General features: G+C 49.2%; 51 protein-coding genes (2 of these 51 cut by a window edge). 27 read left to right on the top strand and 24 right to left on the bottom strand.

Annotated elements, in window-relative coordinates; genetic code table 11:
* From ACOQOZ_RS16735 to ACOQOZ_RS16705, 7 genes are all read right to left on the bottom strand, one after another.
* Positions 1-139 carry the beginning of a hypothetical protein gene (locus ACOQOZ_RS16735; RefSeq protein ID WP_420589293.1) on the bottom strand. Its footprint begins 530 nt before the window's first position, so 139 of the gene's 669 nt are visible here — the first part of the coding sequence; its start codon is at positions 137-139; its stop codon lies beyond the left edge, outside the window.
* 115 nt (positions 140-254) lie between these two features.
* Positions 255-1,067: a hypothetical protein gene (locus tag ACOQOZ_RS16730; RefSeq protein ID WP_420589292.1), complete on the bottom strand. Its 813-nt coding sequence runs from the start codon at positions 1,065-1,067 to the stop codon at positions 255-257.
* Positions 1,060-1,545, bottom strand: coding sequence for a hypothetical protein (locus tag ACOQOZ_RS16725; RefSeq protein ID WP_420589291.1), 486 nt, complete (start codon positions 1,543-1,545; stop codon positions 1,060-1,062). Before ACOQOZ_RS16725 ends, ACOQOZ_RS16730 begins: the two co-directional genes overlap by 8 nt.
* A gap of 489 nt (positions 1,546-2,034) precedes the next feature.
* Positions 2,035-2,403, bottom strand: a complete 369-nt coding sequence (locus ACOQOZ_RS16720) for a hypothetical protein (RefSeq protein WP_420589290.1) — start codon at positions 2,401-2,403, stop codon at positions 2,035-2,037.
* A 322-nt stretch (positions 2,404-2,725) separates the two neighbouring features.
* Positions 2,726-3,466 carry a 23S rRNA (guanosine(2251)-2'-O)-methyltransferase RlmB gene (gene rlmB, locus ACOQOZ_RS16715; RefSeq protein ID WP_420589289.1) on the bottom strand — a complete coding sequence of 247 codons (741 nt, stop codon included), beginning with the start codon at positions 3,464-3,466 and terminating at the stop codon, positions 2,726-2,728.
* Between the two features lie 135 nt (positions 3,467-3,601).
* A complete protein-coding gene (gene rnr / locus ACOQOZ_RS16710) occupies positions 3,602-6,265 on the bottom strand; it encodes a ribonuclease R (protein WP_420589288.1) in 2,664 nt (887 codons plus the stop codon).
* A 173-nt stretch (positions 6,266-6,438) separates the two neighbouring features.
* Positions 6,439-6,810 carry a gamma-butyrobetaine hydroxylase-like domain-containing protein gene (locus tag ACOQOZ_RS16705; RefSeq protein WP_420589287.1) on the bottom strand — a complete coding sequence of 124 codons (372 nt, stop codon included), beginning with the start codon at positions 6,808-6,810 and terminating at the stop codon, positions 6,439-6,441.
* 137 nt (positions 6,811-6,947) lie between these two features.
* On the opposite strand from ACOQOZ_RS16705, the gene ACOQOZ_RS16700 reads away from it, so the two are divergent.
* Complete coding sequence (locus ACOQOZ_RS16700) at positions 6,948-8,582, top strand: methyl-accepting chemotaxis protein (protein WP_420589286.1); 1,635 nt, start codon at positions 6,948-6,950, stop codon at positions 8,580-8,582.
* 95 nt (positions 8,583-8,677) lie between these two features.
* Complete coding sequence (locus tag ACOQOZ_RS16695) at positions 8,678-10,312, top strand: methyl-accepting chemotaxis protein (RefSeq protein ID WP_420589285.1); 1,635 nt, start codon at positions 8,678-8,680, stop codon at positions 10,310-10,312.
* Between the two features lie 75 nt (positions 10,313-10,387).
* On the opposite strand, the gene hslU is transcribed toward ACOQOZ_RS16695, so the two are convergent.
* Together hslU and hslV are read right to left on the bottom strand one after the other, a co-directional pair.
* On the bottom strand, positions 10,388-11,734 hold the full coding sequence (gene hslU / locus ACOQOZ_RS16690; protein WP_420589284.1) for an ATP-dependent protease ATPase subunit HslU: 1,347 nt from the start codon (positions 11,732-11,734) through the stop codon (positions 10,388-10,390).
* Positions 11,734-12,279, bottom strand: a complete 546-nt coding sequence (hslV, locus tag ACOQOZ_RS16685; RefSeq protein WP_420589283.1) for an ATP-dependent protease subunit HslV — start codon at positions 12,277-12,279, stop codon at positions 11,734-11,736. Before hslV ends, hslU begins: the two co-directional genes overlap by 1 nt.
* Positions 12,280-12,483: 204 nt before the next feature.
* On the opposite strand from hslV, the gene ACOQOZ_RS16680 reads away from it, so the two are divergent.
* On the top strand, positions 12,484-12,987 hold the full coding sequence (locus ACOQOZ_RS16680) for an FKBP-type peptidyl-prolyl cis-trans isomerase (RefSeq protein WP_420589282.1): 504 nt from the start codon (positions 12,484-12,486) through the stop codon (positions 12,985-12,987).
* A gap of 155 nt (positions 12,988-13,142) precedes the next feature.
* Here ACOQOZ_RS16680 and ACOQOZ_RS16675 read toward each other — a convergent pair whose 3' ends face one another.
* A complete protein-coding gene (locus tag ACOQOZ_RS16675; RefSeq protein WP_420589281.1) occupies positions 13,143-13,544 on the bottom strand; it encodes a hypothetical protein in 402 nt (133 codons plus the stop codon).
* 108 nt (positions 13,545-13,652) lie between these two features.
* On the opposite strand from ACOQOZ_RS16675, the gene ACOQOZ_RS16670 reads away from it, so the two are divergent.
* The 3 genes from ACOQOZ_RS16670 to ACOQOZ_RS16660 all read left to right on the top strand — a co-directional run bounded on the left by ACOQOZ_RS16670 (position 13,653) and on the right by ACOQOZ_RS16660 (position 16,767).
* Positions 13,653-14,240 (top strand): LPP20 family lipoprotein, encoded by a 588-nt coding sequence (locus ACOQOZ_RS16670; RefSeq protein ID WP_420589280.1) that lies wholly within the window; start codon positions 13,653-13,655, stop codon positions 14,238-14,240.
* Positions 14,241-14,307: 67 nt separating this feature from the next.
* Positions 14,308-15,858 carry a hypothetical protein gene (locus ACOQOZ_RS16665; protein ID WP_420589279.1) on the top strand — a complete coding sequence of 517 codons (1,551 nt, stop codon included), beginning with the start codon at positions 14,308-14,310 and terminating at the stop codon, positions 15,856-15,858.
* A 258-nt stretch (positions 15,859-16,116) separates the two neighbouring features.
* Positions 16,117-16,767, top strand: a complete 651-nt coding sequence (locus tag ACOQOZ_RS16660; protein WP_420589278.1) for an MBL fold metallo-hydrolase — start codon at positions 16,117-16,119, stop codon at positions 16,765-16,767.
* Between the two features lie 69 nt (positions 16,768-16,836).
* Here ACOQOZ_RS16660 and ACOQOZ_RS16655 read toward each other — a convergent pair whose 3' ends face one another.
* The 6 genes from ACOQOZ_RS16655 to ACOQOZ_RS16630 form a co-directional block, all read right to left on the bottom strand.
* A complete protein-coding gene (locus ACOQOZ_RS16655; protein ID WP_420589277.1) occupies positions 16,837-17,370 on the bottom strand; it encodes a hypothetical protein in 534 nt (177 codons plus the stop codon).
* 83 nt (positions 17,371-17,453) lie between these two features.
* Positions 17,454-17,936 (bottom strand): hypothetical protein, encoded by a 483-nt coding sequence (locus ACOQOZ_RS16650; protein WP_420589276.1) that lies wholly within the window; start codon positions 17,934-17,936, stop codon positions 17,454-17,456.
* A 21-nt stretch (positions 17,937-17,957) separates the two neighbouring features.
* Positions 17,958-18,200 carry a FeoC-like transcriptional regulator gene (locus ACOQOZ_RS16645; protein ID WP_420589275.1) on the bottom strand — a complete coding sequence of 81 codons (243 nt, stop codon included), beginning with the start codon at positions 18,198-18,200 and terminating at the stop codon, positions 17,958-17,960.
* Complete coding sequence (gene feoB / locus ACOQOZ_RS16640) at positions 18,197-20,473, bottom strand: Fe(2+) transporter permease subunit FeoB (RefSeq protein WP_420589274.1); 2,277 nt, start codon at positions 20,471-20,473, stop codon at positions 18,197-18,199. Before feoB ends, ACOQOZ_RS16645 begins: the two co-directional genes overlap by 4 nt.
* Positions 20,470-20,700, bottom strand: coding sequence for a FeoA family protein (locus tag ACOQOZ_RS16635; protein WP_420589273.1), 231 nt, complete (start codon positions 20,698-20,700; stop codon positions 20,470-20,472). Before ACOQOZ_RS16635 ends, feoB begins: the two co-directional genes overlap by 4 nt.
* Before the next feature lie 247 nt (positions 20,701-20,947).
* Positions 20,948-21,799 carry an NAD-dependent epimerase/dehydratase family protein gene (locus tag ACOQOZ_RS16630; protein ID WP_420589272.1) on the bottom strand — a complete coding sequence of 284 codons (852 nt, stop codon included), beginning with the start codon at positions 21,797-21,799 and terminating at the stop codon, positions 20,948-20,950.
* 185 nt (positions 21,800-21,984) lie between these two features.
* On the opposite strand from ACOQOZ_RS16630, the gene ACOQOZ_RS16625 reads away from it, so the two are divergent.
* From ACOQOZ_RS16625 to ACOQOZ_RS16610, 4 genes are all read left to right on the top strand, one after another.
* Positions 21,985-22,881 carry a hydrogen peroxide-inducible genes activator gene (locus ACOQOZ_RS16625; protein ID WP_420589271.1) on the top strand — a complete coding sequence of 299 codons (897 nt, stop codon included), beginning with the start codon at positions 21,985-21,987 and terminating at the stop codon, positions 22,879-22,881.
* Positions 22,882-22,913: 32 nt separating this feature from the next.
* On the top strand, positions 22,914-25,010 hold the full coding sequence (recG, locus tag ACOQOZ_RS16620; RefSeq protein ID WP_420589270.1) for an ATP-dependent DNA helicase RecG: 2,097 nt from the start codon (positions 22,914-22,916) through the stop codon (positions 25,008-25,010).
* Positions 25,011-25,154: 144 nt separating this feature from the next.
* Positions 25,155-26,549 (top strand): HDOD domain-containing protein, encoded by a 1,395-nt coding sequence (locus ACOQOZ_RS16615; RefSeq protein WP_420589269.1) that lies wholly within the window; start codon positions 25,155-25,157, stop codon positions 26,547-26,549.
* 100 nt (positions 26,550-26,649) lie between these two features.
* A complete protein-coding gene (locus tag ACOQOZ_RS16610; RefSeq protein WP_420589268.1) occupies positions 26,650-27,753 on the top strand; it encodes a GGDEF domain-containing protein in 1,104 nt (367 codons plus the stop codon).
* A gap of 88 nt (positions 27,754-27,841) precedes the next feature.
* Here ACOQOZ_RS16610 and ACOQOZ_RS16605 read toward each other — a convergent pair whose 3' ends face one another.
* The 3 genes from ACOQOZ_RS16605 to ACOQOZ_RS16595 form a co-directional block, all read right to left on the bottom strand.
* A complete protein-coding gene (locus ACOQOZ_RS16605) occupies positions 27,842-29,464 on the bottom strand; it encodes a phosphatidylinositol-specific phospholipase C domain-containing protein (protein WP_420589267.1) in 1,623 nt (540 codons plus the stop codon).
* Positions 29,465-29,831: 367 nt separating this feature from the next.
* Entirely contained in the window at positions 29,832-30,596 is a 765-nt protein-coding gene (hisA, locus tag ACOQOZ_RS16600) for a phosphoribosylformimino-5-aminoimidazole carboxamide ribotide isomerase (RefSeq protein ID WP_420589266.1), read from the bottom strand.
* Positions 30,597-30,752: 156 nt separating this feature from the next.
* On the bottom strand, positions 30,753-31,505 hold the full coding sequence (locus ACOQOZ_RS16595; RefSeq protein ID WP_420589265.1) for a viroplasmin family protein: 753 nt from the start codon (positions 31,503-31,505) through the stop codon (positions 30,753-30,755).
* A 211-nt stretch (positions 31,506-31,716) separates the two neighbouring features.
* Between ACOQOZ_RS16595 and ACOQOZ_RS16590 the strand changes: the two genes are divergently transcribed.
* The 5 genes from ACOQOZ_RS16590 (at position 31,717) to ACOQOZ_RS16570 (ending at position 37,186) form a co-directional block, all read left to right on the top strand.
* Positions 31,717-32,217 (top strand): (2Fe-2S)-binding protein, encoded by a 501-nt coding sequence (locus ACOQOZ_RS16590; protein WP_420589264.1) that lies wholly within the window; start codon positions 31,717-31,719, stop codon positions 32,215-32,217.
* The gene (locus ACOQOZ_RS16585) at positions 32,210-34,453 is read left to right on the top strand and encodes a molybdopterin cofactor-binding domain-containing protein (RefSeq protein ID WP_420589263.1); all 2,244 of its coding nucleotides are present in this window, start codon (positions 32,210-32,212) and stop codon (positions 34,451-34,453) included. The genes ACOQOZ_RS16590 and ACOQOZ_RS16585 overlap by 8 nt, the downstream gene beginning before the upstream one ends.
* 294 nt (positions 34,454-34,747) lie before the next feature.
* The gene (locus ACOQOZ_RS16580) at positions 34,748-35,689 is read left to right on the top strand and encodes an XdhC family protein (protein WP_420589262.1); all 942 of its coding nucleotides are present in this window, start codon (positions 34,748-34,750) and stop codon (positions 35,687-35,689) included.
* 99 nt (positions 35,690-35,788) lie between these two features.
* Positions 35,789-36,379 (top strand): nucleotidyltransferase family protein, encoded by a 591-nt coding sequence (locus ACOQOZ_RS16575; protein ID WP_420589261.1) that lies wholly within the window; start codon positions 35,789-35,791, stop codon positions 36,377-36,379.
* Between the two features lie 123 nt (positions 36,380-36,502).
* Positions 36,503-37,186 carry a hypothetical protein gene (locus tag ACOQOZ_RS16570; RefSeq protein ID WP_420589260.1) on the top strand — a complete coding sequence of 228 codons (684 nt, stop codon included), beginning with the start codon at positions 36,503-36,505 and terminating at the stop codon, positions 37,184-37,186.
* On the opposite strand, the gene ACOQOZ_RS16565 is transcribed toward ACOQOZ_RS16570, so the two are convergent.
* The gene (locus ACOQOZ_RS16565; RefSeq protein WP_420589259.1) at positions 37,183-37,938 is read right to left on the bottom strand and encodes a Nif3-like dinuclear metal center hexameric protein; all 756 of its coding nucleotides are present in this window, start codon (positions 37,936-37,938) and stop codon (positions 37,183-37,185) included. The genes ACOQOZ_RS16570 and ACOQOZ_RS16565 overlap by 4 nt on opposite strands.
* 72 nt (positions 37,939-38,010) lie before the next feature.
* Between ACOQOZ_RS16565 and ACOQOZ_RS16560 the strand changes: the two genes are divergently transcribed.
* Together ACOQOZ_RS16560 and ACOQOZ_RS16555 are read left to right on the top strand one after the other, a co-directional pair.
* The gene (locus ACOQOZ_RS16560; protein WP_420589258.1) at positions 38,011-39,150 is read left to right on the top strand and encodes a S1C family serine protease; all 1,140 of its coding nucleotides are present in this window, start codon (positions 38,011-38,013) and stop codon (positions 39,148-39,150) included.
* Positions 39,151-39,225: 75 nt separating this feature from the next.
* Positions 39,226-40,332, top strand: a complete 1,107-nt coding sequence (locus ACOQOZ_RS16555) for a hypothetical protein (protein WP_420589257.1) — start codon at positions 39,226-39,228, stop codon at positions 40,330-40,332.
* A gap of 36 nt (positions 40,333-40,368) precedes the next feature.
* Here the strand turns inward: ACOQOZ_RS16555 and ACOQOZ_RS16550 are convergent, their stop codons facing one another.
* A complete protein-coding gene (locus ACOQOZ_RS16550; RefSeq protein ID WP_420589256.1) occupies positions 40,369-40,812 on the bottom strand; it encodes a YqaA family protein in 444 nt (147 codons plus the stop codon).
* A 113-nt stretch (positions 40,813-40,925) separates the two neighbouring features.
* Between ACOQOZ_RS16550 and ACOQOZ_RS16545 the strand changes: the two genes are divergently transcribed.
* The 5 genes from ACOQOZ_RS16545 (at position 40,926) to ACOQOZ_RS16525 (ending at position 45,455) form a co-directional block, all read left to right on the top strand.
* Positions 40,926-41,504: a hypothetical protein gene (locus tag ACOQOZ_RS16545; protein WP_420589255.1), complete on the top strand. Its 579-nt coding sequence runs from the start codon at positions 40,926-40,928 to the stop codon at positions 41,502-41,504.
* 69 nt (positions 41,505-41,573) lie between these two features.
* On the top strand, positions 41,574-42,125 hold the full coding sequence (locus ACOQOZ_RS16540; protein ID WP_420589254.1) for a hypothetical protein: 552 nt from the start codon (positions 41,574-41,576) through the stop codon (positions 42,123-42,125).
* Between the two features lie 13 nt (positions 42,126-42,138).
* Positions 42,139-43,443: a cytochrome-c peroxidase gene (locus tag ACOQOZ_RS16535; RefSeq protein WP_420589253.1), complete on the top strand. Its 1,305-nt coding sequence runs from the start codon at positions 42,139-42,141 to the stop codon at positions 43,441-43,443.
* Between the two features lie 75 nt (positions 43,444-43,518).
* A complete protein-coding gene (locus ACOQOZ_RS16530; protein WP_420589252.1) occupies positions 43,519-44,205 on the top strand; it encodes a response regulator transcription factor in 687 nt (228 codons plus the stop codon).
* Positions 44,202-45,455 carry a sensor histidine kinase gene (locus tag ACOQOZ_RS16525; RefSeq protein WP_420589251.1) on the top strand — a complete coding sequence of 418 codons (1,254 nt, stop codon included), beginning with the start codon at positions 44,202-44,204 and terminating at the stop codon, positions 45,453-45,455. The genes ACOQOZ_RS16530 and ACOQOZ_RS16525 overlap by 4 nt, the downstream gene beginning before the upstream one ends.
* 14 nt (positions 45,456-45,469) lie before the next feature.
* Here ACOQOZ_RS16525 and ACOQOZ_RS16520 read toward each other — a convergent pair whose 3' ends face one another.
* Positions 45,470-45,628, bottom strand: coding sequence for a DUF2986 domain-containing protein (locus ACOQOZ_RS16520; protein ID WP_420589250.1), 159 nt, complete (start codon positions 45,626-45,628; stop codon positions 45,470-45,472).
* 186 nt (positions 45,629-45,814) lie between these two features.
* On the opposite strand from ACOQOZ_RS16520, the gene ACOQOZ_RS16515 reads away from it, so the two are divergent.
* The 3 genes from ACOQOZ_RS16515 to ACOQOZ_RS16505 all read left to right on the top strand — a co-directional run bounded on the left by ACOQOZ_RS16515 (position 45,815) and on the right by ACOQOZ_RS16505 (position 53,033).
* On the top strand, positions 45,815-47,032 hold the full coding sequence (locus ACOQOZ_RS16515; RefSeq protein WP_420589249.1) for a hypothetical protein: 1,218 nt from the start codon (positions 45,815-45,817) through the stop codon (positions 47,030-47,032).
* A gap of 234 nt (positions 47,033-47,266) precedes the next feature.
* Entirely contained in the window at positions 47,267-48,883 is a 1,617-nt protein-coding gene (locus ACOQOZ_RS16510; protein ID WP_420589248.1) for a hypothetical protein, read from the top strand.
* Positions 48,884-49,112: 229 nt separating this feature from the next.
* Positions 49,113-53,033 (top strand): beta strand repeat-containing protein, encoded by a 3,921-nt coding sequence (locus ACOQOZ_RS16505; RefSeq protein WP_420589247.1) that lies wholly within the window; start codon positions 49,113-49,115, stop codon positions 53,031-53,033.
* Positions 53,034-53,087: 54 nt separating this feature from the next.
* Here the strand turns inward: ACOQOZ_RS16505 and ACOQOZ_RS16500 are convergent, their stop codons facing one another.
* A complete protein-coding gene (locus tag ACOQOZ_RS16500; protein WP_420589246.1) occupies positions 53,088-54,473 on the bottom strand; it encodes a LuxR family transcriptional regulator in 1,386 nt (461 codons plus the stop codon).
* Positions 54,474-54,577: 104 nt separating this feature from the next.
* Here ACOQOZ_RS16500 and ACOQOZ_RS16495 point away from each other — a divergent pair, with 104 nt between their 5' ends.
* Complete coding sequence (locus tag ACOQOZ_RS16495; protein ID WP_420589245.1) at positions 54,578-55,711, top strand: helix-turn-helix transcriptional regulator; 1,134 nt, start codon at positions 54,578-54,580, stop codon at positions 55,709-55,711.
* 85 nt (positions 55,712-55,796) lie between these two features.
* Complete coding sequence (locus ACOQOZ_RS16490) at positions 55,797-57,182, top strand: methyl-accepting chemotaxis protein (protein ID WP_420589244.1); 1,386 nt, start codon at positions 55,797-55,799, stop codon at positions 57,180-57,182.
* Between the two features lie 59 nt (positions 57,183-57,241).
* Here the strand turns inward: ACOQOZ_RS16490 and ACOQOZ_RS16485 are convergent, their stop codons facing one another.
* On the bottom strand, positions 57,242-57,671 hold the end of the coding sequence (locus ACOQOZ_RS16485) for a DUF3137 domain-containing protein (protein ID WP_420589243.1). 905 nt of this gene lie beyond the right edge of the window; the window shows 430 of its 1,335 coding nt (coding positions 906-1,335); its start codon lies off the right edge, out of view; the stop codon is at positions 57,242-57,244.

Here is a 57,671-nt window from a genome sequence, read left to right as displayed (position 1 = left end):
GCCACCACATATTAGCGTAAGATTCTAAAGGTAGAGAGTTAACACCGTCGCCTGGAAAAACCATATGGTCTTCAAATGTTTTGGCTGAGAGATTCGATACGACAAGAAGCAGTAATGCTCCAATTTTTTTGTACTTCATTTGATTTCCTTATTTGTCATAACGCCTAAATATGAGGCACATTGTTTTTAGGCTCGAAGAGCCGTTAATGTGTCCTGCGGCGTAGCCGCGAACATGATTTCATTGTTAGCCGCATCTAATAAGGAAACCTTTCAGCTTCAACGTTTTTGTTCAATCCGTTTTTAAGTTCAAAGTCAACATGCGGAATCTCAATTTCGACCTTATCCTTACAGCATTTACCAAAACTATTTCCACTCTGGCAAGGACATTTATGATCTTTAAGAACAGAATTAAAACGATCCCTTGGAAATTTCTTTGTTGTCCAATGGGCTTCCCATTCATCGAATGGACTGCTGATATGCGAGCAAAGATACTCTAAAACAGAAAAATCCAAAGTCTCATCATCGTGGATCACGGAAAATTTTTGTACAGGGTTCGTTACAATTGAAACTTCTTTAAATTCTATATCATGCGCTTGGTGAGTACATAACTCTCCATTATATATACGCCCCTTAATATGCTTGCATCTGGAACGAGGACGTATTTTGTGGTTGCATATGCTGCATGTATAGTAACCGACAACCATGCCTGGACTTATAAACATGCAATATGGATAAAGTGATTGCCACTTCCTGACGTATCTTTCTACAAAATCTGCACCTGATTTCTTATAGAATTCCTCACTAGAATTCTCTCTAAGAAATTTACAAGTAATTTCACACTGCTCAAGCTTGCACCAAGCATCACGGTATTTCTGTTCTTTTATATTATTGATGGTCGTGAAGTATGTTGAAACAACCTTAAGGGCTTGAATATCTCGCCAAATCTGATTGGCGCGACTTTCGTCACCCTTCTCAGCGGCATTTTTTTTTGCATCATTAAGTGCGGTGAGCGTAGATTCGACCTCGGATAGATTGCTTATATTGATCGAAGAGTAACTGTTAGTCATCTGCAAACTTCTTCACTGCATTTAAAGCCTTTTCAACATCCTCAACTTTACCTTCGAAACTCACAGTTGCAGACGATTCATCCTTCTTATCAACTATGAACTTAAGGTATATTTTATCGTCGGGTTTGGCTTTTAATTTATCGTATATATAGGATGAGATTACACCGCAAAATACTGGAATTACTATACTTTGTAGGATAAAAGTTCCAAGCCAGAGGTCAGCACCATGAAGGCTCAGTTCCTTATACTCTTCATCTGTGGAATATAGATCAGCGTCTAACCCGTTCTCATTCAGGTAGTCAAGAGTATCAAGACTTCCAGCATAAAAAGCATCCTCAGAACCATGAGATGGCAACAACAATATATTTTTACCTTGGATTTCGCCTACTAAATCTGGTGATGCTTTTTCTATTAACTTCTTAAATGTAGGTCCTTGTTCTGTAACCTCAAAGTGTTCAATTATTTCTGGAAAAGACATGGTCTATAACTCCTAGTTGATTTGGCGGCTAACGCTTTTGTTGTGGGGCGGTGAAACGTAGCGAGGAACGAGTGAAGTGTAACCGTCCCAGCACCGAAGGTGCGAGCACCAACTCTTTGTTAAGTGTGGGTCTAATAATCATTGTATTACCCAACTCCACTCTTTCAATGAAACCTTCAATGGTTCTATTTCCACTAAATCCCAGCTCCCACTATCACAAAATGGGCAAGTTACTTCTTCAAATAAATTTAAGCTGATAGTTGGATCTCCTGAATCGAAATAGAACTCAGATAACTCCAAATCCTCAATACCAATACGGCTACAGCAAATCGTCTTCATGAATATGTAATGAGAGTTTGAACACCCCTTTCCGCTACAACTTTCGAATTTCAGCTTATTAATAATCATGAAAACACTTAACGCCAAGGTAATGGGCCGACTGGAGCGCAGCGTAAGGAGGTCCAGCCGCAGGCGCCATTGACCGCATTGTTATGTGTTGATTTCAATGTACTCGCTCTCAGTATTGGCATTATATGAAAGTATCAACTTTAAGCCGCTTGAGAATACAACTACTAACTCATTATTCGTTACCAACTGACGCTCACTTAGTGTTCCTGCTGTTTCTAGTTCAGCAGGTAAATACTGTTTATATGGATAACTAAATTCATCATCTCCTAAAGGATGATTTTCATTCGGGATTTCATCCGAACTATTTAGCTCCCAGGTATATGACTCGTCGTTGTATAGTGCCTTTTCCCAACTGCCATCATTAAAGCCGATAAACACACAGCAGCATGGTGTCTGCTTTTCACCTTTGAGCCAAAACTCTCTAGATAGAATTGATACACATTCTTTCAATTTGGCCCTCTCTTAAAACACATAACAGCTTATTCGTGTGCGTGCCTGATATCTTGGCGAGAATCTTTCGAGCTTGTAGCAGTAAGTTACTGAGTTCATTCTGAAACCTTCCCTAGCAAGATTATTCCCTTCCAGAAAAGCGTGCGTGCACACTATTTCGGTTACGATGCGCCTACTATCTTGTGAACCCTATTCGCAACCCATTGATTTCTTTAGTGTTTAAAATATCACCAGTAGAGAATACGGGCAAGCACGAAAACAATTTGGGTATGCAAAAAAATAGCGCCAGAGCGGCGCTATTCAGAGATAGATAATTCGCAGATTACAGCGAGCCGCGCTGGCGTACCGCTTCAAACAAACAAATACCAGTCGCAACAGAAACATTCACTGAACTGACTTCTCCCGCCATTGGGATATTCACCAAGAAATCACAATGCTCGCGCGTTAAACGACGCATACCCGGGCCTTCAGCCCCCATTACCAGCGCCAGTGGGCCAGTCATATTTTGCTGATAGATATTCTGTTCTGCTTCACCGGCAGTACCACCAATCCAGATACCGCGTTCCTGAAGTTCTTTCATGGTACGAGCCAGATTCGTTACCTGAATATAAGGAACGGTTTCAGCCGCGCCACAAGCGACTTTAGCGGCCGTTGCATTTAACGGTGCGGATTTATCTTTAGGTGCAATCACCAGATGCACACCGGCGGCATCGGCAGTACGAATACAGGCACCCAGATTATGTGGGTCTGTCACACCATCGAGTATCAGAATAAACGGATGGCCTTCGATTTTATCCAGCACATCTGGCAGTTGTTTTTCACTCATGCCCTGCACCGGTTTACGCAATGCAATAATACCCTGGTGATTGCCATCCACTTTCTGGTTCATTAAACCTTTATCGGCTTCACGAACTAATAAACCTTGTTCTTCTGCCAGTTCCAGTACGCGTTGCATACGTTTGTCCTGGCGGCCTTTCATCACCCAGATTTCCACCACCTGATCGGCGCTGCGTTGTAATAAAGTGGTGACGGCGTGTAAGCCATAAACGGCTTCTAATTTCATTCGTTTTCTCCGGCTGCAATCAATGAGCAACCCATATTCGTTCTTGGTCGGGAAATAGGTAGGGTGGACAAGCGAAGCGCCTTCCACCACAAAGCCGGATGACGCTGCGCTTATCCGGCCTACACTCAGCGTGAGTTATTTTTTCTTAACGGTTTTACGAGCCGTCTTTTTACTGTGCTTAGCCTTAGTTGTTTTAGACTTAGCCTTGGTCCCTGCACCCGCTTTTTTAGCATTCAGCTTCTGACGCTTACTTGGCTTCTTGCTGGCGCCTTTTTTAGCCTCCGGCTTTTTGGAAGAACGCTTGCCATCGTCATCCGAATCATTGGCTGCATGACGACCCGAGGTTTTATCTGCCTGGGCTTTTTTAAAGCTGTCACGCTGAGAGCGGCGCGGCTTAGAACCTGGTTTATTACCCTGCTCTTTTTTACCGGGTAAGAGATCTTCCGTCTCACCTTCCGCACCACGACGGCGTGGTAAGCGTGTCGGCGTAGGAAGGTCGGCACCTTTACGGTTTTTATTCATCGGTGCAGTGGTTAATTCAAAGTCGATCTTACGATCGTCAAGATCAACATCCACCACACGCACCCAAAGCTTATCGCCTAAACGGAAGCTACGACGAGTACGCTCACCGACTAAACGGTGCTTCACTGCATCAAACTGGTAATAATCGTTCTGCAGGGTGGAAATATGCACCAGACCTTCAACATACACGTCTTTTAATTCGACGAATAAACCAAAGCCGGTTACCGCAGAAATTACACCTTCGTATTCTTCACCGATGTGATCACGAATATATTCACACTTAAGGAAATCCATCACATCACGGGTAGCATCATCAGCACGACGCTCAGTAATCGAGCAGTGTTCACCCAGACTGATCATACGCGCAGTGTCGTACGGATAAATGCGCCACTTCTGCATGTTCTTCGCGTCTTCGACACGACGAACATGGCGACATTCAATATCGCTGCGAATCACGTGGCGAATACCACGGTGCACCAATAAATCCGGGTAGCGACGAATTGGTGAGGTAAAGTGGGTATAAGCTTTATAAGCTAAACCAAAGTGACCTTCGTTTTCCGGGTCGTAAACCGCCTGGGATAACGAGCGCAATAATACCGTCTGAATTAAATGCGAATCCGGACGGTCTTCGATTTTCTTCAGCAACGCCTGATAATCCTGCGGCGAAACTTCTTTGCCTTTATGCAGCGATAAACCTAACTCACCCAGGAAGCTGTATAAGTTCTCCAGCTTCTCCTGACTCGGGCCTTTATGCACCCGGAATAACGCCGGAATGTTGTAACGCTGGAAGAAGTCGGCCGCACACACGTTGGCTGCCAACATACACTCTTCAATCAGCATATGGGCTTCGTTACGTTCGGTCGGTACAATTTCCTGAATCTTACGCTCAGCATCGAATACGATACGGGTTTCCACCGAATCGAAATCCATTGCACCACGTTGTTCACGGGTTTTGCGCAGCAGCTTAAACAGCTTATAAAGATTTTCTAAATGCGGAACAATCGGGCGGTAATGTTTACGCCAGGCTTTACCATCTTCGGTTAATGGCTTCTGCAACATGTCCCACACTTTGTTGTAGGTTAAGCGTGCGTGGGAATGAATCAGGCCTTCCATAAACTTGTAGCCAGATAATTTACCCGCCGCAGAAATGGTGATTTCACACACCATTACCAGACGATCCACTTCCGGATTTAACGAGCATAAACCGTTGGATAGTTTCTCCGGCAGCATCGGCACAACGAAGCCCGGGAAATACACCGAGTTACCACGCTCATAGGCGTGATCATCCAAGGCCGACTTCACTTTTACATAGTGAGAGACATCAGCGATGGCGACAAATAAGCGCCAGCCACCGGTCTTTTTGTTTGGCTCACAAAAAACGGCATCGTCAAAATCACGTGCGTCTTCACCATCGATGGTAACAAACGGCAGATGACGTAAATCGATGCGGTTTTTCTTATCAGCGGCTTTTACCTGCTCTGGTAATTTTTCCGCTTCGGCCAGCACGTCTTCCGGCCAGTCGGCAGGAATATTGTGGCTGCGAATCGCCACGTCAATTTCCATACCCGGTGCCAGGTGCTCACCTAATACTTCAATCACCTCACCCATAGGTAATGCACCCGGACGAGGCTGCTGAGTAATTTGAACCACAACAAACTGACCGTGCTCGGCTTTGTTGCGACCAGCAGGTGGCACCAGAATCTCATGGCTGACGCGCTTGTTATCCGGCTGTACCACACCAACACCAGCCTGGTCGAAATAACGACCAACAATCTGTTGGGTATTACGTTCCAGTACTTCAACAATTTTGCCTTCCGGACGACCACGACGATCCAGACCTAAAATCTGCACCGCCACTTTATCGCCGTGGAACACTTTGCCCATCTGGCGATTGGATAAATAAATATCGTCGCCACCATCGCGCAATACAAAGCCAAAACCATCGCGATGGCCCATCACCATACCGGTGACCAGATCGGCTTTGCTCATTGGCATAAATTGATTGCGACGGTTGGAGATCAGCTGGCCGTCACGCGACATCGCAATCAAACGACGACGCAGGGCTTCAACCCGTTCTTCATCGGTTTCGCCCAGTGCGGCACACACATCGGAATGTGTCATTGGATGACCCTGCTGTTCCAGCAGCATCAGCAGTGCATCACGGCTGGCAACCGGATTGTCGTAGCGTTGCGCTTCGACCGCTGCATTCGGGTCTTTAAAGGTTTTGTTGCTGCCTTTTGCTGCAGCGCCCTTGGAAGGTTTTGACTTTTTCGTCATGGAATCCTGATTTCGGAGATGTCCGTAGGCCGGAACAGACGTTTAACTATAAGCACGCACAGCCGACCGGTGAATGATGGCCACAGTATAACCAGAAAAGCGCATGGTTGCTGGTTTTAGTTGGGATTGCAGGCTGGTGTTAAGCCAGCCCGGAAGCAATAACAGAAGAGAATTTACAACGCTTTAAAGTTAATGCTGGCTGACTCGCGTTGTTTGCCTGCCTGTTCGAGTTTATTGAGGTAATCCGCCCACAGCACATCCTGCTTCAGACACAGGTGGTGCAGATACTTCCAGTCGTACAGGCCAGAGTCGTGACCATCATCAAATACCAGCTTCAGCGCGTAGTTGCCGGCCGGTTCCATACTCAGCAACACCACGTCTTTTTTGCCGTACTGCAGCACTTCGTTACCGACACCATGGCCGCGAACTTCAGCGGACGGCGAATGCACCCGCAAAAACTCAAAACTGAGCTGGTAAATCTCATCGCCATAACCCAGCTCGACACAGTGGCTGGCTTTGCGGACTTTAATGGAGGAAGGAATCATTCTTTTAGCTCCCAAAAACGTTCTGCATATTCTAAGGAATTCTAACCCTTTAGTCTCAATCGGCCATTTCGGGAAAAATCATACACTACACTGAAATTTGAGAAGTTTATAACCACAATTTATAAAAGGATTAATAAGTGGAAAATCTACGATCCCTTAGTATCCGCGCCCGTTTGGCTTTGTTATTAGCAGTTTCCATCGTCAGTGTGCTGATCGTGCAGTTCCTCGACATTCGCTCAAGTCACGACAAACTATTGCAGGCCCGCCAGTTTACCGTGCAACAGCAGGTAGAGAGCAGCTACAGCCTGATTGAACACTATTACCAACTTCACCAGCAGGGCATGGCGCTTGAAGCCGCCCAGAAGCTGGCGAAAGACGCGATACGCAGCCTGCGTTATGGCGATAATGACTATTTCTGGATTAACGATTCAACTCCGGTAGTGGTGGTGCATGGTGCCAAGCCCGCACTAGAAGGCAAAAATGTTGGCCAGGTAAAAGACCCGAATGGTTTGTATCTGTTCCAGGCGATTGTGAAAGCCGCTCGCGCAACATCCGCAGGCGGTTTTGTTGACTACCAATGGCCAAAAAAAGGCTCAGATGTTCCTCAGGATAAACTCAGTTTTGTTAAACATTTCGCTCCCTGGGACTGGATCATCGGCAGCGGTATTTACATCGACGACGTTGAAACCACCTTTCAGAAAGACCTTGGTAATGCGCTGCTGCTAAGTACCGTAATTATTGCTGCACTGGTGATTATTATGATGATGATCTCCACCAGCATCCGTACGCCGCTGAATGATGTGGCCTCAGCAATGCGTGATATCTCCCGCGGCGAAGGAGACCTGACACAGCGTTTACCCTCAACCGGGAAAGATGAAATCAGTGAAATTTCCTCGGCATTTAATCTGTTTGTTGAACGCATTCAGACGCTGGTGCAGCAGGTTCAGCAAACCAGCGCTGAAGTGACCAGTGGTACCGAACGTATTATTCATTGCAGTGGCAATATCCGCTCCCGTACCGACAATCAGCTGCAACAAACCGATATGGCGGCCACCGGTTCCGAGCAAATGACTCAGACCATTCATGAGGTCGCAGGTAACGCTGAAAACGCCGCCGACTCCGCCCGGGTTGCCGATGAAAGTGCCCGCCAAGGCATGACCATCATGCAGAACACTCAGCAGCAAATTGTTGCGCTGGCCGATGATATGCGCAGTTCACAAGACGTGATTCAGGGACTACGCAACGAGACCGAGAGTATCGGTTCCGTGCTGGATGTGATCCGTGGCATTGCTGAACAAACCAACCTGCTGGCATTAAACGCAGCCATTGAAGCGGCCCGTGCCGGTGAACAAGGTCGTGGCTTTGCCGTGGTGGCTGATGAAGTACGCACACTGGCATCACGTACCCAGGAAAGCACCGAAGAGATTAACGGTATGATCTCACGCCTGCAGGATCAATCTGCACAGGCGGTGGCTGTGATTGAGCGCAGTGCTGAGACGTCAGTTACGACTTCTGAAATGTCACAACAGGCTGCCGAGACCATCGCCAAAATCAGTGACGCTGTGGCCTCAATCACCGAGATGAACCTCAGCATTGCCAGCGCTGTTGAACAACAAAGTGCCGCAGCCCAGGAAATTAATGGCAATGTGATGCAGATTGTTGATTCCACCCAGGGTATCAATGCCGCGATGCAGGAAACCGAATCGGAAACCAGCCAGCTGTCGACCAGCAGTCAGCAGCTTAATGATCTGGTCAGCCGCTTCCGGGTTTGATCCGCATCAGGCTATTTGCAACTTTAGTATTAACACTAAGGCGATACTGAGTTCTTTGTCTAAGCTTACAGGCTTATCAACGAGGACTCAGTATTATGGACTGGCTACGTACCGTCAGCATTCGCGCCCGCCTCTGGCTTATTCTCGGCGCCTCTATCACCTTCACTGTCGTGATCACCATGCTCATCATGAGCGACAGCCGTAATGATTTATTAGAAGCACGCAAACACACCATTCGTGCCCAGGTCGAAAATGCCCACAGCCTGGTAAATCATTATTACCAGCTGCAGCAAGCAGGTATGGACCCACAAGAAGCACAACGTCGCGCCAAAGCTGCGATGCGTAAACTGCGCTTCGACGGCAACAATTATTTCTTCGTCAGTAATTCCAACTATCAGGTTGTGGCCCACGGCAATAATCAAAAGCTCGAAGGCCGGGCGCTGGGGAACCTGCAGGACCCGAACGGCCTGTATATTTATCGTGAAATTGTCAAAGTTGCTGAACGCAACCGCGATGGTGGCTACGTTGGCTATCAATGGCCAAATAATGGCAAAGATATTCCCAAGGACAAACTCAGCTTTGTTAAAAGCGTTCCCCAATGGGATTGGATTATCGGCACCGGCGTTTATATGAACGACATCGAAACAGCCTTCCAGCAAAAGCTGTTTCAGGTATTTATTATCACCCTGATAGCGATTGCGTTACTGGCCACAGTGATTGTGTTTATCTCCAACAGCATCCGTAATCCATTACAGCAGGTTGCCCGGGCGATGAAAGATATTTCCACCGGTGATGGCGACCTGACCCTGCGTTTACCGGTTTCCGGTGCCGATGAAACCACTCAGATCTCATCTGCCTTTAATCAGTTTGCCGAACGTATTCACACCATTGTGCAACGGGTGCAAAACACCAGCGACCAGGTTAATCACACCAGTCATAGCCTGGCTCGCAGTAACCAGTCGATTTGTCAGCTGACTGAACATCAGCTGCAACAAACCGATATGGCCGCCACCGGCTCGGAAGAAATGACCCAAACCATTCACGAAGTTGCTGCCAGTGCGGAGCGGGCTGCAGACTCGGCACGTCAGGCCGATGACGATGCCCGCAATGGTATGGCGATTATGGAGAAAACCCAGCAACAGATTCTGTCACTGGCCGACGATATGCGCGATTCGCAGCAGGTGATTGAAAGTCTGCGTCAGGAGACCGATGGCATCGGCTCGGTATTAGATGTGATTCGTGGCATTGCCGAACAAACCAACCTGCTGGCGTTAAACGCAGCCATTGAAGCGGCGCGTGCCGGTGAGCAGGGCCGTGGTTTTGCCGTGGTTGCCGATGAAGTGCGGACTCTGGCTTCACGTACTCAGGAAAGCACCGAAGAAATTAACGGCATGATTTCACGCCTGCAGGATCAGGCCGCTATGGCAGTAACCGCGATGGAACGCAGTACCGAAAATTCGGAAACCACGTCGGCGATGTCGCAACAAGCCAGCGATACCATTGTTTCCATCAGTAATGCGGTTTCAACCATCACCGAAATGAATCTGAGTATTGCCAGCGCGGTTGAACAACAAAGTGCAGCGGCGCAGGAAATTAACAGCAATATTCTGCAGATCGTTAATTCCGCTAATGGCATTAATGAATCCATGCGCCAGAACGACAATGAAACAACACAGTTAACCCAATCCAGTCAGGCATTGGGCGAGCTGGTCAGCCACTTCCGTACCTGATGGATTACGCATAAAAAAAGCCGCATTACACTCATTTGTAATGCGGCTTTTTTGGTTTGATCGTTAATCCATCAGTTACAAAATAAACTGACTCAGATCCTGATCCTGTACCAGATTACCCAACTGTTCGTTAACGTAGTTCGCGTCAATCACAACCGCTTCTGACATATCGGTGGCGTCGAAAGAAATCTTTTCTAACAAGCGCTCCATAATAGTGTGCAGACGACGAGCACCAATGTTTTCGGTGTTCTCGTTCACTTCAAATGCAATGTGTGCCAGACGTTTAATAGCATCATCAGCAAAAGAAATGTTCAGACCTTCGGTTTCCATTAACGCGATATATTGCTGCGTTAATGACGCGTTGGGTTCGGTCAGAATACGTTCGAAGTCTTCCGGTGTCAGCGCTTCCAGTTCTACACGAATCGGCAGACGACCCTGTAATTCCGGAATCAGATCAGACGGTTTTGACAGGTGGAACGCACCAGAGGCAACAAACAAAATATGATCGGTTTTGATCATGCCGTATTTGGTCGACACCGTGCAGCCTTCAATTAACGGCAGCAGGTCACGCTGAACCCCTTCACGCGATACATCACCGCCCGAACCACTTTCCTGGCGCTTGGCGACTTTATCGATTTCATCTAAGAATACGATGCCGTTTTGCTCAACCAGATCAACCGCTTTGGCTTTCACTTCATCCATATTCAGCAGGTTTGCGGCTTCTTCGTCACGCAGCTGCTTCTTGGCATCGGCAATTTTTAACTTACGTTTGGTTTTCTTATCGCCACCCATATTCGAGAACATGTTCTGCAACTGGCTGGTCATTTCTTCCATGCCAGGAGGTGCCATAATCTCTACACCAACATTCGGTGCCTGGGCGATATCGATTTCAATTTCTTTATCATCCAGCTGACCTTCACGCAGTTTTTTGCGGAAAATCTGACGCGTACCGGAGTCTTCCGGCTTAGGCTCTTCAGTGGTATCCCAGCTGGTTGTGGTTGGACGTGCCGGTGGCAATAACGCATCAAGAATTCGTTCTTCGGCGGCTTCTTCAGCACGCATCGAAACTTTTTCCATCTCCTGCTCACGCAGCATTTTTACGCCGGTTTCCACTAAATCACGAATAATGGATTCAACGTCTTTACCGACGTAACCCACTTCAGTGAATTTAGTGGCTTCCACCTTAATAAAAGGCGCATTAGCCAGCTTGGCTAAACGACGGGCGATTTCGGTTTTACCGACACCGGTCGGGCCAATCATCAGAATATTCTTTGGCGTTACCTCATCACGCAGCTCAACATTAAGCTGCATACGGCGCCAGCGATTACGCAGGGCAATGGCAACCGCACGCTTGGCGTTATTCTGACCGATAATATGACGATCTAATTCGTGAACAATCTCACGCGGGGTCATCTGGCTCATTATTTATCTCCCGCTACATCTTTAGCGTTTAAACTTTCAATGGTGAGGTTGGTGTTGGTAAACACACAAATATCACCCGCAATATTCAGACTTTTTTCGACGATATCGCGAGCGCCGAGTTCGGTGTTCTCCAGCAGTGCGCGGGCCGAAGCCAGAGCGAAGTTACCACCCGAGCCAACGCCGATCAGGTCATCTTCTGGCTGCAGTACATCGCCGTTGCCGGTAATGATCAGCGAGGCGGTGTGATCAGCCACGGCCAGAATGGCCTCTAACTTGCGTAGCGCACGATCGGAGCGCCACTCTTTTGCCAGTTCCACCGCCGAGCGGGTCAGCTGACCGTTGTGCTTCTGCAGCTGGGCTTCAAATTTTTCGAATAATGTAAACGCGTCCGCCGTACCACCGGCGAAACCGGCAATTACCTGACCGTTGTACAAACGGCGAACTTTACGGGCATTCCCCTTCATTACGGTATTGCCCAAAGAAACCTGGCCGTCGCCGCCAATTACCACTTCATCACCACGGCGTACGGATACAATTGTTGTCATCGCTAAATCCTGAGTCTGTTAACTCGAAACTTATAGGGTAATTCTGATATGGGGACGCTGACCGAGAGTTCAAGAGCTTGTGCCAGAGCAGCCAAATCCCGATACTGCTCGCTGAAACCAATCTGTTAGCAAAAACCAACCCAGCCGAAACGGGTCAGACATAAGGCCTGACGGCTAACGCATGACTATATAAGAAGTAATTCTATGAAAATCGCCAAAGACACAGTCGTTCAATTGCACTACAGCCTGTATGACGATCAGGGCAACCTGATTGAGAGCACCCAATCAACAGGAGGCGACCCGGTTGCTTATCTGCAGGGTCACCAGAATATGATTCCGGGTTTTGAAAAAGCCGTTACCGGTATGGAAGCGGGTGAGCAACAAAGCTTCACTCTTGAGCCAAAAGACGCTTACGGTGAGCGTAAAGAAGGTAATGAACAACGGGTACCGGTTAAGCACCTGCAAGGTCCAAACACCTCCAAGAAACAGAAGTGGCGTAAAGGCATGGTGGCCTGGGTAGAGACCAGTCAGGGTACTCGTCAGGTTACTGTGGTAAAAGTTGGTCGTTTTATGGCCGATGTCGATACCAACCACCCACTTGCCGGCCAGGCATTACGTTTTGATGTGGATATCGTTAATGTACGTGCGGCCACACCGGAAGAGATTGAGCATAAACATGCGCATGGTGTCGGTGGTCATCAGCATTAATTACTGACGATGACAGCATACAATTAAAGCCACTTATATTTTCAGCCGCCGCATCGGACGGAACATCCCTGTTCCGGCGATGCTACCGCAACATCCTGTTGCTGCTGAGAAAACATAAGTGGCTTTAATTTATTTACCATCAAAATCGCAACACTCTATTCCGCAAACATCCACACATAATATTCGTCGCGCTGAGCGTCGTACCAGGTTTCTTTTACTTTCGCTTTAACTGTGACGCGATTCACTTTTTCCAAAGTTTCTTTATCCATGCTAACGCTGGAACGATCATTTTTAACCCGCGTGTTTAAGTACGAAATACTGCTCACCTCAACCCCCTGACGCGCAGCCAGCCGCTCTCTGGCGCGTTGTACAGCACATTCCTGCTGAGCGTAATGACCTTTAATATGGAAGCCACAGGAGGCAACGACGCCATCTCCCGGGTTCAGCAACCATTCAGGTTGGCCCTGTTTTACTGGCGCAGTTTTACAGGCCGACAATATTAAAACGGTAGAAACAACAGCGATTTTTTTCGCTGCTTTGGTAAAAGGCTGACGCATTTTTGATCTCCCTCACAAGTCTTAAATCCTGTGTAGCATTTTGCCATATCATTCGCTATTCTCGACAAACATTCTTTATAAATAGCCGCTTCAATCAAGGAGAGGAAGATGATGATTCGTAATATTTTTGCAGCTGCTGCAGCCACTATGCTGGTAGCTTGTGCGTCTAACCAACCAGCACCTCAACCGGCTCAGCCAGTTGCCAGCTGTGTATTCGCTGACGGTTCTGGTCAACCAGCTCCTGAGTGGGTATGTGGCGCTCCGGTTAACGGCATTGATCTGTCTGCTGTTGGCTACGCTGATAAGTCTGGTGCAGGCCCTAACTTCATGAAACAAATGGCTGCTACCGCTGCTCGTGTTGAGCTGGCTCAGACCATGAAAGTTGAAGTTCAGAACATGATCAAACAATTTGCTGAGACAACCGGTGCAGGCGACAGCGAAACCGTTGATCGTGTTAACACCTCTGTAACTAAGCAGATCACCAAAGAAACTCTGGTTGGTTCTAAAATCTTCCGTCAGATGCCTACCCCTAGCGGCGGCATGGTGGTACTGGTTGGTTTAGATGCCGATACAGTAACCAAACTGTCTGAGCAAGCACTGAAAACTTCTATGAAGAATGAGCGTGCTCTGTGGCAAAAATTCCAGGCTGAGAAGTCTTTCGACGAGCTGGCCTCTGAAATTGCCAACATGGAATAAGTCTTAACGACTTTAAAAAGAGCCGGCCTTGTTGCCGGCTTTTTTGTTTGATGCAGGAGATTTTGCAATGAAAAAGGTTTTATTACTGTCCGCAGCCCTGTTATCGGCTTCGCTGACCCATGCCGACAGCCAGATGGACGAATACCAGAAGTGGCGTGAAAAAGAGCTGAAGAGTTTTCAGAGTTATCTGGATGAAAACGATAAGGCCTTTCTTAAATTCCTCAAGGCACAATGGAAGCCGGTGGATGTAAAGCCTGCGGAAAAACGCGACCCGAAACCTAAGCCAAAAACGTTCCCGAAAGCGCCTGAGGTTAAACCCACTCCGGCTCCGGTAACGGCCCCCGTGCCGGTACCCGTTAAACCACCCGTGGTGAAAAAGCCTGATGCGACTAAACCGCAACCAAGCAAACCAACCATAGCCAAGCCGGAACCGAAAAAGCCAACACAGGTTCAACAACCCGCTATTGCCAAAAAACCGGATACGGTTAAAAAACCAACCGTCAGCCCGGCGACCGAAATTAAGAGCAAATCGGTCCGCACCGCCAAGTTCAATTTTTATGGCAACCCGGTCAAAATTGAATACCCGAAAAACTTCAAACGTATCTTCGCTGGAAAATTAAACAGCGAAAAAATCGCCGCCTATTGGCAATACCTGGCCAGCAAAGAACATAAGCCAACCATTGAACAGCTGAAACAAACAGCTGCACGCCTGAAGTTAAATGACTGGGGCACGGCATTATTATTTGATCGCTTCGCCGGTTCGATCCTGCGCCAGGAAACCAGCCGTCGCTTAACCACCTGGTTCTTGCTGGTCAAAGCCGGATTTGATGCTCGTGTAGCGTATAACAATAAACTGCACTTATTGATTCCATCCAAGCAGGACCTGTTTGGCGTTACCTTCTTCAAACTTGGTGGTAAAAAGTATTACGCGGTTAACCTGAATGGTAAGCAGCTGAAACCAGGCAAAGTGTTCACCTACGGTGGCCAGCATGGCGCCGGATCAAAAACACTGGATTTCAGTCAGCCAAATGAATTTGTTGCCCAGGGAAAACACGCCAAACGTGCTCTGACGTTTGGATATGGCGGTAAAGACTACAAAATCACCGTGGATTACCCGGCCCGTTATGTTTCTTACTTCAACAGTTTCCCGCAACTGTCCCTGCCGAATTACTTTAAAGCTGGCCTGCCAGCAGTAACTTCGGCTTCGTTGCTTGATCAGCTGCGCCCGGTTGTTGCCGGACAAAATGAACAGGAAGCGGTGAACCGCTTATTACGCTTTGTTCAGACAGCGTTTAAATACAAGACCGATGACCAGCAGTTTAAGGAAGAGAATTATCTCTTCCCGCTGGAAACACTGCATTACCCGTATTCGGACTGCGAAGACCGTGCAGCGCTGTTTGCCTGGTTAACCGAAAGCCTGTTGGGTCTGGATGTGATTATTCTCGATTATCCGGGTCATGTGGCGACGGCAGTTAACTTTAACAGCAAGGTTAAAGGCGATGCATGGCAGTATCAGGGCAAGCGTTATGTGGTTGCAGATCCAACCTACATTAATGCGAACGCGGGTATGACCATGCCGCAGTTTGCTGGTAAGGCGCCAAAAGTTCAGCAGTTCTGATTTTTTCACTTCGCAGCTGGCTAAACGCTGTAATGTTTAGCCGCCGCATCAGTGGGCCATCCCTGGCCCTTGATGCTACCGTGACATCCTGTCACTGCTTTAAACATCACACCATTTAACCTGCTTATTATCTTCGAACAGAACATCCTGTTGTTGCTACGAAAAACACTTTGTCATTTGCTGCTCCACTGGTTTTTCAGTTCACCTGCGTTTAACCTAGCCGCCGTGATTAGATGAAAAACTGAAAGAGAGAGCGCCATGTCCGCTTTATCCGTGGCCGTCGTACCCGTAACTGCCTTCGCCCAGAATTGCACCATTCTGATGTGCAATAACACCAAACAAGCCGCTGTTATTGATCCCGGCGGTGACGTCAGTCGTATCAAACAACAGCTGGAAAAAATGGGCGCAACCGCCAGCAAAATTCTGCTGACCCATGCTCATATTGATCATGCCGGTGGTACCGCCGAGCTGGCCCGAGACCTCAATCTGACCATTGAAGGCCCGCACGAAGGCGACTTATTCTGGATTCAGGGGCTGCCACAACAATCGGCCATGTTTGGTTTCCCGGCAGTGGAAAGTTTCACTCCGGATCGTTGGCTGAATGATGGTGATGAAGTGGAGGTGGGCGAGCTGAAATTTCAGGTGATCCATACCCCAGGGCATACGCCCGGGCACGTAGTGTTTTATAACCCGCAGCAGAAGCTGGCTTTTGTGGGTGACGTGTTATTTAACGGCTCGATTGGCCGCACCGATTTCCCACAGGGCAATCATGCCGAACTGATCAGCTCAATTCGCGACAAGCTGTTCCCGCTGGGTGATGACATCGAATTTATTTGTGGTCATGGTCCAAACTCGACCTTCGGCCATGAACGCCAGCACAATCCGTTTGTTTCCGACCATCGCGGTTAATCGTACAAGCAGAACAACGTCCATAAAAAATGGCGCCATCAGGCGCCATTTTTTGTTTGTCTGAAATCGCTATAATTCATCAAGGGGCTTCGCATTCACCGAAATACGGTTGGTCTGTAACGACTCCAGCTGCTGTTGCCGTTCTTTACTTTGCTTTAACGCCAGGTCCATTTTTTCATTATAGATTTCCAGCCAGGTACGCGAACCAGGGTTCATACGCGCTAACTCACGCATGCCTTCTTTTAACGCATTCAGGTGTAACTGATAGCTTTTTTCCTGAGCCAGAAACTGCTGTTTAAACGCCGTAGCACTGCTGCTGTCGAGCACGTTACGGGTATCAATTGCAGTATCACGAACCTGATCCATGGCCATTTCGATCGCTGCCAGACGTTGCAACGCCGGATCAAAATCCCGCTGCTGCACATACACCACTTTCGGCTGGGTAAATTTAATCACCACCACAGTAATGGCAACTGAAATTCCTACCAACGCCAGCAATACCATCACAATCAGCATATTGCGATTGGTACTGACATAACCTTCAAGAATGCTCAGGCGCTGGCAATCGCTGAGATCGTATTCTTCTTCCCTGCTACCCGTCACCGTTTCACCCCACTTCAATAAGTAGATTTATTCAACCAGTGTAGCAGCTGAGGAAAGAATCGCCCGCTGACCGGTGGCCACGCTCAGAAAACAAAACCGTGTGCCCCGGCCATCGCACCGGCAACTGCTATCAGGCTAAGTGTCAGTAAAATCACATGCAGCCGCTGCATCACCCGGAACGTACCATCACAATCCTGCTTGGCATGCTGGTGATACCAACGGTGCAGAAATAATGGTTCGAAAACAAATAACACCAGACTGAAAATCATCCACACCAGCGTCATCAGATGCATCCACCAGAATTGCAGCGATGTATAACGGCTCCAGGCATCCAGCATTTCAACCAGATAAAACCCTGAGAGACCGGCCATCAGCGTGGTGATTTTAGCAATAAAAGCAAAACGTCCTTCCAGCTGTTCAAACAAGGTAATACGCAACGTTTTGTCCGGATGCCGTCGCAATGCCGGGATCAGAACCAGAGTGACAAACGCAACGCCACCTATCCAGATAATAACCCCGAGAATATGAACAACCCGCGCCAGAATCATGGCCTGATACGTTTCCATTTTGGTTTCTCCGACTTAAAGTCAGCGCTGCTGAAGAGCGATTTTCCCGGCTTCCATCCAGCGATACTGAACAACGGCCGCGTCACCACAACCGCATTTCCCCGAACAGGCCACACTGGTATCTTTCACCACCAAACCGCGACGCATCCACACACTTAGCATACTGTCGAGCGCATCCGCCGACAGATTAAAGCGGCGACTCAGCTGCTGCTGTGTTACCCACCCATGGCCTTCCAGCGCCTGTTTCAGTTGTTGCAGAATCATGTGCTGGCACGCCAGCCAGCCGCTAACACATCACCACGGCGACGCATCAGTGCCAGCACCAGCATAAACACCAGCGCATAAGCGCCACACCACAACAGCGATACCAGCGGATGCAAAGAAAAGGTCGCCAGCTGATAAAAAACCGTGGCAATCATAAAGGCCATTCCCATCGACCAGACGGCGATAAAAAACGACCATCGCGGTCCGACTTCACGCACAAACGCTCCCATTGCCGCAGCGCAGGGGGTGTAGAGCAAAATAAATAACATATAAGCAAAAGCACCCACGCCACCGTTAAATTTGTGCTGCAACGTAGCTAATGTTGAGACCTCCACCTGTTGTTCCGATGCGGCATTTTCCAGCGTTGAAATATCACCGATATCCAAACCAATCGGGTCACTGAGGCTGATGCCAAATAAATTTTCAGGAATGGTATGCAGTGCCTCACTCAGACTGGCAGATAAATCAAACTCAGCGGCATCGGCTGCGTCGCCGGAATATAAACTGTTTAACGTGCCCACCACGGCTTCTTTCGCAAAAATACCGGTGACAATACCAATGGTTGCTTCCCAGTTATCCGCTTCGACACCAATCGGCGCAAATACCGGCGTAATCAGCTGACTGCTTTTTGCCAATACCGATTCTCCCGGCTGCAGGTTCCCAAAACGTCCGTCGAGACTGACGCTGTTCAGCACACTTAAAACAGCCACAACCCAAACGATGGTTTTTCCCGCACCGGTCAGAAATCCTTTGAGTTTTTGCCAGGTTTTTATCGCAACATTTCGCCAGCTGGGAATTTCATAATCAGGCATTTCCAGTAATAAGTTTTCACTGTTGCCGGGCAATAACGTATGCCGCAATACCAGGCCAGTAAGTACCGCAGCTGCTACGCCACACAGATACAATAAAAACACCACATTCTGACCGTTGTCGGGGAAAAACGCGGCAACAAATAAGGCGTACACCGGCAGCCGGGCACCGCAAGACATAAACGGGCTCATAAAACTGGTGATCAGCCGCTCACGTTCTTTATCCAACGTACGGGCAGCCATAACGGCCGGCACGGTACAACCAAATCCCATTACCATTGGTACAAAGGATTTACCCGGCAGACCAATTTTCTGCATTAAACGGTCAACCACAAAGGAAGCCCGTGCCAGATAACCGGAGCTTTCCAGCAGCGACAGAAATAAATACAAACAGGCAATCACCGGGATAAAAGTCAGCACCGTCTGAATTCCCGCACCAATTCCCTGGGCGACAATAATATCCAGCCAGGATGGCAATCCGGCTGAAGCCATTAGTACGCTCACGCCATCAACAAAAACAGCACCGGCGGCAATATCAAAAAAGTCGATAAAGGCACTGCCAACATTAATCGAGAACTGGAACATCAGATACATCACTGCCAGAAACAGCGGAATTCCGGCCCATTGGTTCAGTAACACAGAGTCGATTTTTTCGCTGATGTTATGACTGAGTTTGGCGGACGCAGAAACCGCCTGCTGGCAAAGCTGATAGATCCAGCTGAAACGGGTTTCTGCAATGCGCAAATCGAGGTCGAGCTGCAGCGACTGACACACCTGATCAACCTCTAACCGTGCCTGATCCGACAAACCTGCCGTGAGCCAGCCATCTTGCTCCAGCAAACGCAGCGCCAAAGCATCGCCATTGAGATGAGGTGCCAGCGGTTGTGCCACAGGCTTGAGTTGTTGTTGCGCAGCTGCCACATCAGCACCGTAGTTCAGAGTCAGCGCGGTACTCTGCTGAGCCTGCTGTATCAGTTGCGGTAACTGCTGACGGAATTGCTTCACCTGAGATGATTGGTGCGCCGACAATGCCACCACCGGACAACCCAGCGCCTGCTGCAGCTGATCAATATCGATGTTCAGCCGCTGGCGCTTAGCAGCGTCCATTTTGTTGATCACCACCAGCAACGGCAAACCAGATTCGCGCAGCTGTAATGTCAGATATAAACCGCGCTCCAGCGTAGTGGCATCAATCAAGTTAATCACCAGGTCCGGCTGATGGTTAGTGATGTAAGAAAAGGCAATTTGCTCATCCAGTGAATGAGCGTCGTTAACGTCGAGAGAATAAATACCGGGCAGGTCAACCAATCGGGCATCACCGTGCGCCAATGACATCAGGCCTTCTTTTTTATCAACCGTGACGCCACTCCAGTTACCTACTTGCTGGCGACTGCCGGTTAAGCCATTAAACAGCGAGGTTTTGCCGCTGTTCGGATTGCCAACGGTAACGATGTGCTGACTCATGGCTGCAACTCAACCAGTATCTTCTCTGCCAGCGCCTGGCGAATACTGAACTGAGAAGAGCCGATACGAATCTGAATCGGATCCCCTAATGGCGCACGGCGAACAAATTGCACCAGGCCATCGGGTATCAGACCCAGCGCCAGTAATTTCTTGCGAACCGCCGGATCCATATCCAGCATCTGTGCAACCCGTGCCTGCTGCCCGGCAACCAGATCGGCCAATTGCATAACGACTCCGATAACAATGCTACTAATTCTCAATAAGATTCAAGTATACGAATGCCCTGCCAGAAAAAGTTGCGCCAGATCAGCGCGGGAAGTAACGAAGCTTAAAGAAGTGCAAAAGGAGAAGTGCAAAAGGAGAAGTGCAAAAGGAGAAGTGCAAAAGGAGAAGTGCAAAAGAAGAGACGCCCGAGACAGGCGTCTGGAGGAAAACGGAACGGCCAGGATCAATCCTGGCCAGAGAAAAAGAGAATTACACCAGACCCATATCGGCCAGCTGTTTGTCGTAACCACTGCGGAAGTCCGGATACTTCAGCTGGTACCCCAGATCTTTAATCCGCTTATTGGAGCAACGACGATTCGCGCGACGGGTCGCTTCCGGCAGATCATGGTCGTCTTCAACATCACCAATCCGATCCTTCATCCACTCCAGCACATCGAACAAGGTGGCTGGCTCATCATCACTGGCGAGATAAATGTCTTCCAGTGGCTCATCGTTTAATGCTTTTTCCACCAGAGTTTTCAGTACGCCAACACAATCGTCACGATGAATACGGTTGGTCCAGACCGGTGGTTCAGGATCACAATGTCCGCCCTGCTTCGCCTGTTCGATCATGCGGTTACGACCCGGGCCATACACGCCGGTAAGGCGCACAACCGTACCTGGCAACTTATCTTTAATCAGCGCCTGTTCGGCAGCCAGCATCTCTTTGCCAGCAAAGCTGGACGGCGTGGTTTCGGACGTTTCATCCACCCATTCACCATCCATCTGGTGATAAACACTGGAGCTGGAAACAAATACAACACGCTTAGGGTTCATTGGCCGTACCGCACGTAACACATTGCGCAGGCCTTTGTAGTAGTAGGTGTGATAGCCCTCTTTGGAGAACACCGGTGAGGCAACACTGTAAACCACCACATCAATTTCGGTGGGTAAATCGAGCAGACTTTCCGGGTCAGCCACATCGGCTCTGACCAGTTCGACACCATCGGCGATGGCTTTATCCGAACGGCGTACGCCGTAAACCTGATGACCAGACTGAGCTAAGTCCGCGGCAAGATGACCTCCGATATCACCCGCACCTACAACCAGAATCCGAGCCATGTACTTCCCTCCAACTTTTTATTGTCTCTCTGCTTATTAGCCTAGCAGGCTTTATTTCAACCGGATCAGTAACGCGCTACTGGATCTCCGGCGCTCTTATAGATAAGCTAAATCGATAGAAGCATACCTATACAAGCTGATTATCAGCCTGGGGCTGTTAAACCTTTTTATAAACGAGATTTGTTATGACATTAACCGAGCTGAAGTACATCGTCACCCTCGCTCAGGAGCGTCATTTTGGCCGTGCAGCTGAAAAGTGTTTTGTCAGCCAACCGACCCTGAGCGTAGCGATAAAAAAGCTCGAAAGCGAGCTGGAAATTGCGATTTTTGAACGCAGTAAGAGCTCCGTCACCATTACTCCGCTGGGGGAGAAAATCATCGCCCAGGCGCAGAAAGTTCTGGAAGAATCACGCTCTATTAAAGAAATCGCCAATGCGGGTAAAGATCAGTTATCCACACCATTAAAAATCGGCGCTATTTTTACCATCGGCCCTTATCTGTTTCCGCATCTCGTGCCACAAATCCACCAGCTGGCGACCACCATGCCGCTGTATCTGGAAGAGAATTACACCGGCGTATTACGCCGCCAATTACGTGATGGTGAGCTCGACGCCATTATTGTTGCTCTGCCATTTACCGAGCCGGATGTATTAACCCGGCCGCTATACGACGAAAATTTCGTTGTGGTACTACCCAAAAACCATCCATGGGAAAGTCAGACTGCCATCAACCCGGAGCAGCTGATTGATGAAGACCTGTTAATGCTGGGCGAAGGCCATTGTTTCCGTGATCAGGTGTTTGAAGCTTGCCCGGCGCTGAGTAATAAACACCACACCCGCCTGGGCACCGTTACCGAAGGCAGCTCACTGGAAACTCTGAAGCACATGGTGGCAACCGGGCTGGGCATCACCGTACTGCCGGAATCGGCGGTCAGTAACCTCGACCAGAATCTGGTAACCACCAAGCCATTTACCCAACCGGCACCCAGCCGTACCGTGGCACTGGCATGGCGTACCAGCTTCCCACGCGGTCAGGCGGTTGATCTGTTGTTAGAAACTGCGCGTCAGTGCCGCATCAGCTGATTCATCCGGGACCGTAGCAACGAGGAAAACCTGTGGCGAAGCTGAGTAAACTCACCGACCTGAAAGGGGTTGGCCCGAAGCTGGCGGAGCAGCTGCAGAAGCTGCACATCGCCAGTTTGTCCGACCTCTATTTTCACCTGCCGTTTCGTTATGAAGATCGCAGCCGGATTACTCCGATTGGTGGCCTGCAACCGCAGCGCCCAGCGGTGTTTCAGGGAGAAGTACGGGTCGCCAATATCGTCTTTGGTAAGCGCCGCAGCTTATTGGTAAAACTGCAGGATGCATCCGGGGTGATCAGCCTGCGCTTTTATCACTTTACCGCTGCCCAGAAGAAACAATTCAGCTCCGGCACCACCTTACGTTGCTACGGCGAACCCCGCCGTGGCGCCAGTGGTTTAGAAATCTACCACCCGGAATACAAGGTTCTTGAAGATGGCCTGGATGAAGAGCTGGAAGCCAGCCTGACACCGGTTTACCCGGCCACCGATGGCATTTCCCAACAACGTTTGCGCTTATTGCACGAGCAGGCCCACGGTTTGCTGCGCGATCATCAGGTTGATCTGGTCGATTTATTGCCACGCGAATGGCTCAGTCAGTGGCGCTTGCCAACGCTGGAAGAATCTCTGCTGTTTCTGCACCAGCCTGATCGTGATACCGATCTGGCGTATTTGTTATCCGGCCAGCACCCGGCACAAAAACGTCTGATTCTGGAAGAGTTGTTAGCCCACCAGCTGTCGCTGCATAAAATCCGCGCTCAGGTTCAGGCACACCAGGCACCAGCCATTGTCTGCAAGCAAAGTTTGCAGCAACAGTTGTTAGGTCAGCTGCCGTTTACTCCAACCGGCGCTCAGCAGCGGGTGGTGAAAGAAATCGAACAGGATATTCAGCAGCCCTACCCCATGTTGCGCCTGGTTCAGGGCGATGTGGGTTCCGGTAAAACACTGGTGGCGGCGCTGGCAGCCTGCGATGTGCTGGAAGCGGGGTATCAGGTAGCGTTAATGGCGCCGACAGAAATCCTCGCTGAACAACATCTGCAGAATTTATCCGCCTGGTTTGAGCCGTTAGGCATTCGCTGTGGCTGGCTGGCCGGTAAAGTCAAAGGCAAAGCCCGGGCACAGTCTCTGAGTGAAATCGCCGACGGCAGTGCGCAACTGGTGGTGGGAACCCATGCACTGTTTCAGGAAGACGTGCAGTTCGCCAGGCTCGGTCTGATTATCATCGATGAACAACACCGATTTGGAGTGCATCAACGTCTGGAACTGCGTGAAAAAGGCATCCAGATGGGCTTATCGCCGCACCAGCTGATTATGACCGCTACCCCGATTCCGCGAACCCTGGCGATGAGCGCCTACGCCGACCTGGATACCTCGGTGATTGATGAATTACCACCGGGCCGTAGCCCGATTACCACAGTGGCTATTGCCGATAACCGCCGCCCGGAAATTATTCAGCGTGTCAGCGCCGCTTGTACACCGAAAGAACAAGGCGGTGAAGGTGCCCAGGCCTATTGGGTCTGTACCCTGATTGAAGAAAGTGAAGCATTGCAATGCCAGGCAGCAGAAAACACCGCCGAAGAGCTGAAAGAAGCGCTGCCACACCTGCGCATCGGTCTGGTACACGGACGTATGAAACCGGCAGAAAAGGCCGACATTATGGCGTCTTTTAAAGCCCATGAACTGGACTTACTGGTAGCCACCACAGTAATTGAAGTGGGCGTGGACGTGCCTAATTCCAGCCTGATGATTATCGAAAACCCGGAGCGTCTGGGTCTGGCGCAATTACACCAGCTGCGCGGCCGGGTTGGCCGTGGCAGTGCCAAATCCCATTGCGTACTGCTGTATAAATCGCCGTTATCCTTCACCAGTAAACAGCGCTTACAAGTGATGCGTGACAGCCAGGACGGCTTTTATATCGCAGAGCAGGATTTACAGATTCGTGGCCCCGGTGAAATGCTGGGCACCCGCCAAACCGGCCTGCAGATGTTGCGTGTTGCCGACTTACAGCGCGATGGCGATTTATTACCCCAGGTGCGGGAAATGGCCGAACAACTGTGGAACAATCATCCACAAACCGTAGAGCCTCTGATACAGCGTTGGCTGGGTGAAGCTGAACGCTTTGCCAATGTCTGACCTTTCATTGACCCTGATCGCAATTCCTTTCGTCCGTCAAAAAAAGTCCGGCTCATGCCGGGCGAGCCTTCCAGCCTGAACTATATTTAATCCAGACGTATTTACAGCTGAGCGGTGTTGGCCGCGATTCATAAGGATTTTAGTATGGCTATCCCCGCTACAGTCATGAAAGTGCTGGATGACTGGCACGTTCCCTATTCACTGACCGATGACGAAGAAGTTTTTCAGCTTATGCAAAGTAACCCTCCCGCCTCCTATTCTGCCAAAGTGGCCAATGTTGTTTTCCTGAAGGACGGTGATGGCAAAGTTCAGGTCGTAATTCCGGGCAACCGCCTGCTGGATCTGAACATGCTGGCACATGAATTTGGTCGCCAGTTTACTGCGCTGTCTGCCGAGGAGCTGCAACGCTTAAAAAACAAGTTTGGCCTGGATGAATTTCCAGCGCTGCCCCAGGTGACCGGCGTGGATTCTCTGGTAGATGAAACCCTGCTGGAACAACCGGAGCTGTTTATCGTCTCCGGTGCGGAACACGAGTGGCTTAAAGTACCAACGGATGATTTCCGTAATCTCACGTCCAGCTCTCATATTGGTAGTTACACCGCACCGTTGGCCAGCGAGGTTCACCTGAACAGTCAGGATCAGGACCTGGACGATGTTCATGCCGCCATTCGTCAGTTCACCCCGATGCGTATTAAGCAACGCCTCGAAGAAACCCTCGATTTACCCCCACTACCGGAGACCGCCCGCAAGATCATTGACCTGCGGGTAGATCCGAACGCCGATACCGTCTCGCTGGCACAAGCCGTCGAGCTCGATCCGGGCATGTCAGCCCAGGTGGTCAGCTGGGCTCGTTCACCGTATTACGGCGTGCGTGGTGAGATTAAAACCGTCGAAGATGCGGTATTGCGGGTGCTGGGTTTTGATCTGGTGATTAACCTGGCGCTGGGTCTGGCATTGGGCCGCAGTTTATCGGTTCCTAAAGAAGGGCCACACGGTTACGCGCCGTTCTGGCAACAGGCGGTGGTTACCGCAGCATTATGTGGTGAGCTGGTGCGGATGATTCCGGCACGCCACCGTCCAAGTCAGGGCTTAGCCTATTTGTGTGGACTGCTGCATAACTTCGGATTCCTGGTGCTGGGCCACGTGTTCCCACCACAATTCTCCCTGGTTAATCGTCATATCGAAGCTAACCCTCATATCAATCGCTTCTATATCGAGCGTCACTTACTGGGCATGACCCGTGAACAGGTTTCCAGCTGCCTGATGCAGCAATGGCGTATGCCAGACGAGCTGGTCACAGCTCTGCGTCAGCAACACAATCCGAAGTTCGATGGTGAACACAAGGAGTATGCTCAGATTCTTTACGTTGCCACCCGCAGCCTGCGCCGCCATGGCTTTGGTGATGGACCGTATGAGTTACCGGAGCAGTATATTCTTGATGACCTTGGTATTACTCAGGAAGGGGTTGATGAATTAACCGCTAACATTATGACCAAGATGGATGATCTGAATGAGCTGGTGAGCCTGCTCAATAAATAACGATTCGAAACGGTTGTTCGGTTGCGTGGCGATCCTGCATCGCTGATCTATAGTAAAGCTATTGGCCACGGATGATGCCGCTCATCATCCGGAGGAAGCTATGCCTATATCGGACAAAGAACAAAAAGATTTCGCTAACCAGCTCAACCGTGACTTGCTGAACTCAGGTTTTACCTGGGTTCTTGCGTCTTCATTCCTTGCTGTTTTTTATCTGGTTTTTTATCACCTGGTTCACGCTGAAGAAGCACTGTCGAACAACTACAATTTCTTTCATTACGCACTGGTTTGTTTGGCCCTGGCGTGTATCAGTTATTATCTATGCCGCAACCAGCATTCCCGCAGTTATGCCTGGTACGTTCCCTGTACATTTCTCGGTATTTTCTGGTTGCTGATTGCTTATGATGTGCAGCTGACCTGGTACGCTAATGTCACGTCTGAGACATTACTGATGGCAGGTTTCTTTATTTTCTTACTGGGTTTCCACACCCAGCCCGGCCTGCTTTTTGTTTGCCTGCCTTTTATTATTGCCGGTGATTTTTACATCATCACGTTTATTTCTCCCCCAGAAAACAAAGCAGAGATTTTTGCGTCGCTGATGTTGTACCCCATTCTTTATTTCTTTTTCCGGGTGTCTATCAGTAAGTTCTACCGCCAGGCAAAACAGAAATACATTGAAAATGTCGATCTTGTCAGTCAGCTGAAAGCAATGAGTGTTACCGACGAGTTAACCGGCATCGGCAATCGCAAAGCCTTCAACGAAGGATTAAAACTGCACGCAGATATCAGCCAGCGCCAGGGCAACAATATGACGCTGGTCATTCTCGATATTGACCACTTTAAACAATACAACGATTGCCTTGGCCACCCTCAGGGAGATTCCTGTTTGCAACTGGTGGCAAAACTGCTGCAGAAAAATTGCCGTCGCGGCAGCGACCTGGTAACCCGTATGGGTGGTGAAGAATTCGCTCTGATTTTATCCGGCAGTAACCGAATTCAGGCCAGTCAGTTAGTCCGGCATATCATGGATGAGTTGTACGAAGAGAATATTCCACACCCAGGCTCTTCCGTCAGCGACCGGGTAACCATCAGTTTTGGTATTGCTGAATTTCACAATCAGGATCTGGAAACCCTGTATAAGCAAGCGGATCATGCCTTATACCAGGCTAAGCAAAACGGCCGGAATCAATACAGCATTGCCAGCTGACCGTAAAAACCTGCAATAAAAAAACGGCAATAAAAAAGAAGCCGGAGCCTCTTTTTTATCAGATCGTGTTTCTGGATCTCAGCGTAACTCAGTTACCCCAGTTCCACTTCTGGTTGTTACCACCGTGGTAGCTCCACAGACCAGCGTCTGCACCGCTACCTGAGCCGTAAGCATCCATCACCATATTGGTGTTTACGCGGTTACGCAGAACGCCACCGGAGAAATTCCAGGTCTGATCTTTCGCGCTGGTGTGACAATCCCACAGTTGGACAGTCTGACCTTCACGAACACGGTCATCGTTGCCGGAAATATCCAGACACTTGCCCATGATATTGCGCAGGAAACCGGTAGAAGCATCATAAGCCCACTTCTGCGCATTGCTGCCGTTACAGTTCCACATGCGAACGTTCTGACCGTTATTGTTGTGGCCACCTTCTACGTCCAGACACAAGTTCGCACGAGCGTCACGCAGTTCACGGAAAATGCCTTTGCCTTTTGGATTCTGCCAGTTGCCTTCAACCTGACGGTCGTTGTAGTTCAGCCAAACGTGGCTGTTACCACCTTTCGCCGTTTTCAGGTTTTCATTGTCTTTGCTGCTGGTTGGCACGGAGAACTTGTAGTCACCACCCAATGCCGCACAAGCCGCTTCACCTTGTGTCCATTCACCTTTGTAGGTGCTCAGGCTCCAGGAACCGTCGTTCTGATTCTCACAAGCGAAGTAGTGTTGGTCAGTACAGTAAGCATCATCCCAACGACCGTTACCCCACTGAACGGCACAATCCTGATTGCCGCCGTGGTTGTTTGGCTCGTTCTTGTCCCATGACCAGATAGCCGCTTCGATACGACCGTCGTTATAGGTCATATCATCCAGGTTAACGATGTTACGGCCTTCTTTAAATTCACGGGTTACGTCTGCCGCTTCAATACGGTTTACCGCTTTACCAGCAAAGAACTCACCCAGAGCACCAATACCGGTGCGGTCTTCCCAGATCCGGCTGATGCCACCTAAGCCAGTGAATGCAGTATTCGCCAACGAGCTGTTGTTTGCGCAGCTGCCGTCTTTGAACAATACAACCTGCTTACCGGCCTGCAGCACATCCGCTTCGCTCAGATCATTCGGAATCGCTTTACAGCCATTCGAGGCATAGAATTTGTTGCCCAGCTTGCTGTTTAACGCATCCCATAATTTGCCATGCTCACCATCCACGTGATCTTCGATGTAAAGAATGATCACTTCGGTTGGGTTCTCGTTCAGCCAGTTGCGTACTTCTTCCAGGCCTTCTGTCAGACGACGATCGGTCAGGCTGCAGCCAACGTGTACATCACCAATACTTTTGCCAATACCGGAGTGACACAATAAAACGTCGGTACCCCAGTCGAAGCCTTTAATTTTGTAGGTCCAGTGAGCATCCAGCTCAAGGAAACGTGCCCCCATACGCAGCTGATCGTAAATAGAGTGCTTTTGCTGCGGATCATGGTAGCGGGTAGCGTTACGGTACACTTCCGAGTTGTAAGAATTATGGGTACCCAGAATGCTGTTTTCGCTTAATGGTTCATGAATATCCAGGTCACGCTGCATCGCCAATGCCTTGCCTGCCCAGCTGGATTGGAAATCACCAATAGGATCGGATTTCGGCTTAGAGCTCATGGCTGAAGAACCGGCTGAAACCGCCAGGCCAACGGCCAGAGTGAGTGCTGTTTTCATTGTCATAATAAAACCTTGGGAACAGTGTGCCGCCGCACGGATTACCCGTTAACGACCGCAATATTTATCTTATTGTTATGCAGCCACTTCCGAAAAAGTGAGCTGATTGGCTAAGCCTTGTACTCTTAGTGGCACGCCAGTACTAGGTCAAATCATTCCTCGCTGGCTTATATCGATGTGTTTTTCTGAACTTGACCCGAAAAGTCCATGCCGCAAAAAGCATGCGAGCTGATAGTGCAAAAAGTTAATTTAAAGAGATCAGATCAATAACAAAAAAGGCCGCGAAAAATAACTTCGCGGCCTCTGTTAAAAAATAACAAATGGACTGCGCTCAGAGCCAATTTGATAAGTGGAAGATAGGGGAATTAAGAGATTAAGCGCCAGACTGCTGATTCCAGCTCAGACATTCTTCCAGAGTGACGCCCTTACCACCAAAAATATCCAGTGCGCTGCCGATGGTTAAATCGACCTTACCGCTAGATAACTCGTGCACCCGCTTTAAGTCATCGAGAGAACGGGCGCCGCCAGCATAGGTCATAGGAATGGTTGAATGCTCGCCCAGCATGGCCACCAGCTGTTCATCAATACCGGCCTGTAAACCTTCCACATCCGCGGCATGAATCAGAAACTCATCACAGTGGCTGGCCAGTTCACGCAGGTTTTCAGCGTTCACTGCGGTAGAGGTAACCGTCTGCCAGCGATCGGTGGCAATGTTCCAGCCATCATTGGTTCGGCGACAACTCAAATCAAGAATCAGACGATCTTTACCGGTCTCTTTTTTCAGCTGTTCTAAACGCTCCCAACTGAACTGACCATCTTCAAATAAATAAGAAGTCACAATCACATGAGAAGCACCCGCTTCGAGAAATTCAGCGGCATTGCCCTGGTTCACACCACCACCGAACTGCAAACCTTGTGGCCAGGCCGCCAGTGCTTTTAATGCTTCTTCTTTATTACCCGGGCCAAGCGCAATGACATGGCCACCGCGTAAATCGTGCTTGCGATACAGCTCAGCGTAATACGCCGCATCGTGATCACTGATGAAATTAGTATCGGCACCCTGATCGTTCAGGCTGCCACCAACAATTTGTTTTACCTTGCCCTGGTGAAGGTCAATACATGGGCGAAATAGGGTCATAATTTCTCTCACTTACGGTCAGCTGCGACCAGGTAGAGAAGTATTATGGTGTTTTTTTTCGACCGTCTGCCGCAGGGATGCGGCAGTCGAGCTTACAGGGATGTATGTACAGCGCGTCGAAAAATAAATTCTCTAATACTTCTCAAGATTTCTTTATTAACCCGCGCGCATTTTTAATAACGCAGCAATATCAAAGCTACCATCGTCGCGGGTTTCGTATTTATTCCATTCCGGGTTTTTCCGGTCCACGGCTACCATAGTCATACGGTCGGCCAATTCATTACCTTCTGTGCCAGCATGTGCTTTTACATGGGACAGAATTAATTTGTCTTTAATTTTATTAAACAATGCATACGCCAGTTTAATAATTTCTAAATTCTGGATTTCACCGTCTTTGCGTTTCCAGCCACGCTTTTCCCAACCAGGTGCCCAATCACGGATACATTGGATCGAATACATGGAGTCACAACGAATCTGGGCTGTTTTACCCTGGGCGATGACTTTTTCCGATAACACCAGCGACTGATACAGAGCATTCAGTTCAGCGGAATTATTGGTGCCGTTCGGATTGTACATGCCATACCACAGCTGAATCAGCTGATCGGCACGGTAAATAGCGATACCAGAGCCGGCCTTGCCCGGGTTAGGCTCGCAACCACCGTCGCAATAGAAGGTGTAATCTGTCGTAAAGGTTTCGGCTTTGGCCGCAGGCTTAGATTTGGTCTTAGAGCCTGAACCAGCCGCTTTTACCGTTGCCGGGCGGCCGTAAGCAGCCAGTGCTTCGGCTTCACTGGTAAAGGATTTGTAGCGCGCTCCCGGGAAACCATCGACCTGCTTTTTCGCCGTTGGCCAATCGCTGTAGATACCTGGCTCGTGGCCAGCCCAGATCACGTAAAACTTCTTTGCCATTCACTTTCCGCTATTCTGCAATAAGCCCAAGACGGACTGTTTCAATCAGGTTGCGCATCTTAGCAGAAAAGCACCTTTACGGGCCTTATCAAACATTGGTAACCTTGGGTCACTTAGAAACAACTGAATGATAAATCCGGGTCAGATGATGAGACTGGCCCCGAATCTCAGACTTAAAACTGAAACCGATCGATTACGATACAGGTGCCTGATGATTGAATTAACCGTGAACGGCGTAAAGCATACGCTGGATGTTGAAGCAGATACGCCACTGCTGTGGGTAGTGCGTGATTTCCTGAACCTCAAAGGCAGTAAGTTTGGTTGTGGCGCTGGTTTATGTGGCGCCTGCACCATGCACTTAAATGGCATGCCAATCCGCACCTGTATTACTCCGGTTGCTGCGGCGGCTGGCCAGAACATCACCACCATCGAAGGTGTCGGTTCACCGGATAACCTCAGCACGGTGCAACAAGCCTGGATCGATAATAACGTGCCACAGTGTGGTTACTGCCAGTCAGGCCAGATTATGGCGGCAACGGCTCTGTTGCGGGACAACCCAACCCCATCCGATCAGGATATCGATAACGCCATGAGCGGTAACATCTGCCGTTGTGGTACCTACCCTCGTATCAAAAAAGCCATCAAACAAGCCGCGGGCAATTTATCCGCAGAGCGCAACAGCGACCTGTTCAAGGAGGTGACTTATGGTTGATTCAACGAACACTGCGATAAATCGCCGTACCTTCCTGAAAGCCACTTCAATTACCGGTGGTGGTCTGATGATGACCATGGCTTTACCAGCCTGCAGTACGCTGAAAAATGGCGGCGTGAATATCGACAACGGTAAAGAAGGCTGGGATTCTAACGCCTGGGTGCGTATCGATACCGATAACACCATTCATTTTGTCCTCGACCGTACAGAGATGGGTCAGAACACCTACACAGGCATGACTTCATTATTGGCAGAAGAACTGGAAATTGATCCGGAAGTAGTTAAGGTCGAGTTCGCCGGTGTGGATTCGGCTTACCTGAATACCATTTATAAATTACAGATTACCGGCGGCAGCACCAGTGTGGCTTCCAGCTGGCAGGTTATTCGCGAATGTGGCGCCGCTACCCGTATGATGTTGATTCAGGCGGCTGCAAATACCTGGGGCGTTAAAACCGACCAGTGTTACGCCGAGCTGGGTCACGTCATTAATAAAAGCAGCGGTGAAAAAATTGCTTATGGTCAGCTGGCCACCATTGCCGCGACCTACTCCATTCCGTCCGATATTCCGCTGAAAGATAAGTCCGAATTTAAAGTAATCGGCAAATACAACAAGCGTCTGGATGCGAAAAAGAAAGCAACCGGCACCGCTGACTTTGGTATCGATACCGACCTGCCAGGCATGTTGTACGCGGTGGTCACCCGCGCGGGTCGCTGGGACAGCAAGGTTAAAAGTTTTGATGCCAGCGCGGCTAAAAAAGTAGCTGGCGTGGTTGATGTGTTTGAAATTAATGCACCAGCCGCAGTGGGTGTTGCCGTAGTTGCCAAAAGCTACTGGCAGGCGCGTAAAGCTCAGCAACAGTTAACAGTAGAATGGCACGACAGCGAATTAAATAACGTCAGTGACGACAGCATCTTTACTCAGTATCAAACCGATATGGCGGAAGACAGCGGTAAAAACGTGCGTGATGAAGGCGATATTTCCAAGGCACTGGAATCAGCCTCTTCGACCATTACCGCTGAATTTAAAATGCCATTCCTGGCTCACGCAACGCTTGAACCACAGAACTGCACCGCCTGGGCGAAAAAAGACGGCATGGAAATCTGGGCACCTACTCAGGGTCCAAGCATGGCACAGGTTGCTGCTGCGAAGGCCAGCCGTTATTCGCTGAGCGATATTAAAGTTAACGTTACCTTTATGGGTGGTGGTTTTGGCCGCCGAATTAATAACGACTTTGTGGCTGAAGCCGCAGCCATTTCTGACAAGCTGCAAAAGCCGATTAAATTAATCTGGTCTCGAGAAGAAGACACCAAGCGTGACTTCTACCGTCCATCCAGTTATCACCAACTGACCGCAACCTTAGACCAACAAGGCGACATCACTGGCTGGCAGCATCAGATGGCTGGCTCTGGTGTGTTTGATTATTTTGTTGGTGAAGCGGCGCCGGCTCAGTACCCGTTCGCTCCGAAGTTTATGTACGGCATGTTAGAAAGCGCCGGTAAAATGGGTGAAGGCATTATTGCTCCGGCAGACGGTTCCATTTTTGAAGGTGCCGAAGCCTTACCTTATGAGTTCGACAATATTTCCGTCGATTATAAAAAATCTGACTCTGGCATTTTAGTCGGTAACTGGCGTAGCGTCGGTTTCTCACACAATGGCTTTATTACCGAAACCTTTATGGATCAACTGGCTGACAGCCAGAAAAAAGATCCGGTTCAGTTCCGCCTGGATTTATTAAAAAATCATCCTCGTGCAGCTAACGTGTTGAAAACAGCAGCAGAAAAAGCCAACTGGGGTTCACCACTTCCGGGTTGTACACAAGGTGTTTCTCTGCACAAATCCTTTGGTACCTGGGTTGCTGAAATTGCCGACGTCGAAGTGAATGGCAGCAGCCTGAAAGTGAAGCGTGTGGTGTGTGTGGTCGACTGTGGTCAGGTAGTAAACCCGGATACCGTTGAAGCACAAATGGAAGGTGGGATTATTTTCGGTTTAACTGCCACCTTGTACGGAAAAATCACCATCGTTGATGGCGAGCCACAGCAGAACAACTTCTACGATTACCAGCTATTGCGTATTAACGAATCGCCGGATATTCAGGTGCATATTATTGACAGTGATGAGTATCCGACGGGCGTGGGTGAACCGGGTGTTCCACCGATTGCCGCCGCGATAGCGAACGCTGTGACACGAAAAACCGGCCAGCGTTTTAATAGCTTGCCGCTCGAACTGAAAAGCTGATTTTTTAAAGCGCTGGAGCAAAGAACGCCGCATATTTAACGTCGACACGCAGCAAGTACGTCCCTGTATGCTCTCTTATAGCGTCCCTGCTATAAAAGGTCGACTTATAAACATCCGGCGCTCTTTACTCTGATAAACCGCAACGGCTTTCTGATTTATCAGATTCGGTAGCGTGTTTAATCAGAGTGACCTTGGGCAGCAGGGATGCTGCACTAGAGCCTATAGGGACATATTCACGGCGTGTCACGAGATTAAATTCGCTACCGGATCAACAACGTCGACTAAAAATACCTCATGAACGGCAGCAACTGGCACCTCTTACAACAACTTCTGCACTGGTTAGATCAGGGAATTGAGCCCTGGTTAGCAACCGTGCTGGAAACCTATGGCTCGTCGCCACGCCCGGTTGGCTCTCTCATGATGTATCACCCGGATAAAGGCATCGTAGGTTCGCTGTCCGGCGGCTGTATCGAGCAAGAGTTAACCGAACAACTTTCAAGCAACGAACCAAGCTGCCCAACCGTCATTCGTTACGGCGGTGATGCCGAAGAGCAACAACGCCTGCAACTGCCTTGTGGCGGCCATCTCGATGTACTGCTGGAAAAAGTCGATAAAAGCCAACAATCCCATTTTCAGCAATTATTTGCGGCATTAAAACAACGCCATCACATTGGCCGTCAGATCCATTTAACCAGCGGTGAACTGAACATCATCGATGACGAAAATCTGCCAAAAGATATTCAGCGCGACGGTGATATTATTCAGCATGCATTACGGCCACACGATAAATTGTTAATGGTGGGGGCTGGTGAAGTCGCACGTTGTGTTGCGGAAATAGCGAAAAACCTCGAGTTCGAAATTACTCTGTGTGATTTTCGTGATGAATTTTTACAGGGCTGGCAGGTCGATGGCGTCACCGTCGTTAAAGGCATGCCCGATGACCTGATTGTCGAATCCTTTAACGACAAACACTGCGCCATTATTGCACTGGCACATGACCCGCGCATCGACGATATGGCGATGTTGGAAGCACTGAATTCAGACGCTTTTTACATCGGCGCCATGGGCTCACTGAAAACCTCCACTAAACGCCGTGAGCGCCTGCTGGAACTGGACATCAGCCAGAAACAGCTGGAAAAACTGCATGCGCCAATCGGCATTGATATCGGCAGTAAAACGCCCTACGAAATTGCTTTGTCGATAATGGCACACGTCGTTCAGTATCGACCCGCATAACGTCTGTCTGTACGACCTTTTACCGTACTTTCACCAGTAGCGGCTGGCTAAATCCCTATGCTAGTGTCGAGAGTCAGTTATCCACATCAAAGGTAATCAATGACGGTTGGAGTTGTATTATTAGCCGCAGGCCGCAGCCAACGTTTTGGCAGTGATAAACGTCATGCCCCCTTCCCCGAATCAGAGCAGGTGAATACATCGGTATTCTTCAGCACACTGAGCCAGATACGTGCCAGTAAACTGCCCTGCTTTGTTGTATTGCGCCCGGGAGACCAGGCGCTGGGCCAGCAGCTGGATCAACTGAACATTGAATGGGGAATTTGCCCGGATGCCGACCAGGGAATGGGCCATAGCCTGGCTTTTGGTGTGCACTCGACTCAGCACTGGCAGGGATGGCTGATTGCACTGGCGGATATGCCCTGGGTGTTAACCACGACCTATCAGACTCTGGCCAATCATCTCAACGGTGAAAACATCGTCAGGCCGTGTGTCACTCAATCTGATGCGACAGAAAAACCGGGCAATCCGGTCGCCTTCTCACAAACCTTTGCCTTTCAGCTGATGCAGTGCAGCGGAGACAGCGGCGCCCGTCATGTTGTTAAGGCCAACCCCGATAAGGTCGAAAACCTTCTGCTGAATGACCCGGGCATTCTGCGCGATATCGATCAGCCCGCCGACCTTCCCAACTAACGGCCCATCGAACCATAGCCAATTGGTCTGACTTTTGTTAAAAAAGGCCAATAACTATTGGTTTGACCCGTTTTAACACAGGCAGCCAATGCTTTCGGATAGCATCTGACGAAGGAAGTGCGGATGAGAAGTTTGGCTGTATTGTTATTGTCGCTGGCTAGTTCCCTCTCTCAGGCCAGCAATTCTGAACTACAACAATTAGAATTATTGTCCTACCGGCTCTCCTCCTCATTTGCGACCTATATCTTTTTTGAAGGTCAGCAGGAGTATCTGCAACAAGCCAAACAACATCTGCAACAGGGCAGTCAGTTACTCGCCTCTCTTCCGGAGCAACACCCGGACATTCGCCAGAAATGGCAAACCGCACAAACCTTTATTGCTGACAATGAAAACCGTTCATTCGAAGGTTTTGATATGACGCTGGAAGCTGGATGGAGTTTATTAACTCTGGATTTACAGGAAAAAATTGCTGCGCTGAATCCACGCGAACAAAGTTCTCCGGCTTTCAGGCTGCGTTTAGAGCTGGAACAGATTCTGGTGCACTATATGAAATTCGCCAACTCCACCACAGGCGGTTATGGCGTGAGCCGGGCGAGCGATACCATTGAAGATAAAGTTGCCCGGGCAGAAGCGATTATTAATCAGAGTTTTGCTGATAACAGCCACTTAAAGCGAAAGTGGAATTACATTAAAAAAACCATCCTGGCGTACAACTCAAACACCGCACCTTATATTGTGATGCGGGTGTTTGATGATATGCGGTTAATGATTTCCCGTAGTGAAGAACAGCAAACCGCTGCTAATTAAACCGGATTATCGATATCCACAAATTCAACGTTTAAGTTAAATTCTTCTGCCAGGTATTCACCCAGCGCTTTGGCACCATAACGTTCGGTAGCGTGGTGCCCGGCGCTAAAGAAATGAGTACCGGTTTCACGAGCCAGATGTACTGCTGGTTCGTTAATTTCACCGGTTAAATAGGCATCAACCCCGGCATCAATCGCGGTCTGCAAATACCCCTGAGCACCACCGGTACACCAGGCGATGGTTTCAATCATGTCGCCGTCTTCACCAATATGCAGAGGTTCACGCTGCAGGCACTCAGCAATCCAGGCGCGGAATTCTTTGCCACTCATTGGTCGTGGCAGACGACCAATATTGCCCGGCTTGGATAAATCACTTTCATCAATCGGGCCATCCACCTGCAGTCCGAGTACATCTGCCAGCTGAATGTTGTTGCCGTACACAGGATGAACATCCAGCGGCAGGTGATAACCAATCAGATTAATATCGTGGGCCAGGAGCGCTTTCAGGCGTTCTTTTTTGATACCGATCACCCGCTGATCTTCACCTTTCCAGAAATAACCATGGTGAACCAGAATGGTATCGGCTCCACGTTCAATGGCGATATCGATCAATGCCTGATTGGCGGTAACACCGGTAATGATTTTGCTGACCTGTTCTTTGCCCTCAACCTGTAAGCCGTTAGGACAATAATCGCGAATACGCGCAGTCTGTAATAATGTATCGAGGTGCTTGATTAGCTGGCGGCGATCCATAATCCTAGTACCCTGTGCACTCAGTATGAAAACTCTAATTTTATGGCCGATGGCAGGGGCCAGGCAACTCACATGATCTATCGTTTTTTATTGCCCATTCTGTTTGGTGTCATCGCAGCCTTAGCGGTTCTGAATCTGGCGCCGGAATGGATTCTTCAGCAGCCGGCCAACCAGGCTGATAAACCATCCGACACTGCGGTAATCCCTCCTCTGAATCTTGGTGTGGTCAGCTACGCTGCGGCGGTTGATGCTGCCGCCCCGGCGGTTGTGAATATTTACACCCGTAAAACGGTCAAACGTCAGCACCATCCGATTTTTGATGACCCCTACTTCAATCAGTTTCTGCGTGAAACGCCACAGCCCAGCGAACGTCTGCAATCCAGCCTGGGCTCAGGCGTCATTATGTCGGCCAGTGGTTATGTGCTGACCAACCATCACGTTATTCGCAGTGCCGACGAAATTGTGATTGCCCTGCGCGATGGCCGTGAAGCCGAAGCCATGCTGGTTGGCACGGATCCGGAGGCGGATCTGGCATTACTCAAAATCAAACTCGCCAACCTGCCGGTAATCAAAGTCACATCACAACGCAGCCAGAGTATTGGTGATGTGGTGCTGGCGATTGGCAATCCGTTTGGTGTTGGCCAGACGGTCACCATGGGAATTATTTCGGCTATCGGTCGTAATCAACTGGGGCTGAACACCTACGAGAATTACATCCAGACCGATGCTGCCATTAACCCCGGAAACTCCGGCGGAGCACTGATTAATGCTTATGGCGAGTTAGTGGGAATTAACACCGCAATTTATTCCCAGTCTGGGGGCAGCGAAGGTATCGGTTTCGCTATTCCGGCAGAAACCGCCACTCAGGTTTTGAATGATCTGGTGAAACACGGCGCAACCATTCGCGGTTGGCTCGGTATTGAAGTGCAGGAAGCCAATCCGAAACTGCTGAAGTTGCTGGGTTTACCGGATGCTTTGAATGGTCTGATTGTCACCGGCATTTACCCGGGAGGCCCGGCAGAACAGGCCGGTCTGGCCACCGGAGATATCCTCACCATGATTAATCATCAGGATTCTGCTAATGCCCAGCAGGCAATGAACCAGATTGCCGCTCTGCGCCCGGGCGACCGTATCGATCTGGAATTCCTGCGTGCCGGTAAAACCATTCGTACCAGCGCCATTGCCGGTCGACGCCAGTCACAGCAGCCCTGATTACGTCGGTTGCGAACACTGGATTCGGGCATAAGGATGTGCTCGAATAGCCTGATAACCAGACAAAAGGACTTGATGATGAAGGTAGCAACCGTACCTGCCGCACTGTTTACTCTGTGCACCCTCTCCGCCTGTAGCGATATTCCGGATCTGCCGTTAGGGCAGGAACTGAAACCCGCCGGTGAAGACCAAACCACCAAAAATATCAGCAAGCTGTTAACCGATCACTTAACCGAGTTTTATAAAGGCGAAGAAGTCTTACGCGATACTCACCCGAAAGATAACGGCTGTATTCGTGGCACCTTTAAAATCGATAAAGACATCGCAAGCGGCTACCAGCACGGAATTTTTCAACCAGAAGCGCAATACCCGGTATGGATGCGTTTTTCCAATTCGGTGGAAGAAATCACCAGTGATCATGAAAATGATTTCCGTGGCCTGGCGATGAAACTGACTCAGGTAAATGTTGGCCAGCGTTTACCTAAACCGGGAGATGAGCAACACACTCAGGACTTCTTATTTCTTGGCCACGATGCATTTTTCGCTGCTAATCCACAGGAGTTTTTTGACTTCTTCGATGCGAATTTTAATGGCTCGCGCCTGGCATTTCTGGCAACTCACCCACGTGGCGCCTGGAATATCTTTAAAGGTTCAAAGACCTATAAAAACCCGTTAAATGTGAAATGGAACAGCGTGGTGCCTTTTGCACTGGGATTACCCGAAACATCAGCCGATGGCGAGAAGACCTACCCGCAGGTTGTGCGTTATGCATTAAAAACTTGTACTGATAACTCCGGGGAAATTACCCCATCGGAAGACTACCTGGCCGAGAATCTGGCCAAGCAATTAAAAGACGGGACTGGCTGCCTGGATTTTTATCTGCAGTTCCAGAAAGATCCAAAGAAAAATCCGATCGAAAATGCGCTTTATCGCTGGCATGAAGAACAAACGCCTTTTATCAAAATCGCACGCATTGATATCCCATCACAAACGTTCACCTCGGAAGCCCAGAAACAATTCTGTGAAAATATCTCGTTTAACCCATGGCATGGCATTGAAGAGCACCGACCGCTGGGAGGCATCAACCGTGCCCGCCAGGTGGTGATGAAAGACATCTCGGATTTCCGCCTGAAAATGAACGGCGTTGAACGGTTTGAGCCCACTGGAACCGAGCAGTTTTAACGCCAGCATACCTTCGATCATTCTCCCGGTAGCACCTCAGCTACCGGGACTGAAAAATAAAAATATCCCCACCAGCACCAGATAACGCCCCAGCTTCGATAATAAAATCAGCCACCAGACCTTTTTCCACGATGCTTTCAGTATACCGGCGATAAAAGTCAGTGGATCTCCCACCACCGGTACCCAGGCCATCAACAAACTCCAGACGCCGTATTTTTCAAACCATTGCTCAGCCCGCAACCAACCAGCTCCACTGAGCTTATTTCGTTGCTGCAACCAGTCATGCGCCCAATAACCCAGCGCATAATTCACGTAACTGCCCAGCGTATTACCCGCCGTCGCAAACAACAGCGAATACAGTGGCGAAAAGCCCTGGGACAACATGACTACCAACAGCCATTCCGAGCCCAACGGCACCAGCGTTGCTGCAGCGAATGACAAAAAAAACAGCGCGGCATAGCCAGGCTCTAACCATTCCATTTAATGACTTTCTCTTGTGTAGCGAATCCGGGTTAGCGTCGTATTCTCAAGCGACATTTTTTTCACAGAAGGTAGCGAAGACTAACAGGGCACTTTATCTGTGGAAATAACCCATGCTCAGAATCCCGCGAATCACCCTGTTACTGGCCAGCCTGCTTCTGCCAGCCCATATCATGGCGCAACACCCCGATACAGCAAATACAACCAAGACCCTGAACACTAATCTGAATCCGGTACCGGTATCAGGCTGGATTATGTCAGCACCGGATGATCAACAGCGCTTTTTCCGTATTCAAACTTACCTGCGTGGTTTTGATCACACCATGTGGGAAGTTGGAGAGCGCTACGAAAAACTGCAACAAGCGGTGGAGCGTAATAATTCTGGCCTGGCGCAATATCATTGGAAAAAGATCCGCAAAACCATTCTTACCGGTTTGATGAAGCGTCCGAAAAGGGCTGAGAACGCCCACGCTTTATTTCTGGATCAGCTGTGGCCACAGGCCAACAAGGCGCTAAAAACAGCAGACCCAAAACAAATGAAGCAAGCCTTAAAGGGCATTCGTTCAGCCTGTATCGCCTGCCATATCGCGGAAGACGTCGCGTTTGTGAACAACCAACCGATGTTCGATGCTCCACCTTCAGTTTCATCTTTCGACTCAAAGTCACGCACTGGTTCTGTTGCTGCTCACTGACATTTTTTTCACACAAGGCTAGTTACGCTACAGGCAATGACCCAACCCATCTGAATAAAGAGATTTGTGATGAACAAACAAGCATTAGCAAGATTTCTTTGCGCACCGATATCCGTGGTGTGTTTACAGCACGCAGCAATAGCAGAAGACAATAATAAAAAATTTCAGCTGAACCTGGATGCGGAATATCTGATTGCCGGCAATTACAGTGTCAGCTACGACGCCCTCGCAGGCGCCAGTCTGCAGTATTTTCTGCATCAATCAGGCCGTTGGAATCACTTCGTTCGTGGCGGCTTTAAGCAAAATATCGTTGATGCCAATAGCTCTGGCGGTTCGACCATCAATATTTATTCACTGGATATTGGCTCGCGTTATCAATTTGCCAGCCTGTGGAATAAAAACCTATACGGCGAGTTCTCCCTGGGCGCCGCCCATAGCCGCGAAGAATTCAGTAACCAGCTGATTGATCGCACCACCAAAGACACCTTCAGTGAGACCAATATCAAAGCCGGTTTGGGACTGGGAATGGAATTCACCCGCAACCTGGATGGCCAGTTGTACCTGAGCCAACTTGGTTCCAAAAGTTCTGCGGCTGGTTTCAGCCTCTCTTATAAGTTCTAGTGAGGAATGATTTATGAAAACACCGAATGCCTTCGCTGATATCTCATTTATTAAAGCACTGCCTGCGGCGTGTTCTTTATTGCTGTTAAGCGCGTGTGGCAGCAGTAGCTCGACCAATACCGCAGAACCACAACATCGTCTCGGCAGCTTACCTGAAACGGTAATACATCCGGCCAGTACTCCCACCAGCCAGGCAAAAGTGGAACTGGGTCGAACACTATTCTGGGATCCGATTATGTCCGCTGGCAAAGACGTTGCCTGTGTCACCTGTCATCATCCGGATGCCGGTTATGCCGACGGCCTGGACATCAGTATTGGCGTGGGTGGCCAGGGCCTGGCAGCAGATCGTAAATTCGGCACCTTCGCCATGCGTAACGCACCCACGGTGTTAAACACTGCCTTTAACAGCATTGATCACACCGGTAACTACGATCCGTCTCAGGCGATGATGTTTTGGGATAATCGATTAAAATCACTGGAAAAACAGGCATTGGGCCCGATTGAGTCGCGTGAAGAAATGCGCGGTTTTTCCAACAACGCCGTTAGCGAAGCCATCACCGACTCCATCCGCAATCTGATATCGGCCGATATGCACAGCGCACAAACGATCAGCCATACCGCAGACAATCAGCTGATTGCCGATCTGGGGGCCGCTTCGGAGAAAGTACTCAGCACCGGCCGCGAAAACAATCTCGGTCAGATGGTGGATATTGTTGTATTGCGGCTGAAAAAATATCCGGAATACCTGCAGTTATTTCAGAACGCTTTTGGTGATACCAGTATTACAGCCGATACCATTACGGCACAACGTATTGGCCAGGCCATTGCCGCATTTGAACGCAGCCTGATCAATAACAACACACCGTTCGATCGTTACGCCCGTGGTGATAATAATGCGCTGACTCAGGAAGAAGTGCGTGGTTTAAATGCTTTTATGGCGGCTGGCTGTAATGTCTGTCACAGCGGTCCGATGTTTTCCGATTTTGAACTGCACCAACTGCCGGTTCCGGTGAATAACAAGCAACCGGATGATCGGGGTGTAAACGGCAAATTCCGTACCCCAACATTACGTAACCTGGCCTCAACCGCACCTTATATGCATAACGGAACCAAGGCCGATCTGAAAAGTGCCATCCGCTTTTATCACGGCATCAGTAACCCTTCTGGTGACCCTGATCTGAGCCAGCTTAAACTGAGCAGCGACGACGCCACCATCGAAGCAATTGAGAAGTTTCTGCTGACGTTAAGCGACGATAATTTTGATAAAACCATTCCGGCATCGGTTCCGAGTGGTTTAAACCCCGGCGGTGATATCTGATCTAGACTGAAATCAGTTATCACATACCAGGCAGGCCCGCGATATGCGGGTCTTTGCCGTTTTGTGGAGTAAACGATGAACCTGCTGCTGATCGAAGACAATAAAGAGATTGCCGACATTATTTTCGATTATTTCGAACTGAAAGGCATTGAGCTGGACTATGCACACCAGGGATTACAGGGGTTTGAGTTGGCGAAACAACAGGAATATGACCTGATTATTCTCGATGTGATGCTGCCGAAAATGGATGGCTACAGCGTTTGCCAGAAATTGCGCGAAGAAGGTATTCAGACACCGGTTCTGATGCTTACGGCACGCGACAGTCGCGATGATATTCTGACCGGTTTTAATCAGGGGGCCGATGACTATCTGGTGAAGCCTTTTGATCTGGATATTCTTGAAGCCAGAATCCACGCCCTGATTCGTCGCCATAAAGGTGATATTGCCAATACCCAGCTGTGCTACAAAGAACTGCTTCTCGACCTGAAACAACATACGGTTCAGCGCCAGAACCAACGTTTTAATCTCAACCCGGTGCAGTACATTTTATTAAAAACCCTGATCCAGCAAGCACCCGCCGTTGTCAGTCGCCAACAATTAATTACGGCAATATGGGGCAAGGACGAGCCGGATTCTGATTTATTACGCAATCATATTTACCAGCTACGTAACCTGATTGATAAGCCGTTCGCTAACGCCTGTATTCATACCGTACCTAAGACGGGTTATCAGATTATGTTGCCGGATGAGGATGGTTTATGAAAAACATCCGCATGGCACGGCGCCTGACGTTTACCTATTTTGCCATTGTTTCCGCCGTGATTATTTTTATCCATTTTTCGGTGTATTACTCCACCTTTGAAGGGATTGAGCGTTCACTGGCGAAAGATCGTTTTGATGAAGTTCGCCCCCATGCCGCCGAACTGGTTGCCACTGGCCTGCACGATAAAGTTCAGGTAAGCCCGCATATTGTCGCCTACACCACACCCGAAGCGTTACCGGATTATTTTTCGCCACCACGGGGAATTCAGCCCGATCAGGCGTACGAAGTACATTTCAGCAAGGGCGAAGTGCCGGAGTTTTTTTATCTGAAAACCCGGATGATGGTCGCCGGAAAACAGCAGCAGGTCTGGCTGATTAATTTTAAAGACGTACACGAGTTTGACCGCGAAGAGTTATTTTTATCACTGCGTTTCCAGTTTCTGATGTCGCTTATTTTATTGGGCATGAGCTTATTGGTGGTACAGAAAATATCATCCCTGCTCACCGACCCGCTTTACAACCTGGCCAATCAGATTCGCCAGCGTCCGGCGGATGATCACTCTGAACTGGAAAATCCCGAGGGTATTATCACTCAGGAGTTGCAGGTATTAATTGACAGCTTTAATCAACATCAACAGACCATCAGCCATTTAATTGAACGCGAACGTGCCTTTAACCGTCACGCCAGCCACGAATTACGTACGCCACTGATGGTGATTAAAGGAGCTCTGTCGTTATTAAAAGCCAGCGGCGGCGATCAGTTTGCTCAAAAGCAATATCAGCGTTTACACCAGGCCAGCGAAGAGATGAACGAGTTTATCTCAACCCTGCTGACACTCAGTCGCGATGAAGACGAACATCACGGCAGCTACACCTTGGAAGAAAACCAGATTCGACAGATCATCCAGCTGCATGAACATTTGCTGGAAGATAAGAAGCTGAGCTGGACGTTAACTCTGTCTGATAATTGCCAGACCGAACTCTCCCCCGGAGTACTGAAGATATTGGTAGGGAATCTGGTAAAAAACGCCTTTAGTTATACCGAAGAAGGTGAAGTGATTATTGATGTTAATCCACAGCGGATCCGTATTACTGATACCGGGATCGGCCTGGAACAAGCCCGGGAGCACAGCCAGGGGTTTGGTTTAGGGTTAGTAATTGTGCGCGATATCTGCCGCAAATACCGACTGGAATTTGCCTTGCAGGACAATCACCCAAAAGGTTGTATCGCTGAAATACGGCTGGGCTGAAACGCCCGCCCGTATCAGGACTCGCTGCTTTCGCTGGCCTGCTGCTCTGCCATTTCCGCCCGCTCGGCTTTAGAAATATAACGCGGCTTATTGGAGTTCTTCGGCGCCTCACGCTTCTGGGTTTTCTTCAGTTTTTTAGTGAGGATGGTTTTGATCTTTTTCTTGCGATTCATACAAACAACAACCTATTCAGTGTTCAGCTATTGTATGCGTTATTCACATCGCAGTCACAAACTGTGATAAGCAGTTCACACTCGCATACACTTCCCCTATACAGGGGAAGTTCGCCTGAGTCATGAAACATAAAATCTCCAACCACTTTTGCTGCCGAACCGCAGTTAATCAATCTGGGGATGATTATGGAAACGAACAAAACATTATTAGCATTACTGTATGCTTCTGCCTTGGCACTAACAGCCTGTGGCGGGGGAAGCAGCTCAAGCTCCACAACAGAACAACCACCAGCCAACGAGACTTCTGGTAGCGAAAATTCTGGGAACAGCACACCAACCTTGCTTCAGGATACCAGCTGGAGTGCCGGTCAGGATCGAGTACTGGGATTGAGCTACGGTGGCACGCGCGACAACCCTGTGATTTCGATGCTGAAAGCGAAGCCAGTCGAAGGGCAGGACGGCGACTTATTTACACTTCAGTCTGTGGCTTATCCACAAACTGACTTCAGTATCACCCGTACTATCGATAACGGCCGTGACCGCCAGGATTACCAAAAATTCGATATTATCAGCAGCAACGGCAAAGACTATGTCATCGCCTGCCAGGATGGTAATAACTCTGTCGGTTACGCTCAATCAACCAAATTACATATCTGGGAAAGTTCAGCACCCGATGATGTTGAAGCAATTGGGTTGAGTGACATTAATGGCAATTTCCACCTTCGTGGTTGCAACAGCCTGGATGCTCTTTTCACGCAAGGCTCGAGCACCGCGATGGAAGCCAAAGTTTATGTAGTGGGCTACAGCGAACCTGACAACGCAGGTTTTAGTGGTGATCGTTTAGTGCAGGTGAGCTTAGTGTTTGATACCACCCAAACCATTGATCAGGGTGCCATTTCATTCCTCAGTGGCGAAGCCAGAGCGGCAGCACAAAATCTGTATCAAGCAGGTCCTAACGATAGCCTCGATGCAGTGGCCGCCTATGGTAATAACATCTACTTTTTCACCTATGAAGATGACAATGCCTACAACACGCTTTATTACATGAATGGTGCAGCGGCGAATCCAATCACGAAAGTTGTGTCGCAATCCGTTAATGATGTATTTGCCGGTGTGGCTCAACAAATGTCGGTAAAAGATATGACCCTGGTACAGGGCATCAATGATCATGATCTGATTTACCTGGTGTCTGACTCCGATGCACCCGGTATTGCTGTTGCTGGCCATCGCCCATTTGTGGCGGTTCCGGCACGCACATTGGCTAAAACATCGGATACGCTGGCGCAACGTTGCAGCGATGTGATTACCGCAAATCCAGCTAATGGTTACGGCCAGAAAATGTGGTGTTATGACGCAACGGAAGCCGGGAAAGTGCTTGAATTACAGGCTCCGGGTTATCCTTAACTTTCTAGCTACCGCGCAGAGCGTGGGAGCCAGACAGGTTTATTCGTAAATAATTAAACAATGCCGGTCTTTCTGAAAAGAAAGTCCGGCTTTTTTATGTGTTTTTTACAGCAATGTAAAAAATCATTATCGCACTCTAATTCCCCTATATAGGGGAGGTTCGTATTTCAGCTAAGTCATAAAATTTTCGGGTAATTGGCTGCGTATCTGCAGTAAACAAACCCGGAGATGATGATGGAACCGAATAAACTCTTACTGGCAATGCTGGCCGTCTCGACCTTAACCCTCACTGCCTGCGGCGGTGGCGGCGGAAGTTCAAGCTCACCGGAAGAAACGCCAGCCCCCATAGATAATGCTGGCAATACGGATAATGCTGGCGATACCGATAACGGCGGTAATACTGATAACGGCGGTGATCAAACGTCAGCCCCACAATGGTCAACCCCGGTTGCGCTAACCGACGGTAGTAACTACACCAGCCTGGAGCTGTTCGATGGCGCAGGCAACAAGCCCATGATGGTGACCCAAAAACACTCGACGCTTTATAGTCGTGAATTTGATGGCAGCAATTGGAGCGATGAGACTCAAATCAGCCCAATCTTCTCGGTTAATCAACTTGACTGGGACGTCAATAGCAACGGCAAGGCCGTCATGGCCATATCAACGCAACCAGTCAATCCAAGCAGCAATTTCAGGGAGTGTGCATTAACCTACTTCCGATATGATGGTAACCACTGGGATAGCAGCAACTCGGTCACCGCTCGGCTGTTGCGTAACCCCAATGGCAGCTACTCCTGCTCCAATGTTGGAGATTTTAATGTTGCTTTGGCCGGTGATGACAGCCTACTGATGACCTGGTACCGCCGGGACCTTGATAATTCCTATTATCAATATTGTGGTAGCAACAACCAATGTGCAACTAATCCGGAAGCTCAGGCCAACAGTATCGGGTCTCGTTTTATCCGAGGCATTGGTCTGGGTAACGATGGCAAAGGGCGCGTATTAAGGTTTAATGATACAGCAGCAGGCAGTGTATTGATTGCCGGGTTTGATACTGCCCAGGGTGAAGGTTTGGGTTCGTCCAACCTTGCGTCTTCACCTTCGATCCGTTCAAAACGGGCCAGCATGGCCGTCAACGATGCCAGCCACAGCCTGGTAGTATTTGATGAAGGACGTAATTTACAAGCTCGTTTCGACAATGGCAGCAGCTTATCACCAGCCGTCACCCTTGCCGACGATTTACCTGCACTAGGTGCCCCAATACTACGAACTTACCTGAGTGATGGTAGCGATTATGGTTTAACGCTCTGGCGAGAGTTCGATAACACGACAAAGCAAACACCTTTACGTAGCAACATATCTGACGCCAGCGCATTTGAAGCTTCCAGTATCCAACATCAATCAGAGGGAGAAATTGTTCACTATAGATTTTCCGGCGATATCAATGACAATGGTAAAGCTGTCATTGCCTGGTTTGGTTATTCTGTTGATGCAAACAACGATCGTGAGCCTGCTACCTTGTACAGCCGTATTTACGATGGCAACCGCTGGCTGGATGCTGAGATAATCGACAACAATATCGACACCAACGATTTATCACCTTTAAAAATGGGTGTTTATATCGATAACTCCGACGAGGTGACGTTAGTCTATACCGCGAAGAAGACAGATCAGGATATCCAAACTGAGCCAGCCCCTAAGTTATTTTATAGCCGCTTTAGTACGAGCAATAGCCATATTGCGGCTGCTAGATTACAAAATAACAGCGACAAGCAGGGCGCCAGCAAAGAAGAGGCCGAACAAATTAAAGCCGAACTTGAAGGTGCTGGAGCTGAAGTAGAAGTGAAATAATGACATTATCCAATTCTATTTAATCCTCTGATAAAGCCAGCCCAACCATACTGTGGGGCTGGTTTTTTTACGCATTTTTCATGCGTTTTTAAAAAACGCCAATCTCATCACACTTCCTGTCAACTACGTTGCAATTCCTCTATATGAGGGAAGTTCACAATTCAGCTTAACCCTAAAATTTTCCGGTATTTTCGCTGCTCATCGGTGGCGAAGCATTCTGGAGATGGATATGGAACCAAACAAACTTCTGCTGGCGATGCTGGCAGCAACAACAATGACTCTGACCGCCTGTGGCGGCTCAGACAGTGATAACCCAGACGCGCCAAACGGCGGCAATGGAGATGGCGGCAGCCAGGTAGTTGTCGACAGCACACCTGACAGCTTCAGCTTTGACGATCAGAACAATATTGAGCCGGGTAGTGTGATTCAAAGTAATCAGGTAACGGTGACTGGCTTTGATGGCGAGCTGAATATTTCGACCAGTAATGGTGAGTTTCAGGTAAATGATGGTGACTGGGTAACTTCCGCGACCATTTCGGCCGGCGATACGTTAACAGCGCGCCTGACAGCACCTAATGACTTTGCCACATCAGCCAGCGTGGCAGTACAAATTAACGATGTTTCTGCCAGCTTCAGCATCACCACTCGGGCTCAGGATATTGAGCCTGATGCATTTGCATTTTTAGGTCTCACTGGCCGCGAATTAGAGCAAACTATCTGTAGCGCTGCGGCGACCTTAGCCGGATTCGACGGCCCGCTGTCTTCCAGCGTCAATAATGGTTGGGTACTGCTCAATAATGCTCAGGAGCCAACGGTTGGGTCGTTCAGCGTCAATCCAGGCGATACCATCAAGGTATGCCAGCAAGCGGCTAATGCGTTTATGACCGACAACGTCACTACGCTGACACTCGGAACGAATCCTGGTATTACCTTCACTACCACCACCCGCGCAGCCGATACCTCACCAGACGCCATCAGTTTTGCCGCGCAAACTAACGTAGAGTTACAACAGGTTATTCAAAGTAATGCGGTAACGGTTCGCGGCTTCGATGGGCCATTGGCGATCAATGCCAGTAATGGTGAGTTGCAATTAAACAACGGCAACTGGGTAACCAGCGCCATGATTAATCCTGGCGATACGTTGCGCCTGCGCAACACGTCATCGGCTGATTACGAAACTCAGGTCAGCGCAACCGTTGACATTAATGGTATGCAGGCCAGCTTCACCACCACCACCCGCGCCAGAGACATTACCCCAAACTCGATCGGCTTTGACGCTGTGACAGCTGCCGAGCCGAGCAGCGCGGTAGAAAGTAACGAAATCACTCTGGCGGGTTTTGATGGCCAGCTGCCATTAAGTGCCAATAATGGTGCGATCTTAATTGTTAATGACACGCCGCTTGCCGCAGGTGCATCGGCCAATGTCAGCAGTGGCGACCGGATAAAAGTCAGAATAAACACCTCTTCCACGTTTGGCAGCCAGACCTCAACGGTTGTTACACTGGGCAGCGCACAAGCGGTGTTTGCTATCACAGTCCGCGATCAAGACAGCACTCCGGATGCGGTCACCTTTACCTCAATCAGCGATACTAACCCAGGCGAGACCCAGACCAGCAACGCGGTAACGCTGACAGGTTTTGAAGGCAGTCAGCCGGTTACTGTGCGTGGTGGCGAACTGCAAATTAATAATGGCGGCTGGGTCACCCGTGGTTCGGTAAGCAACGGCGACAGTATACGTTTACGTCATACCGCCTGGTCTGATTATGACATCACCTCCGCGACGATTTTAATCGTTGCCGGAAAAGACTTCAGTAGCTTCACTTCACGCACACGGACGCAGGATGTCATTCCCGATGCCATGGTATTTTCCAGCCTGAGCGACCAGGAAATCAGCAGCGTGGTTACCAGTAATGCCGTTACCAGCGCCGGTTTTGACGGTGATGCCAACGTCACTATCAGCCAGGGTGAGTTCCAGGTGAACGGCGGCAGCTGGACAACTACAGCGACGATCACAGCCGGTGACAGCCTGACCCTGCGTCAAACCACGGCTGACGACTATGAAACCGATACCATCACCACTCTGATGGTCAATAGTGAGAGCTATACCTTCACCACCACCACGAAAACACAAGATACCACACCGGATACCTTCACCTTTACAGCCTTAACCGATGTTGAACCCAACACACTACAAACCAGTAATGCCGTCACCTTAGCAGGCTTTGATGGCACACTGACGCTGAGCGTTCGCGGCGGTACGATTCATCTCAATGGCGTGGATTACACCACCAGCGTAGAGGTACAAGCTGGCGACACCTTCACTGTATCGCACACCAGCTCGGAAGATTTGTCAGAGCAGGAAGGAGCAGAAGTGACGCTGGGCAGCTACGTCACCAGCTTTACCTCCACCACCCGCGATGCCAGCACAACACCAACGCCAGTCGTATTTACTGCGCAAACGGACGTCTCTCCAGGTCGCCTGGCAACCAGTAACTCCGTGGTACTGGCTGGCTTTGATGGTAACGCAAGCGTGAGCATCAGCAGTGGCAGCTATCAACTGAATGGCACAGGCAATTGGCTGAATACCTCCAGCAGCATTACCGCAGGCACCAGCATTCAGCTGCGGACACGAACCGGTAATGGTTACTACCAAACCAAAGATGTGGTACTAACAGTCAATTCCTCAACGTTCACCTTCTCTGTCACCACTCCGGCCGCACCGGACCCTGAGTTCGGTAGCATTCAAGACTACAACATTGATGGCACCATATACTCGCCCGCCGCATTAGGATCAGCACTGGACTCAGTTGCGGAAAACGTCGAAGTATTCAGCCGCCACAATATTGATGCCGCCGTTAACGGTACGCCAATCAATGTCTATAACGGCGACTATAAAATTAACTACGGTAACTGGGTAACCGGCACAGCACCGTCAGCAACGGATATCGGCAACTACAGCCATACCGTGACTACCGATGACATTGTTAGTGTTCGTCATACTTCCGGCAGCAGTGATCGTGAAACCGTCACCAGCACTCTGATGATTGGTGGTGCCAATGGTGCCAGCCTGGTCACCCGTGAACTGAGCAGCCGCACTTTTGATAAAGACTTCTTTAAGGCAACCATCAACGACAGCAGCTGGAGCGCTGGCCAGGATCAGTTGTTGGGCATGGAAGTGCCACTCGGTTACCAACGCACGGAACTGACCGAAGACTTCCCGCTGTATAGCGCTAAAGCGACGGCCACGGGTTCGGAAATTCTCAAAGCTCAACTAACCGGCAATAATGGTTCTGTCGATATGACCAGCGTCATCTCACTGGCGAACAATGATATCGCTGATCTGACCGCCATCAAGGTTGCTGACGGTGAAGACCTGCTGATCCACTGTGATAACAGCGCAACACCGGCCAAAGCTGTATTGCGCCTGGCTTCCGCAGCGACTGACGTGGTTGAACTGCCGCTGCAAATTGGCAACGCAACCATCAGTAGCTGCCAGAACCTTTCTTTAACCGACGTAACCCGCAACGCTAACAGTGTTGAGTTTAATCTGGCGATTGGTGGTAACGGCCTCTTCGCCGGTGTCCATAGCAGTTACCTGGTTACAATGGCTAACCTGACGTTTGATAGCAGCATCAGTGGTGGCCTCGACACCAAACTGACGACTAACAGTCACAACCTGTTGGCCCGGCTTTATACCAGTAACATCCAAACCGTAAAGGCGATGGCGGCGGTAACCGCCAGCCAGGTGGTGTATGCGGTTACTCAGCCGTACGAAACAACAGCCGGCACCAGCGCGTTATATCACTACAATAGTGCTACCAATAATACCAGTCAGATTATTGGCGATTTTTTTGAACCATTCCTTAACTACAATGCAAATGCTGCTTGGGACGTGGCGGACATTGTTGTCTGGCATAAAGGTAATACAAACAATACCGAGCTGTATCTGGTATCGAAGAACAGAGGGATGGTGAAAGTAGACCCCAACAATCGCAACCTGAGTAACTTCGACCGGATCAGAGACGGCCAGAATTGCACCGGAGCAGTCACCTTACTCAACAACGGGGGTTCCACCTCTTCCCCAGAGGCAACGCTTTGGTGTCAGGATAACAATAACCTGAATACTCTGATGAATATGGAGGCGCCGTAATCAACTGTCTGGCTCCCACGCTTTGTGTGGGAGCCAGACTACAAAAAAGTTAACTCAGCCAACGCTTCCGCCAGGCGAAGCGTTTAAACGGGCAACCAACTCAGATCGGTTGCGCAGCTGGAGTTTTCGATAAATGCTGGTCAGCTGGTTTTCAACGGTTTTAACCGATATTTCCAGCTGTTCAGCGATCTCATTGTTGCTTAATAAATTACCAATTAAATAAGCAATCACCAGTTCTCGCTCGGTAAGCAGTGTCAGCTTTTCAGAATAATCGGCTGATGTAATGCGGCTAAATTTTTCTGTTTTATCACACTGAAACAGAATGCCATTAATCGCAAAAATCGCGATATTACGGTTCGCTCTTTGAATCACATCATCCAGTTGTACTTGCTGTTTATCCAGCATGGCTGCAGCACTGTTATCACAATACAGGAGAGTATTATCAGAGCTTAATAACAGCTGCACCGAGGTGATATTGCGATTGCCACCGGATAAAATCGCAATCGCCTGATAGCGCGAGCGAACCCGCAAACGCTTAAAAATATCGCCGACGTATTCGTTAACGGTTTCAACCGACATATCCAGTTGGCTGGCAATGGCTTTATTGGGCTTTCCCTGAACCAATAATTGTGCAACATCGGCTTTTCTTGGGGAAAGCTCTTCCCAGGAAGATTTCTGCTGAACCTCGAGATAAATATTGCCGGACTGACGATAGCCATGGCAGGTGTAACCTGACTCAGGGTCATTAAGTTGAACTTTATCTGAATCAAGCGTGGATAAATCGACGTTAATATCCGCCAGCATTTCAACAAAACCACTATCCGCTTCGATCACTTTGCCGTGTTTGTCGATAACACCGCGCAGCATATCTATAGCCTGATTGCGTTGAAAATGCTGCAGAGTATTTAATCGCTGCGCCTCAACCATGTGTGGTACATAAGCCTGAATAAATTCACGCTCCTGTTGTGAAAATGGCTGACGCCGGGCATGACGATTAAGCGACACGGAATCGATCATCTGATTATGATCACTGGCATAGAGCGTCATAAGAGAGTGTTCAATATCGTATTTTTTACAGTGTAATAAATACATATCCGACTTAAGCCACTGTTGTTGAGGAATAATGTCCTTAACATCAATGGTTGTGCCCAGGTTCGCCATCAGCACCTGGTTCAACTCCAGCGCCTGCTGAAATACGGTCGGGTGTTTAATATAGTTTTCTTGTACGCCTTCCGGCAGGTTGTAGGTATAAGTTTCTTCCGCCGCATACGGCGTGTCCACTTCACTGCGTGTCATCCAGAATGCGGTGTCGAGCTGAACCGCTTGTGTTAGGCGCTCCAATATTCGTTGTTTAAACATTTGTTCAGAACAGCTATGAGCAATGCCGTAAGTATCTTGTACCAATAGCTTAAAACGTTCTGAATCTGCCACTACAAACACGCCAATTCCTCATTATCCAATCAGCCCCCCAACATCCCCTATATAAGGGAGCAATGTCGATATCTTATACTATTCAAAATTACTAAATAAGCATAAAGCACAGCATGTCATTGATAATTCAGGAAAAGAAGCATCCCCAACCGCTCTCAGCTAATCTGGAAGTACTTTCTGATTTGGCTTATGCCAGCGTTACTCACTCATCTGGGTTTAACTATTTTCTTGAGGCATTACAACAGACTTTTTCCTGCACCACAGCGACCCTGTCGATTCGCAACACCAGTACCGGACAAGTTATGGGCGGCTGGTATCAGGATATGCCCCACGATGTAATTGAATACTACATCGCTAATCTTGGTCACAGAGACCCATTATTAAAACGTGCGATAGAACAGGAGAAAAACGGATTCTGCAGCGCCTTTTACAGTAATGACAATCACCTTGATGATCCGGTTGTGCAGGGTTGGTGTGAACAAGCCGGTCTTGCAGATGGTGCCTGCGCTGTTATCCATAAAGATGCACATTCAATCTTTGCCCTGACTCTGGGACGAAGCTCTGATCAGGGCCATTTTCAGCAACAGGAGTTACAGCAACTCAGCTTGTTAATTCGTGATATCCGACGAGCTATCGCCCTGCGTTTGGCATTTGACCAAACAAAAAGTACGTCACTTTTACAATCTATTTTCGATCACCTGACCCTACCTCTTCTATTCATAAAACAAGGTGGATACCTGAGCTTTCGTAATAAAAAAGCGCAGGATTGGTTGGATCATTCGTCCGTCCTTACGATTAATAACAGCGGCATTGCTGAATTATCCGATCATAAAAATAATGCCCGGCTTCTTGCCTACAGTTCAGCAATTCTGGATAAAAATGATACCGATAGCAAAGTATTGTCGGTTAAATCCGTTGATGAAGGAGCCAGTTTATTATTAACTCCGATTCGCTCAGAAAAAGAATCTGATATGGGGATATTAGTAACGATTTACCCCTGGAATAAAGAACACGGAATCAGCCCCGACAGAATTAGAAAGTTTTTCAATCTGTCAAAAGCGGAGTCACAAGTATGCGATTATTTATGCCGCGGTGTGGCTCTGGAAGATATCGCCTCAGAAACTTGCCGCGGACTGTCAACGATACGCAGCCATCTCAAATCCATCTATCAAAAAACAGCCACGAACCGACAAGCAGAGCTGGTTTCTCATGTGCTCACCACGCTAATGCGCAATGAATACTGCTGAATAAGCTGCAGCATCCGTTCTTCAACCAAAACAACAGCCAGAGTCTACACTTATATTAATATCATCAAGAGCGTGGACCATCGCCGTGACACAGGCTTCCCAAAAACAAACCCTGACTGAATACCTGCTCATCGTCCTGATGATGGCTGCAGGTTCTTACGTTGTGATGTACTGGTACTTTGACGTGCCTGCCATTGTCTGGAGCAATGCACCGCTGCTCGTTATCTACCCGCTGTTTATCATGTATCTGCGCAGCGGCGGCTCTGAACCTTTGATCCGTCACCTGACCATCACCATCGTCACCGCCGACATCCTGGTCGCTGGACTGGCGCTGAAACAGCTCACCCCAACCATTCTGGTGTTTGCTTCTCTGGCACCCTTGCTGGCTGCGCTCTGGGTAAACTGGCAGTGGGTGGTGTTCTACACACTGCTGTCGATTGTTGCCACGGTGTTTACCCTCTATGGCGCCGACGGTTTTGCCGTGTCGGCAACCGCTCAGGAAAATCTGAGCGCTATCGACACCGTTAACTTTATTGGCATCGTGCCGATTTGTGCGGGCCTGGCACTGACGCTGGCGATGCAGGTGCAGAATGCCCTCGCCAGTGCAGAGCAGAATAATCGGCAGCTGCAGCAATCCATGGAAGAAAATGCCCGTAACGCTGCCAACCTGGAGAAATCCGTCGAAGAATCCCGCCTGAGCATCAGCGCACTGGAGCAAGCGGAGAAAGCACTGAATGCCATCGCCACCTCGCTGGAACAGCAGTCGGCGGAGAACATCGATTCCATGCATTTGCTCAGCAGCGCGGTGGATAACACCAGCTCTCAGATTGGCAATATGCAGCAGGTATTTAACGAAGCACTAACCATCATTAACAGCGGCATTAAAGCCAGTACCGAAGCGACCAACAGTGCCCGCTCTGCACGGGAGCTGACCAAAACCACCTCCAGCCATATCGATAAAATTGATACCGCCGCCCAGGTGATTGAATCGTCTGTGGGTGAAATTGCCGCCATCGCCGAACAAACCAATTTGCTGGCGTTAAACGCATCGATTGAAGCCGCCCGTGCTGGCGAAAGTGGCCGTGGCTTTGCGGTGGTTGCCGATGAAGTGCGTAATCTGGCCAGTCGTTCCCATCACACCACGGAAGAAATTCGTCAGCGCTCGGATGAATCCACGTCAGCCACCAAGGCCAGCCGTGATTCGATGGATAGCGCGCAACAGGCGGTGAATATTACCTTCGAAAATATTGATCAGGTTGAGAAAACCATGGCTCAGGTTTCACAACAAATTGAAGAACAGAAAATCACTCTGGCGAACCTGCAGCAACATTCACAAGTGCTGTCGGAAGAAGGAGCGTCCGGGGTAAACCGCGCCAATGAACTGAATGAAATGAGTACCACGTTACGCAGTTCGTTAACCGATATCACCGACAGCATTCGCCGCCTTCAGGGGGTGATGCAACAAGGCTAAAAGCGGATAAGCCTTGCGTTCATCGCAAGGCTTATTAAATCCGCCATTTATCACTCGATTTATTCCAACTCTCTGGATAAATCAATTCCCTGCAACAACCGCAGTCTCCCGATCAAACGCAGAATATCATTCAGCGTCTGCAGCTCGTTATGTGCGGCAATTTCTTTCGCAAAGGCGTCCGGATCTTCCAGGCTGTTACGGCGCTCCAGTGCCAACACGTCGTTATTCAGCGATAAACACAGCGATCCATCATTGAGAATTTCCAGCACAGGCTTGTCAGTCTGAGCGGCAATTTCCAGCAACAACTGCTGCATTTCCTGAGTGAAGAATTCCTCAGCTTGTGGTGCTGATTCTACCCAACAACGGAACTGGCGGTTAAACGACGTATCGTCTGACTTGTATTTCACACCGTCGAAACGCTTTTTGGAATCCGCACTGATGCCCACCCAGGCCGACTTATTCAGCGTGGTCAGCAGGCTGTGGCGATAA

Origin of the sequence: Bacterioplanoides sp. (genome assembly GCF_965219715.1) — a bacterium.
GTDB lineage: Bacteria > Pseudomonadota > Gammaproteobacteria > Pseudomonadales > Oceanobacteraceae > Bacterioplanoides.
The sequence above is the reverse complement of the archived record's forward strand: the minus strand, read 5'-3'. Positions and strand labels throughout refer to the sequence as shown.

Excerpts from the sequence above, each read along its gene's own strand:
- ACOQOZ_RS16730 (WP_420589292.1), bottom strand. The coding sequence starts at position 1,067 with ATGACTAACAGTTACTCTTCGATCAATATAAGCAATCTATCCGAGGTC.
- ACOQOZ_RS16725 (WP_420589291.1), bottom strand. The coding sequence starts at position 1,545 with ATGTCTTTTCCAGAAATAATTGAACACTTTGAGGTTACAGAACAAGGA.
- rlmB (WP_420589289.1), bottom strand. The coding sequence starts at position 3,466 with ATGAAATTAGAAGCCGTTTATGGCTTACACGCCGTCACCACTTTATTA.
- rnr (WP_420589288.1), bottom strand. The coding sequence starts at position 6,265 with ATGACGAAAAAGTCAAAACCTTCCAAGGGCGCTGCAGCAAAAGGCAGC.
- ACOQOZ_RS16705 (WP_420589287.1), bottom strand. The coding sequence starts at position 6,810 with ATGATTCCTTCCTCCATTAAAGTCCGCAAAGCCAGCCACTGTGTCGAG.
- ACOQOZ_RS16695 (WP_420589285.1), top strand. The coding sequence starts at position 8,678 with ATGGACTGGCTACGTACCGTCAGCATTCGCGCCCGCCTCTGGCTTATT.
- hslU (WP_420589284.1), bottom strand. The coding sequence starts at position 11,734 with ATGAGCCAGATGACCCCGCGTGAGATTGTTCACGAATTAGATCGTCAT.
- hslV (WP_420589283.1), bottom strand. The coding sequence starts at position 12,279 with ATGACAACAATTGTATCCGTACGCCGTGGTGATGAAGTGGTAATTGGC.
- ACOQOZ_RS16680 (WP_420589282.1), top strand. The coding sequence starts at position 12,484 with ATGAAAATCGCCAAAGACACAGTCGTTCAATTGCACTACAGCCTGTAT.
- ACOQOZ_RS16675 (WP_420589281.1), bottom strand. The coding sequence starts at position 13,544 with ATGCGTCAGCCTTTTACCAAAGCAGCGAAAAAAATCGCTGTTGTTTCT.
- ACOQOZ_RS16670 (WP_420589280.1), top strand. The coding sequence starts at position 13,653 with ATGATGATTCGTAATATTTTTGCAGCTGCTGCAGCCACTATGCTGGTA.
- ACOQOZ_RS16665 (WP_420589279.1), top strand. The coding sequence starts at position 14,308 with ATGAAAAAGGTTTTATTACTGTCCGCAGCCCTGTTATCGGCTTCGCTG.
- ACOQOZ_RS16660 (WP_420589278.1), top strand. The coding sequence starts at position 16,117 with ATGTCCGCTTTATCCGTGGCCGTCGTACCCGTAACTGCCTTCGCCCAG.
- ACOQOZ_RS16650 (WP_420589276.1), bottom strand. The coding sequence starts at position 17,936 with ATGGAAACGTATCAGGCCATGATTCTGGCGCGGGTTGTTCATATTCTC.
- ACOQOZ_RS16645 (WP_420589275.1), bottom strand. The coding sequence starts at position 18,200 with ATGATTCTGCAACAACTGAAACAGGCGCTGGAAGGCCATGGGTGGGTA.
- feoB (WP_420589274.1), bottom strand. The coding sequence starts at position 20,473 with ATGAGTCAGCACATCGTTACCGTTGGCAATCCGAACAGCGGCAAAACC.
- ACOQOZ_RS16635 (WP_420589273.1), bottom strand. The coding sequence starts at position 20,700 with ATGCAATTGGCCGATCTGGTTGCCGGGCAGCAGGCACGGGTTGCACAG.
- ACOQOZ_RS16630 (WP_420589272.1), bottom strand. The coding sequence starts at position 21,799 with ATGGCTCGGATTCTGGTTGTAGGTGCGGGTGATATCGGAGGTCATCTT.
- ACOQOZ_RS16625 (WP_420589271.1), top strand. The coding sequence starts at position 21,985 with ATGACATTAACCGAGCTGAAGTACATCGTCACCCTCGCTCAGGAGCGT.
- ACOQOZ_RS16615 (WP_420589269.1), top strand. The coding sequence starts at position 25,155 with ATGGCTATCCCCGCTACAGTCATGAAAGTGCTGGATGACTGGCACGTT.
- ACOQOZ_RS16610 (WP_420589268.1), top strand. The coding sequence starts at position 26,650 with ATGCCTATATCGGACAAAGAACAAAAAGATTTCGCTAACCAGCTCAAC.
- ACOQOZ_RS16605 (WP_420589267.1), bottom strand. The coding sequence starts at position 29,464 with ATGACAATGAAAACAGCACTCACTCTGGCCGTTGGCCTGGCGGTTTCA.
- hisA (WP_420589266.1), bottom strand. The coding sequence starts at position 30,596 with ATGACCCTATTTCGCCCATGTATTGACCTTCACCAGGGCAAGGTAAAA.
- ACOQOZ_RS16595 (WP_420589265.1), bottom strand. The coding sequence starts at position 31,505 with ATGGCAAAGAAGTTTTACGTGATCTGGGCTGGCCACGAGCCAGGTATC.
- ACOQOZ_RS16590 (WP_420589264.1), top strand. The coding sequence starts at position 31,717 with ATGATTGAATTAACCGTGAACGGCGTAAAGCATACGCTGGATGTTGAA.
- ACOQOZ_RS16585 (WP_420589263.1), top strand. The coding sequence starts at position 32,210 with ATGGTTGATTCAACGAACACTGCGATAAATCGCCGTACCTTCCTGAAA.
- ACOQOZ_RS16580 (WP_420589262.1), top strand. The coding sequence starts at position 34,748 with ATGAACGGCAGCAACTGGCACCTCTTACAACAACTTCTGCACTGGTTA.
- ACOQOZ_RS16575 (WP_420589261.1), top strand. The coding sequence starts at position 35,789 with ATGACGGTTGGAGTTGTATTATTAGCCGCAGGCCGCAGCCAACGTTTT.
- ACOQOZ_RS16570 (WP_420589260.1), top strand. The coding sequence starts at position 36,503 with ATGAGAAGTTTGGCTGTATTGTTATTGTCGCTGGCTAGTTCCCTCTCT.
- ACOQOZ_RS16565 (WP_420589259.1), bottom strand. The coding sequence starts at position 37,938 with ATGGATCGCCGCCAGCTAATCAAGCACCTCGATACATTATTACAGACT.
- ACOQOZ_RS16560 (WP_420589258.1), top strand. The coding sequence starts at position 38,011 with ATGATCTATCGTTTTTTATTGCCCATTCTGTTTGGTGTCATCGCAGCC.
- ACOQOZ_RS16555 (WP_420589257.1), top strand. The coding sequence starts at position 39,226 with ATGATGAAGGTAGCAACCGTACCTGCCGCACTGTTTACTCTGTGCACC.
- ACOQOZ_RS16550 (WP_420589256.1), bottom strand. The coding sequence starts at position 40,812 with ATGGAATGGTTAGAGCCTGGCTATGCCGCGCTGTTTTTTTTGTCATTC.
- ACOQOZ_RS16545 (WP_420589255.1), top strand. The coding sequence starts at position 40,926 with ATGCTCAGAATCCCGCGAATCACCCTGTTACTGGCCAGCCTGCTTCTG.
- ACOQOZ_RS16540 (WP_420589254.1), top strand. The coding sequence starts at position 41,574 with ATGAACAAACAAGCATTAGCAAGATTTCTTTGCGCACCGATATCCGTG.
- ACOQOZ_RS16535 (WP_420589253.1), top strand. The coding sequence starts at position 42,139 with ATGAAAACACCGAATGCCTTCGCTGATATCTCATTTATTAAAGCACTG.
- ACOQOZ_RS16530 (WP_420589252.1), top strand. The coding sequence starts at position 43,519 with ATGAACCTGCTGCTGATCGAAGACAATAAAGAGATTGCCGACATTATT.
- ACOQOZ_RS16525 (WP_420589251.1), top strand. The coding sequence starts at position 44,202 with ATGAAAAACATCCGCATGGCACGGCGCCTGACGTTTACCTATTTTGCC.
- ACOQOZ_RS16520 (WP_420589250.1), bottom strand. The coding sequence starts at position 45,628 with ATGAATCGCAAGAAAAAGATCAAAACCATCCTCACTAAAAAACTGAAG.
- ACOQOZ_RS16515 (WP_420589249.1), top strand. The coding sequence starts at position 45,815 with ATGGAAACGAACAAAACATTATTAGCATTACTGTATGCTTCTGCCTTG.
- ACOQOZ_RS16510 (WP_420589248.1), top strand. The coding sequence starts at position 47,267 with ATGGAACCGAATAAACTCTTACTGGCAATGCTGGCCGTCTCGACCTTA.
- ACOQOZ_RS16505 (WP_420589247.1), top strand. The coding sequence starts at position 49,113 with ATGGAACCAAACAAACTTCTGCTGGCGATGCTGGCAGCAACAACAATG.
- ACOQOZ_RS16495 (WP_420589245.1), top strand. The coding sequence starts at position 54,578 with ATGTCATTGATAATTCAGGAAAAGAAGCATCCCCAACCGCTCTCAGCT.